Origin of the sequence: Serratia proteamaculans (assembly GCF_946227095.1) — a bacterium.
Lineage (GTDB): Bacteria > Pseudomonadota > Gammaproteobacteria > Enterobacterales > Enterobacteriaceae > Serratia > Serratia proteamaculans_E.
On the sequence record NZ_CAMISV010000016.1, the window covers coordinates 56,547 to 113,892 of the forward strand.

At 54.6% G+C, this 57,346-nt stretch carries 55 protein-coding genes (1 of these 55 running past the window's edge); 30 read left to right on the forward strand and 25 right to left on the reverse strand.

Annotated elements, in window-relative coordinates:
* The 3 genes in view from secB to OC597_RS23585 are tightly spaced (at most 59 nt apart) and all read right to left on the reverse strand, a layout consistent with a single transcriptional unit that may run on beyond the window.
* Positions 1-138, reverse strand: partial view of a protein-export chaperone SecB gene (gene secB, locus OC597_RS23575; protein ID WP_012147489.1) — the start only. The gene continues 333 nt to the left of window position 1, outside the view; only the first 138 of its 471 coding nucleotides appear in the window; the start codon lies at positions 136-138; the stop codon falls past the left edge of the window.
* 59 nt (positions 139-197) lie between these two features.
* Positions 198-446, reverse strand: coding sequence for a glutaredoxin 3 (gene grxC, locus OC597_RS23580; RefSeq protein ID WP_012147490.1), 249 nt, complete (start codon positions 444-446; stop codon positions 198-200).
* Positions 447-474: 28 nt separating this feature from the next.
* Positions 475-909, reverse strand: coding sequence for a rhodanese-like domain-containing protein (locus OC597_RS23585; RefSeq protein ID WP_085120037.1), 435 nt, complete (start codon positions 907-909; stop codon positions 475-477).
* 300 nt (positions 910-1,209) lie between these two features.
* Between OC597_RS23585 and gpmM the strand changes: the two genes are divergently transcribed.
* Genes gpmM through OC597_RS23600 form a run of 3 tightly spaced genes read left to right on the forward strand, consistent with a single transcriptional unit; the run spans position 1,210 to position 5,066 of the window.
* Positions 1,210-2,754: a 2,3-bisphosphoglycerate-independent phosphoglycerate mutase gene (gene gpmM, locus OC597_RS23590; protein ID WP_261260264.1), complete on the forward strand. Its 1,545-nt coding sequence runs from the start codon at positions 1,210-1,212 to the stop codon at positions 2,752-2,754.
* A 9-nt stretch (positions 2,755-2,763) separates the two neighbouring features.
* Positions 2,764-4,098, forward strand: coding sequence for a murein hydrolase activator EnvC (gene envC / locus OC597_RS23595; protein ID WP_261260265.1), 1,335 nt, complete (start codon positions 2,764-2,766; stop codon positions 4,096-4,098).
* Between the two features lie 2 nt (positions 4,099-4,100).
* Positions 4,101-5,066 carry a divergent polysaccharide deacetylase family protein gene (locus OC597_RS23600; protein WP_262210698.1) on the forward strand — a complete coding sequence of 322 codons (966 nt, stop codon included), beginning with the start codon at positions 4,101-4,103 and terminating at the stop codon, positions 5,064-5,066.
* 34 nt (positions 5,067-5,100) lie between these two features.
* On the opposite strand, the gene tdh is transcribed toward OC597_RS23600, so the two are convergent.
* Both tdh and kbl read right to left on the reverse strand, forming a co-directional pair.
* Entirely contained in the window at positions 5,101-6,126 is a 1,026-nt protein-coding gene (gene tdh, locus OC597_RS23605) for an L-threonine 3-dehydrogenase (RefSeq protein ID WP_099063893.1), read from the reverse strand.
* 9 nt (positions 6,127-6,135) lie between these two features.
* Positions 6,136-7,332 carry a glycine C-acetyltransferase gene (gene kbl / locus OC597_RS23610; RefSeq protein ID WP_261260267.1) on the reverse strand — a complete coding sequence of 399 codons (1,197 nt, stop codon included), beginning with the start codon at positions 7,330-7,332 and terminating at the stop codon, positions 6,136-6,138.
* Positions 7,333-7,572: 240 nt separating this feature from the next.
* Between kbl and rfaD the strand changes: the two genes are divergently transcribed.
* From rfaD to OC597_RS23635, 5 genes are read left to right on the forward strand one after another with little or no spacing between them, the layout of a single operon-like run.
* On the forward strand, positions 7,573-8,502 hold the full coding sequence (gene rfaD / locus OC597_RS23615) for an ADP-glyceromanno-heptose 6-epimerase (protein WP_262210700.1): 930 nt from the start codon (positions 7,573-7,575) through the stop codon (positions 8,500-8,502).
* Positions 8,503-8,525: 23 nt separating this feature from the next.
* Positions 8,526-9,572, forward strand: a complete 1,047-nt coding sequence (gene rfaF / locus OC597_RS23620; RefSeq protein ID WP_261286014.1) for an ADP-heptose--LPS heptosyltransferase RfaF — start codon at positions 8,526-8,528, stop codon at positions 9,570-9,572.
* A 2-nt stretch (positions 9,573-9,574) separates the two neighbouring features.
* A complete protein-coding gene (rfaC, locus tag OC597_RS23625) occupies positions 9,575-10,558 on the forward strand; it encodes a lipopolysaccharide heptosyltransferase RfaC (RefSeq protein ID WP_261260270.1) in 984 nt (327 codons plus the stop codon).
* 1 nt (position 10,559) lies between these two features.
* Positions 10,560-11,483 carry a glycosyltransferase family 2 protein gene (locus OC597_RS23630; protein WP_262210701.1) on the forward strand — a complete coding sequence of 308 codons (924 nt, stop codon included), beginning with the start codon at positions 10,560-10,562 and terminating at the stop codon, positions 11,481-11,483.
* A complete protein-coding gene (locus OC597_RS23635) occupies positions 11,471-12,688 on the forward strand; it encodes an O-antigen ligase family protein (RefSeq protein WP_261260272.1) in 1,218 nt (405 codons plus the stop codon). Before OC597_RS23630 ends, OC597_RS23635 begins: the two co-directional genes overlap by 13 nt.
* A gap of 36 nt (positions 12,689-12,724) precedes the next feature.
* Here OC597_RS23635 and waaB read toward each other — a convergent pair whose 3' ends face one another.
* The 3 genes from waaB to OC597_RS23650 are packed head-to-tail and all read right to left on the reverse strand — an operon-like array spanning position 12,725 to position 15,891.
* Positions 12,725-13,807, reverse strand: coding sequence for a lipopolysaccharide 1,6-galactosyltransferase (waaB, locus tag OC597_RS23640; RefSeq protein ID WP_262210704.1), 1,083 nt, complete (start codon positions 13,805-13,807; stop codon positions 12,725-12,727).
* A 28-nt stretch (positions 13,808-13,835) separates the two neighbouring features.
* Positions 13,836-14,924: a glycosyltransferase family 9 protein gene (locus OC597_RS23645; protein WP_261260274.1), complete on the reverse strand. Its 1,089-nt coding sequence runs from the start codon at positions 14,922-14,924 to the stop codon at positions 13,836-13,838.
* Between the two features lie 4 nt (positions 14,925-14,928).
* Complete coding sequence (locus OC597_RS23650) at positions 14,929-15,891, reverse strand: polysaccharide deacetylase family protein (RefSeq protein ID WP_261260275.1); 963 nt, start codon at positions 15,889-15,891, stop codon at positions 14,929-14,931.
* A 211-nt stretch (positions 15,892-16,102) separates the two neighbouring features.
* On the opposite strand from OC597_RS23650, the gene rfaQ reads away from it, so the two are divergent.
* The 3 genes from rfaQ to OC597_RS23665 are packed head-to-tail and all read left to right on the forward strand — an operon-like array spanning position 16,103 to position 19,409.
* Positions 16,103-17,185, forward strand: coding sequence for a putative lipopolysaccharide heptosyltransferase III (gene rfaQ, locus OC597_RS23655; RefSeq protein ID WP_261286008.1), 1,083 nt, complete (start codon positions 16,103-16,105; stop codon positions 17,183-17,185).
* Positions 17,182-18,309, forward strand: a complete 1,128-nt coding sequence (locus OC597_RS23660; RefSeq protein WP_261286007.1) for a glycosyltransferase family 4 protein — start codon at positions 17,182-17,184, stop codon at positions 18,307-18,309. The genes rfaQ and OC597_RS23660 overlap by 4 nt, the downstream gene beginning before the upstream one ends.
* A 2-nt stretch (positions 18,310-18,311) precedes the next feature.
* Positions 18,312-19,409, forward strand: a complete 1,098-nt coding sequence (locus tag OC597_RS23665; RefSeq protein WP_261260278.1) for a glycosyltransferase — start codon at positions 18,312-18,314, stop codon at positions 19,407-19,409.
* Positions 19,410-19,440: 31 nt separating this feature from the next.
* Here the strand turns inward: OC597_RS23665 and OC597_RS23670 are convergent, their stop codons facing one another.
* Positions 19,441-20,454, reverse strand: a complete 1,014-nt coding sequence (locus tag OC597_RS23670) for a glycosyltransferase family 9 protein (RefSeq protein WP_261260279.1) — start codon at positions 20,452-20,454, stop codon at positions 19,441-19,443.
* A 125-nt stretch (positions 20,455-20,579) separates the two neighbouring features.
* Between OC597_RS23670 and waaA the strand changes: the two genes are divergently transcribed.
* The 3 genes from waaA to coaD are packed head-to-tail and all read left to right on the forward strand — an operon-like array spanning position 20,580 to position 23,120.
* Positions 20,580-21,857, forward strand: coding sequence for a lipid IV(A) 3-deoxy-D-manno-octulosonic acid transferase (waaA, locus tag OC597_RS23675; protein ID WP_261260280.1), 1,278 nt, complete (start codon positions 20,580-20,582; stop codon positions 21,855-21,857).
* Positions 21,858-22,631, forward strand: a complete 774-nt coding sequence (locus tag OC597_RS23680; protein WP_262210708.1) for a glycosyltransferase family 2 protein — start codon at positions 21,858-21,860, stop codon at positions 22,629-22,631.
* Between the two features lie 3 nt (positions 22,632-22,634).
* Complete coding sequence (gene coaD / locus OC597_RS23685) at positions 22,635-23,120, forward strand: pantetheine-phosphate adenylyltransferase (RefSeq protein ID WP_085120057.1); 486 nt, start codon at positions 22,635-22,637, stop codon at positions 23,118-23,120.
* Here the strand turns inward: coaD and mutM are convergent, their stop codons facing one another.
* From mutM to radC, 4 genes are all read right to left on the reverse strand, one after another.
* The gene (gene mutM / locus OC597_RS23690; RefSeq protein ID WP_262210710.1) at positions 23,121-23,930 is read right to left on the reverse strand and encodes a bifunctional DNA-formamidopyrimidine glycosylase/DNA-(apurinic or apyrimidinic site) lyase; all 810 of its coding nucleotides are present in this window, start codon (positions 23,928-23,930) and stop codon (positions 23,121-23,123) included.
* 79 nt (positions 23,931-24,009) lie between these two features.
* The gene (gene rpmG / locus OC597_RS23695; protein WP_004392084.1) at positions 24,010-24,177 is read right to left on the reverse strand and encodes a 50S ribosomal protein L33; all 168 of its coding nucleotides are present in this window, start codon (positions 24,175-24,177) and stop codon (positions 24,010-24,012) included.
* An 11-nt stretch (positions 24,178-24,188) separates the two neighbouring features.
* The gene (gene rpmB, locus OC597_RS23700; RefSeq protein ID WP_004953342.1) at positions 24,189-24,425 is read right to left on the reverse strand and encodes a 50S ribosomal protein L28; all 237 of its coding nucleotides are present in this window, start codon (positions 24,423-24,425) and stop codon (positions 24,189-24,191) included.
* A gap of 263 nt (positions 24,426-24,688) precedes the next feature.
* Positions 24,689-25,372: a RadC family protein gene (gene radC, locus OC597_RS23705; RefSeq protein WP_262210713.1), complete on the reverse strand. Its 684-nt coding sequence runs from the start codon at positions 25,370-25,372 to the stop codon at positions 24,689-24,691.
* 180 nt (positions 25,373-25,552) lie between these two features.
* On the opposite strand from radC, the gene coaBC reads away from it, so the two are divergent.
* From coaBC to slmA, 3 genes are all read left to right on the forward strand, one after another.
* Positions 25,553-26,770 (forward strand): bifunctional phosphopantothenoylcysteine decarboxylase/phosphopantothenate--cysteine ligase CoaBC, encoded by a 1,218-nt coding sequence (gene coaBC, locus OC597_RS23710; protein ID WP_262210714.1) that lies wholly within the window; start codon positions 25,553-25,555, stop codon positions 26,768-26,770.
* Positions 26,748-27,206: a dUTP diphosphatase gene (gene dut / locus OC597_RS23715; RefSeq protein ID WP_085120061.1), complete on the forward strand. Its 459-nt coding sequence runs from the start codon at positions 26,748-26,750 to the stop codon at positions 27,204-27,206. The genes coaBC and dut overlap by 23 nt, the downstream gene beginning before the upstream one ends.
* A 253-nt stretch (positions 27,207-27,459) precedes the next feature.
* Positions 27,460-28,056, forward strand: coding sequence for a nucleoid occlusion factor SlmA (slmA, locus tag OC597_RS23720; RefSeq protein WP_261260285.1), 597 nt, complete (start codon positions 27,460-27,462; stop codon positions 28,054-28,056).
* A gap of 48 nt (positions 28,057-28,104) precedes the next feature.
* Here the strand turns inward: slmA and pyrE are convergent, their stop codons facing one another.
* Together pyrE and rph are read right to left on the reverse strand one after the other, a co-directional pair.
* Entirely contained in the window at positions 28,105-28,746 is a 642-nt protein-coding gene (gene pyrE / locus OC597_RS23725) for an orotate phosphoribosyltransferase (protein WP_085120062.1), read from the reverse strand.
* A 92-nt stretch (positions 28,747-28,838) separates the two neighbouring features.
* On the reverse strand, positions 28,839-29,555 hold the full coding sequence (rph, locus tag OC597_RS23730; protein WP_099063911.1) for a ribonuclease PH: 717 nt from the start codon (positions 29,553-29,555) through the stop codon (positions 28,839-28,841).
* A gap of 126 nt (positions 29,556-29,681) precedes the next feature.
* Here rph and OC597_RS23735 point away from each other — a divergent pair, with 126 nt between their 5' ends.
* Entirely contained in the window at positions 29,682-30,545 is an 864-nt protein-coding gene (locus OC597_RS23735; protein ID WP_099063912.1) for a YicC/YloC family endoribonuclease, read from the forward strand.
* A gap of 47 nt (positions 30,546-30,592) precedes the next feature.
* Here the strand turns inward: OC597_RS23735 and OC597_RS23740 are convergent, their stop codons facing one another.
* Positions 30,593-30,988 (reverse strand): hypothetical protein, encoded by a 396-nt coding sequence (locus tag OC597_RS23740; protein ID WP_207980033.1) that lies wholly within the window; start codon positions 30,986-30,988, stop codon positions 30,593-30,595.
* Between the two features lie 373 nt (positions 30,989-31,361).
* Between OC597_RS23740 and OC597_RS23745 the strand changes: the two genes are divergently transcribed.
* The gene (locus tag OC597_RS23745; protein WP_261260286.1) at positions 31,362-32,546 is read left to right on the forward strand and encodes a NupC/NupG family nucleoside CNT transporter; all 1,185 of its coding nucleotides are present in this window, start codon (positions 31,362-31,364) and stop codon (positions 32,544-32,546) included.
* A gap of 38 nt (positions 32,547-32,584) precedes the next feature.
* Here the strand turns inward: OC597_RS23745 and OC597_RS23750 are convergent, their stop codons facing one another.
* Positions 32,585-33,019, reverse strand: a complete 435-nt coding sequence (locus tag OC597_RS23750; RefSeq protein ID WP_207980009.1) for a DUF3574 domain-containing protein — start codon at positions 33,017-33,019, stop codon at positions 32,585-32,587.
* Positions 33,020-33,301: 282 nt separating this feature from the next.
* On the opposite strand from OC597_RS23750, the gene OC597_RS23755 reads away from it, so the two are divergent.
* Complete coding sequence (locus tag OC597_RS23755; protein WP_085120066.1) at positions 33,302-33,919, forward strand: trimeric intracellular cation channel family protein; 618 nt, start codon at positions 33,302-33,304, stop codon at positions 33,917-33,919.
* On the opposite strand, the gene ligB is transcribed toward OC597_RS23755, so the two are convergent.
* Complete coding sequence (gene ligB / locus OC597_RS23760; protein ID WP_262210719.1) at positions 33,894-35,627, reverse strand: NAD-dependent DNA ligase LigB; 1,734 nt, start codon at positions 35,625-35,627, stop codon at positions 33,894-33,896. The genes OC597_RS23755 and ligB overlap by 26 nt on opposite strands.
* Before the next feature lie 284 nt (positions 35,628-35,911).
* Between ligB and gmk the strand changes: the two genes are divergently transcribed.
* From gmk to recG, 5 genes are read left to right on the forward strand one after another with little or no spacing between them, the layout of a single operon-like run.
* Positions 35,912-36,535, forward strand: a complete 624-nt coding sequence (gmk, locus tag OC597_RS23765) for a guanylate kinase (RefSeq protein ID WP_085120070.1) — start codon at positions 35,912-35,914, stop codon at positions 36,533-36,535.
* A 54-nt stretch (positions 36,536-36,589) separates the two neighbouring features.
* Positions 36,590-36,865, forward strand: a complete 276-nt coding sequence (gene rpoZ / locus OC597_RS23770; RefSeq protein ID WP_004953385.1) for a DNA-directed RNA polymerase subunit omega — start codon at positions 36,590-36,592, stop codon at positions 36,863-36,865.
* 19 nt (positions 36,866-36,884) lie between these two features.
* The gene (spoT, locus tag OC597_RS23775) at positions 36,885-38,996 is read left to right on the forward strand and encodes a bifunctional GTP diphosphokinase/guanosine-3',5'-bis pyrophosphate 3'-pyrophosphohydrolase (RefSeq protein WP_261260289.1); all 2,112 of its coding nucleotides are present in this window, start codon (positions 36,885-36,887) and stop codon (positions 38,994-38,996) included.
* A 5-nt stretch (positions 38,997-39,001) separates the two neighbouring features.
* A complete protein-coding gene (trmH, locus tag OC597_RS23780; protein ID WP_261260290.1) occupies positions 39,002-39,697 on the forward strand; it encodes a tRNA (guanosine(18)-2'-O)-methyltransferase TrmH in 696 nt (231 codons plus the stop codon).
* Entirely contained in the window at positions 39,694-41,775 is a 2,082-nt protein-coding gene (gene recG, locus OC597_RS23785) for an ATP-dependent DNA helicase RecG (protein WP_262210722.1), read from the forward strand. Before trmH ends, recG begins: the two co-directional genes overlap by 4 nt.
* 58 nt (positions 41,776-41,833) lie before the next feature.
* Here the strand turns inward: recG and gltS are convergent, their stop codons facing one another.
* A complete protein-coding gene (gene gltS / locus OC597_RS23790; protein WP_261260292.1) occupies positions 41,834-43,045 on the reverse strand; it encodes a sodium/glutamate symporter in 1,212 nt (403 codons plus the stop codon).
* Positions 43,046-43,287: 242 nt separating this feature from the next.
* Here gltS and OC597_RS23795 point away from each other — a divergent pair, with 242 nt between their 5' ends.
* Both OC597_RS23795 and OC597_RS23800 read left to right on the forward strand, forming a co-directional pair.
* Positions 43,288-44,688, forward strand: coding sequence for a nucleobase:cation symporter-2 family protein (locus OC597_RS23795; RefSeq protein WP_261260293.1), 1,401 nt, complete (start codon positions 43,288-43,290; stop codon positions 44,686-44,688).
* Positions 44,689-44,817: 129 nt separating this feature from the next.
* Positions 44,818-46,479 carry an AsmA family protein gene (locus OC597_RS23800; RefSeq protein ID WP_262210723.1) on the forward strand — a complete coding sequence of 554 codons (1,662 nt, stop codon included), beginning with the start codon at positions 44,818-44,820 and terminating at the stop codon, positions 46,477-46,479.
* 39 nt (positions 46,480-46,518) lie between these two features.
* On the opposite strand, the gene fabY is transcribed toward OC597_RS23800, so the two are convergent.
* From fabY to typA, 5 genes are all read right to left on the reverse strand, one after another.
* The gene (gene fabY, locus OC597_RS23805; protein WP_099063931.1) at positions 46,519-47,466 is read right to left on the reverse strand and encodes a fatty acid biosynthesis protein FabY; all 948 of its coding nucleotides are present in this window, start codon (positions 47,464-47,466) and stop codon (positions 46,519-46,521) included.
* 23 nt (positions 47,467-47,489) lie between these two features.
* Positions 47,490-47,927 carry a D-aminoacyl-tRNA deacylase gene (gene dtd / locus OC597_RS23810; RefSeq protein WP_012147545.1) on the reverse strand — a complete coding sequence of 146 codons (438 nt, stop codon included), beginning with the start codon at positions 47,925-47,927 and terminating at the stop codon, positions 47,490-47,492.
* Positions 47,924-48,814: a virulence factor BrkB family protein gene (locus tag OC597_RS23815; protein WP_261285997.1), complete on the reverse strand. Its 891-nt coding sequence runs from the start codon at positions 48,812-48,814 to the stop codon at positions 47,924-47,926. The genes dtd and OC597_RS23815 overlap by 4 nt, the downstream gene beginning before the upstream one ends.
* Positions 48,815-48,863: 49 nt before the next feature.
* Complete coding sequence (gene yihX, locus OC597_RS23820) at positions 48,864-49,454, reverse strand: glucose-1-phosphatase (protein ID WP_262210728.1); 591 nt, start codon at positions 49,452-49,454, stop codon at positions 48,864-48,866.
* Between the two features lie 164 nt (positions 49,455-49,618).
* Positions 49,619-51,442 carry a ribosome-dependent GTPase TypA gene (gene typA, locus OC597_RS23825; protein ID WP_261260298.1) on the reverse strand — a complete coding sequence of 608 codons (1,824 nt, stop codon included), beginning with the start codon at positions 51,440-51,442 and terminating at the stop codon, positions 49,619-49,621.
* Positions 51,443-51,812: 370 nt separating this feature from the next.
* Here typA and glnA point away from each other — a divergent pair, with 370 nt between their 5' ends.
* The 3 genes from glnA (at position 51,813) to glnG (ending at position 55,877) form a co-directional block, all read left to right on the forward strand.
* Positions 51,813-53,222: a glutamate--ammonia ligase gene (gene glnA, locus OC597_RS23830; RefSeq protein WP_085120082.1), complete on the forward strand. Its 1,410-nt coding sequence runs from the start codon at positions 51,813-51,815 to the stop codon at positions 53,220-53,222.
* A gap of 184 nt (positions 53,223-53,406) precedes the next feature.
* Positions 53,407-54,456, forward strand: coding sequence for a nitrogen regulation protein NR(II) (gene glnL, locus OC597_RS23835; RefSeq protein WP_261260299.1), 1,050 nt, complete (start codon positions 53,407-53,409; stop codon positions 54,454-54,456).
* A gap of 8 nt (positions 54,457-54,464) precedes the next feature.
* On the forward strand, positions 54,465-55,877 hold the full coding sequence (glnG, locus tag OC597_RS23840; protein WP_085120084.1) for a nitrogen regulation protein NR(I): 1,413 nt from the start codon (positions 54,465-54,467) through the stop codon (positions 55,875-55,877).
* Between the two features lie 49 nt (positions 55,878-55,926).
* On the opposite strand, the gene hemN is transcribed toward glnG, so the two are convergent.
* A complete protein-coding gene (gene hemN, locus OC597_RS23845) occupies positions 55,927-57,300 on the reverse strand; it encodes an oxygen-independent coproporphyrinogen III oxidase (RefSeq protein WP_262210731.1) in 1,374 nt (457 codons plus the stop codon).
* Positions 57,301-57,346 lie beyond the last annotated feature (46 nt).

The following is a 57,346-nucleotide window of genomic DNA, read 5'->3' on the forward strand; positions in this document are numbered from 1 at the left end:
GGTATCTAGATCCAGTTTAACTTCTGGCTGCCATTCCTGCTGGAAAACCTGCGGAGCCTTTGGTGCTTCGAAGGAGATATCCTTGGTGTAAATACGCTGGATCTGGAAAGCCATCTCGGTGCTGTTTTGTTCTGACATGTGTGTAATACCCTTGGTTAAACGTCCTTATTGACACTCAGTAACCGGCAGTCACCCGCTTAAAGCAGCGGATCCAGACCACCACGAGCATCGAGTTCATATAAATCATCACAGCCGCCAATGTGTTGGCCGTCGATGAAAATCTGAGGCACGGTGGTGCGCCCGCTGCGCGCAATCATCGCTTCGCGTTTTTCATTATCACCATCAATGGCGATTTCGTTAAACGCGGCTCCCTTGCTGTTCAGCAGCGCCTTGGCGCGATGGCAGAACGGACAGGTCGCTTTGGTGTAGATATCAATGTTAGCCATGGATTGCCACCTCAAATAGGTTAAAGAATTACTTACCGCGTACTAACGGCAGGTTTTCCCCGCTCCAGCCGGCAATACCGTCTTTCAGCGTAACTACGTTTTCAAAACCGGCTTTGCTCAGATTATCTGCCGGCTCGCGAGAGGTGGTGCCGTTGGCACAAACCACGATGATCGGCTGAGCCTTGTGTTTTTCCAGCTCGCCCAGACTGCCGCTTTTGATTTCGCTGGCGGTCAGGTTGATGGCGTTGGCCAGGTGGCCTCGGCGGAAATCATCACGGCTGCGGGTATCAACCACAACGGCATCTTCTTTATTAATCAGGCGGGTGGCTTCACCACGGGTGATCTCTTTCACCTTGGAGAAACTGCTCTTGAATGTCATGACGATCACCGCAACCAGCAGGGCGATCCAGGCCAGGCTCAGTATGGGATGCTTGCTAACGAATTGCATAATTTCTTGCAGCATGGGGTGTAACAACTCCCGTCAGTTAAGGGAAAAAATAACTCAAGGTTCCAGAGTATACCTGCCGAGTGCAGCAAATACAGCCAATAAGCAAGCGCTATTGCAGAAACTGCGGGCTACGCTGAGAAATTCGCGCTGCCACAGCCTAAAAGCCGGCCTTGTTCACCGCAACTTTGATCTCTCTGGGCTCTTTTTAACCGGCCACGTTGTAAAATCGGACGGTTTTGAGAGTGAATAGCCATTAGCCTGCCCCTGGACCAATGGCTATTCACAACTTATAAAGTTCATAACGAGGTTAACGCAATGTCGAGTAACAAAAAGCCGATGGTATTAGTGATCCTGGACGGTTACGGCCACCGCGAGGAGCAACAGGACAATGCCATTCTGAACGCCAAAACGCCGGTGATGGACCGCCTGTGGCAACAGCAGCCACATACGCTGATCGCCGCGTCCGGGCTGGATGTTGGCCTGCCTGACGGCCAGATGGGCAACTCGGAAGTCGGCCACGTCAATCTGGGTGCCGGGCGCATCGTTTATCAAGACCTGACGCGACTGGATAAAGAAATTAAAGAAGGCGATTTCTTCGCCAACCCAACGCTGACGGCGGCGGTCGATAAGGCTGTTCAGGCGGGTAAAGCGGTGCATATCATGGGCCTGCTGTCGCCGGGCGGCGTACACAGCCATGAAGATCACATTCTGGCGATGATTGAGCTGGCTTCGCAGCGCGGCGCCAAAGCCGTTTACCTGCACGCGTTCCTGGACGGTCGTGATACTCCACCACGCAGCGCAGAAAAATCGCTGCAACACTTTAGCGACGCCTTTGCCAAATTGGGCACCGGGCGTATCGCATCGCTGATTGGCCGTTATTACGCCATGGACCGCGACAACCGTTGGGACCGCGTGCAACTGGCTTACGACCTGCTGACCCAGGCCAAGGGTGACTTCGTTGCCGACAACGCCGTTGCCGCCCTGCAGACCGCCTATGAGCGCGGTGAAAACGACGAATTCGTCAAACCGACCGTGCTGCAAGCCGCCGGTGAAGCCCCTGCCGAGCTGCATGACGGCGACGCGTTGATTTTCATGAATTTCCGTGCCGATCGTGCACGCCAAATCGTCCGCGCCTTCGTCAATGCTGATTTCGACGGTTTCCCACGCGCCAAAGTCATCCATTTTGGTGATTTCGTGATGCTGACCGAGTACGCCGCCGACATCAAAGCCCCTTGCGCCTATCCGCCGGCGTCGTTGAGCAATACCTTCGGTGAATGGTTGATGAAGCACGACAAGACCCAGCTGCGCATCTCGGAAACCGAAAAATACGCCCACGTCACCTTCTTCTATAACGGCGGTGTTGAAGAGCCGTTCACCGGTGAGGATCGCGTGTTGGTCAACTCACCGAAGGTCGCTACCTACGATCTGCAGCCGGAAATGAGCGCCGCCGAACTGACCGATAAACTGCTGACCGCCATTGGCAGCGGCAAGTACGACGCCATTATCTGCAACTACCCGAATGGCGACATGGTGGGTCATACCGGCGTTTACGACGCGGCGGTGAAAGCGGTAGAAACACTGGATAACTGTATCGCCCAGGTGGTCGAAGCGGTCAAGGCCGTCGATGGACAGTTGCTGATCACCGCCGACCACGGCAACGCCGAACAAATGCGCGATCCGGCCACCGGCCAGGCGCATACCGCTCACACCAGCCTGCCGGTGCCGCTGATTTATATCGGCAAGCCTGCCAGCGCAGTCAATGGCGGCAAGCTTTCGGACATCGCGCCGACCATGCTGACGCTGATGGGAATGGAAATCCCGCAAGAGATGACTGGTAAGCCGCTGTTCATCGTGGAATAATCCTTCTCCATGAGGGAAAAGGCGTTTTTTGCACTATCAAGGGTAACCCGAAGCGCAAACGCAGGCAGCCAGCCGCTGCCTGAACGCACCGCGCCAAGGAAGTTGACCACCATGTGCGCCAGCGTATTTTACGCTGGCGTCTTGTTGTTGCCGTTAGCCAGCCAGGCGGCGGAAGACAACAAATCCCAGCTCAAAGACATCCAGCAGAGCATCGCCGAGAAAGAAAAGGCGGTTAAACAGCAGCAGCAACAACGCAGCTCATTGCAGGATCAGCTCAAGCAGCAAGAAAAAACCATCGCGCAGGCCAGTCGCCTGCTGCGTGACACCCAGGGCACATTGAGCCAGTTGGGGAAAGACATCTCCGGCCTGAACGCCTCAATTGCCAAGCTGCAAAAGCAGCAATCTACCCAGCAAGAAATCCTTGCCAAACAACTCGATGCCGCCTTCCGACAGGGCCAGCACAGCGCCGTACAGTTGGTACTGAGCGGTGAAGAGAGCCAGCGCAGCGAGCGTATTTTGGCTTACTTCGGTTATCTGAACGAAGCGCGCCAGCAAACGATTGAAGAGCTGAAACAAACTCGCGCCGAACTGGCGAAGCAAAAAACCACGCTGGTCGCCAAGCAAGGCCAACAGAAATCGCTGCTGGGCGAGCAACAAACGCAACAACAAAAACTTGAGCAGGCACGCGGTGCACGTAAGAAAACGCTGACCGCACTGGAAGCCTCGCTGGAAAAAGACCAGCAGCGTCTGGTGGAACTGCGCCAGAACGAAACCCGCATGCGCGACAAGATCGCCCGGGCCGAACGTGAAGCCCGCGCCCGCGCGGAACGCGAAGCGCGTGAAGCCGCCAAGGTACGCGAGCAGGTTCGCGTCAAAGAACAGCAGGCGAAGAAAACCGGTACCAGCTATAAGCCAAGCGAAGCCGACCGCTCGCTGATGGCCCGTACCGGCGGTCTCGGCCGACCAGATGGACAGGCTATATGGCCGGTACGCGGCCGCACTCTGCACGGTTTTGGCGAACAGCTGCAAGGCGAGCTACGCTGGAAAGGCATGGTGATCTCGGCCTCCGAAGGCAGCGAAGTGAAAGCCATCGCCGATGGTCGCGTATTGCTGGCCGATTGGCTGCAGGGCTATGGTCTGGTTGTCGTCATCGAACACGGTAAGGGTGACATGAGCCTGTATGGCTACAACCAAAGTGCACTGGTCAACGTCGGGGCGCAGGTGCGCGCCGGTCAGCCAATCGCCTTGGTGGGTACCAGCGGGGGCCAGGGAACGCCGTCGCTCTATTTCGAAATTCGTCGCCAGGGTCAGGCCGTTAACCCACTGCCGTGGTTGGGAAGATAGATTTGCGCTATATCAAAACCCGTACTGTCGTATTGATTGGCTGTCTGTTGCAGGTTTGCGCCGCACAGGCAGGAAAATTATCCATCGTTATCGATGACGTAGGTTATCGACCGCATGAAGAAGGCGCAGTGCTGCAAATGCCGACGGCGATCTCCGTCGCCGTACTGCCCAATGCCCCTCATGCCCGCTTGATGGCCACCCGCGCCCACAGTCAGGGCCGCGAAGTGCTGATCCATATGCCGATGGCACCACTCAGCAAGCAACCACTGGAGCGAGATACGCTGCAACCTTCGATGAGCAGCGAAGAGATCCAGCGCATTATCCGCAATGCGGTCAATAACGTGCCCTATGCGGTGGGTATGAATAACCACATGGGCAGCGCCATGACCTCCAGCCTGCCGGGCATGCAGAAAGTGATGCAGGCGCTCGACAGCTACCAGCTCTATTTCCTCGACAGCATGACCATCGGTAACAGCCAGGCCACCCGCGCGGCTACCGGCACGCACGTGAAGGTGATCAAACGTAAGGTATTCCTGGACGATACCGCCAACGAAGCCGACATCCGCCGCCAGTTCAACCGCGCGGTCGAGTTGGCACGGCGCAACGGTTCCGCCATTGCCATTGGTCACCCGCGCCCGGCGACGGTAAGAGTGTTACAGCAAATGCTGCCGACGCTGCCGGCCGATATCGTGCTGGTGAAACCTAGCTCACTGTTGAATGAACCACAGGGCAGCAGCAGTGGTGGCAGTTACGTCCCACCACAGGTCAAACCGCCGAAACCACAGCCGAAGAACCCGTTCACCGGCGGTATCAAACAGTGTAAGGTCAAGTTGCCGAAGGAAAAAGTCAACGCCGGCAAGGCCATAAGCGTGATCGGTGAAAGCGTGACGCAGTCACCAGCCGTCACCTTTATCAAACGCCAGTGGCAACGCTGGACAGACTCAACGCCAGACAAACCCAAAACATAAAAAAAGGGCCGGAATTTCCGGCCCTTTTTTACGCTTAATCCCAGCTCAGAATCACTTTGCCGGACTGGCCGGAGCGCATGGCGTCAAAGCCCTGCTGGAACTGGTCAACGGAGAAACGGTGGGTGATGATAGGTGTCAGATCCAGACCTGACTGGATCAACGCGGCCATCTTATACCAGGTCTCAAACATTTCTCGGCCATAAATCCCTTTGATAAACAGCCCCTTGAAGATCACCTGATTCCAGTCAATCGACATATCCGACGGCGGAATACCCAGCATGGCAATGCGTCCGCCGTGGTTCATCGCGTTGAGCAACGAACGGAACGCCGGTGGTGCACCGGACATTTCCAGCCCGACGTCAAACCCTTCGGTCATGCCCAGTTCGGCCATCACGTCAGTCAGGTTTTCTTTGCTGACGTTTACCGCACGGGTCACGCCCATTTTGCGCGCCAGATCCAGACGGTATTCGTTAACGTCAGTGATCACTACATGGCGAGCCCCAACGTGCTTACACACTGCCGCCGCCATGATGCCGATCGGCCCGGCACCGGAAACCAGCACGTCTTCGCCAACCAGATCAAACGACAGCGCGGTGTGCACCGCATTGCCGAACGGGTCGAAGATAGATGCCAGTTCATCGGAAATGTTATCCGGGATCTTGAAGGCGTTAAACGCCGGGATCACCAGATATTCAGCAAAGGAGCCTGGACGGTTCACGCCTACGCCGGTGGTGTTGCGGCACAGGTGCGTACGGCCACCACGGCAGTTACGGCAATGGCCGCAGGTAATATGGCCTTCACCGGAAACGCGGTCGCCCACGCTGAAGCCTTTGACTTCCTGACCGATGGCAACCACTTCACCCACATATTCGTGACCCACCACCATAGGGACCGGGATGGTTTTCTGTGACCATTCATCCCAGTTATAGATATGAACATCGGTACCGCAGATCGCAGTTTTACGGATTTTAATCATGATGTCGTTATGGCCCAGCTCCGGCTGAGGCACATCGGTCATCCAAATCCCTTCTTCCGCTTTCAGTTTTGACAATGCTTTCATGGTTTTACCTTATGCAATAACGCCAAGATCTTTACCGATACGAATGAACGCCGCAATTGCACGTTCAATTTGCTCCGGGGTGTGATCGGCGGACATCTGGGTGCGGATGCGCGCCTGGCCTTTCGGCACCACCGGATAGAAGAAACCTGTCACATAGATGCCTTCCTTGAGCAACGCATTGGCGAATTCCTGCGCCAGTTTTGCTTCACCCAACATCACCGGGATGATGGCGTGATCGGCCCCGGCCAGTGTAAAGCCCGCCGCGGTCATTTTTTCACGGAACAGGCTCGCATTGGCCCACAGGCGATCGCGCAATGCATCCCCTTGCTCCAGCAGTTCCAGTACTTTAATCGAGGCGGCGACAATCGCCGGTGCCAGTGAGTTGGAGAACAGATAAGGGCGCGAACGCTGACGCAGCCACTCCACCACTTCTTTTTTTGCGGCGGTATAACCACCGGAAGCCCCACCCAGCGCCTTGCCCAGAGTACCGGTAATGATGTCGACGCGGCCCATCACTTCGCAATACTCATGGGTGCCACGCCCATTAGCGCCGACAAAACCGACCGCGTGGGAATCATCCACCATCACCAGCGCCTGATATTGGTCAGCCAGGTCGCATACCCCTTTCAGGTTGGCAATCACGCCGTCCATTGAGAATACGCCGTCGGTGGCGATCATAATGTGGCGCGCACCGTCGGCCTTGGCCTGCTCCAATTGAGCAGCCAGTTCGGTCATATTGTTGTTGGCATAGCGGTAACGTTTCGCCTTGCACAGACGAACGCCGTCAATGATCGAAGCATGGTTCAACGCATCGGAGATAATCGCATCTTCCGGGCCCAGCAGCGTTTCGAATAACCCGCCGTTAGCGTCGAAGCAGGAGGAGTACAGGATGGCGTCTTCCATCCCCAGGAAATCGGCCAGCTTTTGTTCCAGCTGTTTATGGCTGTCCTGGGTGCCACAAATAAAGCGCACCGACGCCATGCCGAAACCGTGGCTGTCCATACCGGCCTTGGCCGCCGCGATCATCGCCGGGTGGTTGGCCAGGCCAAGATAGTTGTTGGCACAGAAGTTGATCACATGGCGGCCATCAGCAACGGCAATATCTGCCTGCTGAGCGCTGATAATGATGCGTTCTTCTTTGAACAACCCTTCACTACGGGTGGTCTCAAGTTGTTGTTCCAACTGCTGATAAAAAGACGCGGACATTCGGTTATCTCCAGGATTGGTCTGTTTTCAACATATTTTACTGATTTGTAACCAAACTGACGAGAATCTGCGGGAGAGAATATGAAAATTGCAGCAGATATCACGGCAAAGTGCTGCGGAGCTCGACATCGCGGGATATTCAGAGCCCGTCCGATGTTTGCGACGACATGAAATGCTATTATAAGCAGCATTGAGCGTGGGGCACTGTGTCCCACCGGGCAGAATAACAGGGGTAACCCAATGATTATCGTCACTGGCGGCGCCGGCATGATCGGCAGCAATATCATTAAAGCGCTGAATGACACAGGGTATCGCGATATCCTGGTGGTAGATAACCTGAAAGACGGCACCAAATTCGCCAACCTAGTCGATCTCGACATCGCCGACTATATCGATAAAGAAGATTTCATCGCCAACATCATCGCCGGTGACGATCTGGGTGAAATCGACGCGATCTTCCATGAGGGTGCCTGCTCTTCCACCACCGAGTGGGACGGCAAGTACATGATGGACAATAACTATCAGTACTCCAAAGACCTGTTGCACTACTGCCTGGATCGCGAAATTCCGTTCCTGTATGCCTCATCCGCAGCCACCTACGGCGGCCGTGAAGAATTTATCGAAGAGCGCCAATTTGAAGAGCCACTGAACGTCTACGGCTACTCAAAATTCCTGTTCGATCAGTATGTACGCGAAATCCTTCCGCAGGCAGATTCACAAATTTGCGGCTTCCGTTACTTCAACGTTTACGGCCCGCGTGAAGGTCACAAAGGCGGTATGGCCAGCGTGGCGTTCCACCTGAACGGTCAGATCAACCGCGGCGAAAGCCCAAAACTGTTCGACGGCAGCCAGGACTTCAAACGTGACTTCATCTACGTCGGCGACGTGGCGGCAGTCAACCTGTGGTTCTTGAAAAGCGGCGAGTCCGGCATTTTCAACTGCGGTACCGGCCGTGCGGAAACCTTCCAGGCGGTAGCCGATGCCGTGGTCGACTTCCACCAGAAAGGTGCGGTAGAAAACATCCCGTTCCCGGAAAAGCTGAAAGGCCGCTACCAGGCATTCACCCAGGCCGATCTGACCAAGCTGCGCGCCGCCGGCTATGACGCACCGTTTAAAACGGTCGCCGAGGGCGTGAAAGAGTACATGGCCTGGTTGAACCGCACCGCTTAAGCTGAAGGGATTTGACGTAGGGTATGAAAATACTGGTTATCGGCCCTTCTTGGGTTGGCGATATGATGATGTCGCAAAGTCTCTACCGCACCCTGAAGGCCGAGCACCCGACGGCAGAAATTGATGTGATGGCACCGGCCTGGTGCCGTCCATTACTGGCGCGTATGCCAGAAGTCAATCAGGCACTGTCTATGCCATTGGGCCACGGTGCGCTGGCGCTCGGTGAACGTCGGCGACTGGGGCATGCCCTGCGAGCCAACGGCTACGATCGCGCCTATGTGCTGCCGAACTCATTCAAATCCGCGCTGGTGCCCTTCTTTGCCAAGGTGCCGCAACGCACCGGCTGGCGAGGTGAAATGCGCTATGGTCTGCTGAATGATATTCGCCTGCTGGACAAGGCCGCCTTTCCACTGATGGTGCAGCGTTACGTAGCCCTTGCCTACGACAAGCAACGCATTCAACGCGCCGAAGACCTGCCACAGCCTCTGTTATGGCCGCAACTGCAGGTCAGCGACGAAGAAATTGCCGAAACCACCGCCGCCTTCAATCTGACCGATCACCGACCCATTATCGGTTTTTGCCCAGGCGCAGAATTTGGCCCGGCCAAACGCTGGCCGCACTACCACTATGCCGCGCTGGCACAAAAGCTGATTGACCAGGGTTATCAAATCGCCCTGTTTGGTTCAGCCAAAGATAATGAAGCGGGCGAACAGATCCGGGCCGCGCTGGATGATGATTCCCGCAGCTTCTGCATGAATCTGGCCGGGGAAACCCAGCTTGAGCAAGCGGTGATCCTGCTGGCTTCCTGTTCAGCCGTGGTCAGTAACGATTCCGGCCTGATGCACGTCGCTGCGGCATTGAACAAGCCGCTGATCGCCTTGTACGGCCCAAGCAGCCCTGACTTCACACCGCCGCTGTCCAACAAAGCCAAAGTGATCCGCCTAATCAGCGGTTACCATAAGATACGCAAAGGCGATGCCGATCAGGGATACCATCAGAGCCTGATCGATATTCAGCCCCAGCAGGTGTTGGACGCGCTGACGCCGTTACTTGCCGCCAGCGAGGAATAAGCATGCAGGTGTTGATTGTTAAAACTTCCTCCATGGGAGATGTGCTCCATACGCTGCCGGCGTTAACCGACGCGATGCGGGCGATCCCCGGCATTCGCTTCGATTGGGTAGTCGAGGAAGGTTTCAGCCAAATTCCCACTTGGCACCCGGCAGTAGACCGCGTGATCCCGGTGGCGATCCGCCGTTGGCGCAAGAACTGGTTTGGTAGCGAAACCCGCCAGCAACGCTGCGACTTTAAACGTGTGGTGCAGGAACGCGACTATGATGTAGTGATCGATGCGCAGGGGCTAATCAAAAGCGCCGCGTTGATCACCCGCATCGCCAAAGGCAACAAGCATGGCCAGGACAGCAAAAGCGCCCGCGAGCCTTTCGCCAGTTGGTTTTATAACCACCGCCATGATATCGATAAAAAGCAACATGCCGTAGAACGCACACGTGAACTGTTCGCCAAAAGTTTGGGTTATGACAAGCCGGACAGCTACGGTGATTACGCCATTGCGGCCCGTTTTCTCAGCCATCTGCCGGCCGATGCCGGGCAGTATCTGGTGTTTTTGCACGCCACGACCCGCGACGAAAAACACTGGCCGGAAGATCACTGGCGCGACCTGATTGCGTTGACTACAGCGAGCGGATTGAAGATTAAGCTGCCGTGGGGCGCAGAGCACGAACGTCAGCGCGCACTGCGTTTGGCGGAAGGCTTCCCACAGGTTGAGGTTTTACCCAAACTCAGCCTGCAACAGGTGGCCGAAGTCCTGGCGGGTGCGAAAGCCGTGGTCTCGGTTGATACCGGCCTCAGCCACCTGACCGCCGCGCTCGACAGACCGAATATCACATTGTTCGGCCCCACCGATCCAGGGTTGATCGGCGGTTATGGTCAGAATCAGTTTGCCTGCCGCCCCCAGACAGGTAATAAAATGGCGGATATCAGCGCAGACAACGTGATGTCGCTGCTAAGCCCTCTTCTAATCAAGCAGGACGGCGCATAACATGCCTGCACAGAAAATATTGCTCAGCATTATCATTGCTGCACACAACAGCGGCAATTACCTTAAGGACACCCTGCGTAGCCTGCTCGAGGCATTGGGTGACTCCATCGCAAAATGTGAAATCATTCTGGTTAACGATGCCTCCACGGATGATACCGCCGCTCTTCTGACGGATTTCACCCATGCCATACCGCAGGCCAGCTATTTCCGCGTCGAATTCAAAAATATTGGCAAAGTACGCAACTTCGCTATCGCTAACAGTAATGGCGATTACATCACCATGCTCGACAGTGATGACCTGCTCAAAAGAGAGTCTCTTCAAGAAGTTATCGCCTTTCTTGAGACCAATAGTCCCGATCTGCTGCTAACCAAATTGCATGAAGTGCATGATCTTGCTGCGGTAGATAAAACCTGGAAAGGGTTACAACCGGAACCGTTGTCCGTCGATGAGGCTATCGTTCGTTTTTTGAATCATAAAGATTTCCAGGCGCACCTTATCGGGCAGTTTATCAAGCGCCCTCTGTTACAGGCGTCACCGATACCGGCCTTTAACTGTTACGAAGATTTTTATGTCTTCCCAAATTTGTTAACTCAATCTAAAACAATCGTTTTCTCGCGAGAGAGCCATTACCTGTATATAAAGCGTAGCGCCAGTTTGTCCAACTCCCCCTCCGCAGAAAAAGTGCACAATCTTTTTGTTTGTACTGAAAGAATGGATGTGATCTTCGGTGATAAGTTTCACGATCTGGTTTTGTGTCACTGGCTGGATATTCAACTAAAACAAAAGCAGTGGATCACCTCACCGGAACAGTTGGATATTCTCGATAAAAAAATACGCGACACCCACAGGATCGGTTTCTTTCTAAACCCATCTATACGATTAAGCTATAAAAGAAAAGCCGCAGAGTCATTATGGAAAAAATAGGAAAAAAACTATACCTTACCAGCCTCACACTGGCTATGTTATCCATCGTATTCGCATTGCTCATAACTGCGAAGCAACGTGAGTTTTTTTACTTTTCCTTTTATGTGGCGATGTTTGGTCTTTTCTTCGAAAGAAAAAATATTCGTTTGCCAAAAATGGATATTTCCTACGCCATCATATTGATTGGATTGGTTAAAGTTGTCTGGACATTGTTCTTGTATCGTCATGCCCCAGATTATGGGCTAGGTGCAACACAGTTGGATGCAGGAAAAAAACTGGTTGTTAGCGGCATCCTCATCTTCTATATCACGCAATTTTCACCCTATCTGCTCAGCTTAAATTATCGCCGATACCTATTGGCAACTTTCGTGCTGGCATTTTTACTTTCTACCGCTTATGGCCTTTATCAGATCTACCACGGCATTGACCGCATCGCCATGAGTACCAATCGCGCCACCATTGCGGCCTATATTTACTCCGCATTATCGATTCTGCTAATTTATCTGCTAATAAAGACCAAGCATGTTTCCGTCTACTACGCTCTTGCATCTGCGGCAGTGTTCATTATTTCATTTCTGATTATTACCATGACAGGAACTCGTGCGGCGATACTTTCGCACCCGATACTGATTATGCTGATGGTGCTGTTCCATTATCGTAAAATCCACCTCAAATCTTTGCTGATCGCCCTGGTTTTGATCGGATTAGGCATAACGGCATCTTACGAAAAGTACATCAAACCCAAGATTGAACAAACCAGTACGGAAATCACACTTTACCAGCAGGGTGATGATTTCTCCTCGTTAGGATCACGCTTCTCATTATGGAGCGTCGGTTTAAGTATATTCTCTCAACATCCCTATGGTAATACGGTTGAAGCACGCCATGCGCAGGCGGCAGAGATCATTACTCATGATCCGAAGAATAAAACCGCGATGGTTTACATCGACTCACATCTGCATGATGAGCTGCTCGAAGCCGCCTCATTGCAAGGGATTGTTGGCCTGTTAACCGTACTTTTCTTCTACGCCTATACCCTCACTCTGGCAGTAAGGCAAAAGAACACGCCGTTATTGATGATTGGCTGCTGCATGATTGTTTACGGCTTGTCTGACGTCCTGCTAATCAGCTCAGAATCACTGCTGTTCTTTATGGTCTGTATTGCGTTGTTTGCCAAAAAAACGTTGGAACCGCTCGCCAAATAGGGCATCTACCGACGCTGCCTGCCAGCGTCGGTCTCTTTACTTCTCAGCCTGCTTTGCCAGAATATGCTGTATGGCGTGGGCAAAGTCACGGTAGTAACTTTCGTCATAGAACCTGGCAATAGAGCTCTTAATCTTCGCCTGATCAACGGTGATACGCCCGTCGATCAACGCCTGCAGAGTAGCCGTGAGTTGTGTGATATCACCCACGTCATACAAGCGGCCATTGCAATCATTAATCACATCCGCCGGCCCTGTTGGGCAATTTGAACTGACACAGAAAACCCCGTGAGCCATTGCTTCAAGCAGCGTCATGGGTAAACCTTCAAACGCGGAGGTGAGCACTAACGCCTTCAAATTACCTATATTGTCTTTCACGTACGGCCAGGGTTGCGCCTGCCAGCCATGCCATATCACGCGGGCGCTGATGCCTAACGTCTCAGCATATTGTTGGCACCGAACCCTATCATCACCACTGCCAACCACGTGTAATTGCCACTCTCCCCGTAGCCCGACCAGAGAGTCCAGCAGGTCCTTCAGTCTCTTTTGTCCTTCAAAAATAATGCGCCCAATATAAATAAAATTGGCCGGCGAGCTGCTGAAGGCAATAGTCTCTTCCGTCTTCCCCACTGGATTAAATATCGTATAAACATCGTCCTCTTCCACACCCAATTCTTGAACCTGACGATTAATGCCGTTGCTGATAACCAGATGAGCATCGGCCTTCAGGATATAGGTATATTTATAAAGGTCGTAAAGTGAGAAATGCAGCCAGGAAACGATCGGGTATTTACCAAAGGTGAATTTTCTTGCCCTATTGGCAATATAACAAGAGAGAGTATCTAGCGAGATGATCAGGTCCGGTTTGTTCTTGCGCAAGAAACACGACAGTGAAAAAGCAAAGTGCAACCGCCTTAACTTGGTATTGTGGACCGAAGAGGAGACCGTTATGGCATCCATCCCCGCATACCAGTCTTCGTTCGCCTCTTTTTTTTCATTGAAGAAGATGAACTTCACGTTCGTCTCGGGTTGGTTTTCAGCAATAAGCTTCACCAACCTTTTGCAGACGGTTTCCATTCCACCGTAACCACCGAGTGAGTAGCCGGCTATGATAATGTTCATTCGGACCTTATCGATATTTACACAGAGATCATTGCGAAGCTGAAATTATACCCATATTTTCCAGCATGGTATAAACACGTGTGACGGGAATAATTGCCAGCGGCGTTTCAGCAGACCCATCATAGTCGTCTGACAGATCGATCACCTGATGTAGCTCTCGATTTTGATAGGGGCCAGTAAACCGCGGTTTGGCCGTCACAAACAGACTGAGCGTTGGCACCTTTAGCGCGACGGCCAGATGTAATGGGCCCGTATCCCCCGTCACTAACACATCCAGAGAATCGATCACTCCAAGCAGTTGCGGTAAAGATGTTTTTCCCACATAGCTGGTAATTTGAGACTGCACTTCAGGCTCGACAGCCGCCATAAACTTACTTTCCAGAAGACTATCCGCCGGAGAACCGATAATCACCACTTCAACATTCTTATGCTGGCTAATTAGCCTGGTGGCTAATTCAGAGAAATAAGCCACCGGCCAGCAACGTTCAGGGCTGGAGGCCCCCATATTGAACCCTATCCGGATATGCCCGGGCTGCCGTAGCAATTTTTCGAATTGGCAAGGGATCTCCATCTCTACATCGGTGGTATCCCCACCGATGAATTTCATCAGGTCCAGTTTGCGCTGTATCAGATGCCCGGTAAAATTCAGTGAGCAGTTGTGTACCCAGGAATCTATACCTTTTGGCAGAGTCAGATAATTATCACGGAGGATATACTGACAACCGGCAAGCGCTGCACTAATAATGTCGTAAGGCAGGTGGGCATGTAAGATGACGGCCAGTTCAGGCTTTCTTTTTTTGATCTCGGCAACGGCCCGGCGCATCTCTCTGAATTTATTATCCCAGAAAATCACATCATCAAAGCAGGCGTAATCTTTAACCATGCCATAATTTATCGTGCCGGCTATCAAGGTGATATGAGCATCAGGGTAACGCCTCCGCAGGGCTCGCATAGCGGGGGTGTTGAACATAAAATCACCCAATGCCGTCGTAGAATACACCACGATACGCTTGAACTCATGATCGGGCCGCAGCGTCGATTTTGGTTTGATATTTCCGAAAAGAAAATTGTAAACAGTCAAAAACCAATGGGCATATTTCAGTTTTTTGATTTTCATAGCGCTACTCAGGAAGACTCTTGTTCTGATAATACTCGGCCAGCGTCATACCCACCGTGCGCGGCTGCAGCCAGGCAAAAAGCTGCTCCAGGTCACGGTACAACACTTCAATATCCTGCTGCGTTTTAAAGGTCGGGCTACCGCCAGGCATAAACTCGGAGGAATGCAGCATAAATTCCACGTAGTCATGCCCCTGAGCCAGACAGCGCTCAGCCACCAACTTCATTTTGTCCACATTACCGCCGCTTGGTCGCAACCAGTTAACCGACGGTGAGCGCTGTTTGCCACGCAGACTATCGTAACCCTGCTTTAGCGTATTCATCAGCGCGGAATGCTTATACTGGATACTCATCGGCACTTCCAACAGCGATGAGGAACCCGCCCTGGCGATATTTTCCGGATCGATAAAATAGGCCTGCGAAGGGAAATGGCGATAGTCGGTGCCGCCGTTGCCCTGTGGGTTGCCCGGTGAGTATTGCCAGTTAACGCGTGGCGTCACCGAGCAATCCACCTGATAGCCATATTCCAGCAACAAGGCCGCATAGTATTCATTAAACGCCCAGCGCCCGGCGCGATGGCTGAGCATCTTGGTCTGGAAGCTGTCTTCCAGCAATTTGGTCATATGATCGACCTTGGCGCGAATTTGATCGGCCGGGTATTCGATCAGATAGGGTTTATGTCGCCAGTCGTCGTCAGTTAATGGCGTCAGCGGCGGGCTGTTCCAGGCATGCAGGTGCATCCCCACTTCGCCGGTACCGCGGGCTATCACATCACGGGCAAACTCGACATATTCGGCATCCACCGCCATTTCATAGTTGGTGAGGTACACCGGCTTAAAGCCATATTTCTCACACAGCGCCTGAAAGCGCGGCAAAAAGCGCGTATTTTCGGTCGAAATGCGATCGTGGTTTTGCCACAAATTGTCGCCTTCGGTATCAATGGTGATGAGAAACGCCGGTTTAGTCATAAATATCGAGCCTGATATCAATAGAATGCATTATGTTACGCAGGGCGTTTCGCCAGGGCAAACGACTTTGCTGCCTGGTTTGGACAACGTTGAAGGCCTTTTGTCACTCCCCCAGGCTATTTTTTCCCTTCACGGCAAGAAAACCGAGCAACAGTAGCCACATGCGATCGGGTCATTTAGAATCAAAGATTGGTTTCCCTGAAAGCGACTCATGATGAACGACGCGCCAGCCCTAGCTCCTGATACTTCGATACAGCGTATTCTGATCGTTAAACTTCGCCATCATGGCGATATGTTGCTGATCACGCCGGTCATCAATACCCTGCAGCAAAACTACCCGCAGGCGCAGATCGACGTACTGCTGTATAAAGAAACCCAGGAGATGCTGGCCAGCCACCCGGCGCTGTCGAATATCTTCGTTATCGATCGTCAGTGGAAAAAGCAGGGGACAAAAGCGCATCTGCGCCATGAGCTTAACCTGATCCGCCAGCTCAAAGCACAAAGTTACGATCTGGTGGTCAATCTGGCCGATCAGTGGCGCAGCGCCCTCCTCGCCAAACTGACCGGCGCGCGTATTCGTCTGGGTTTCGATTTCCCCAAACGGCAGGGCTTCTTATGGCGCCATTGCCATACGCATTTGGTACCGGTAAGCGATCACGCCCGGTTGCATACGGTTGAACAGAATCTGTCGCTGTTGCAACCGCTCGGCCTGCCAGCCTTCAGCCAGCAGGTGACCATGAGCTACCCACCGCAGGACTGGCAAGCCTGCGAGCAACTGTTGCAGCAGCAGAACATGACCGGCGATTTTATTGTGGTACAGCCCACCTCCCGCTGGTTCTTCAAATGCTGGAGCGAAGAAAAAATGGCGGCCACCATCAGCGCATTGCAGGCCGATGGCCACCAGTTAGTGATCACCTCTGGGCCGGACGCAAAAGAACGAGAAATGGTGGAGCGCATTCTGGCGCTCTGTCCGCCGCAGGGCGTAATCTCACTGGCCGGCCAACTGACACTGCGACAACTGGCCGCCCTGATCGACCACGCTAAACTGTTTATCGGTGTAGATTCGGTGCCTATGCACATGGCCGCTGCGCTGCAGACCCCCTGCATCGCACTGTTTGGCCCTTCCAAGCTGGTGTTCTGGCGCCCCTGGCAGGTCATTGGCCGCGTGATATGGGCCGGAGACTACGGCGACTTGCCCGATCCGGACGCCATCAATACCGGCACCGATGAACGTTATCTGGACCTTATTCCTACAGACGCGGTGATTGCAGCCGCGCGGAGCACGCTGGCATGAAAGCATTTCGTTTGGCGATCGTTCGCCAAAAGTACCGCCCGGACGGTGGAGCTGAGCGTTTTGTCTCACGCGCCCTTGAGGCGCTGGAACAGCAGGACCTCGATCTGAACGTTATCACCCGCGAATGGCAGGGTGACGCCAATCCAAACTGGCATATCCACCTGTGTAATCCGCTAAAGTTCGGCCGCATCAGCCGTGAACGTGGCTTTGCCGAAGCGGCCAGAGCGCTATGGCAGAAGGAAAACTTCGATCTGGTACAGAGCCATGAGCGCATTCCCGGCTGCGACATTTACCGCGCCGGCGATGGTGTACATCGCCGCTGGTTATTGCAGCGGGCGCGCCTGCTGCCGGAATGGCGTCGCAAGTGGCTTTTCTCGAACCGCTACCACCGTTACGTGATGTGTGCGGAACGGGCGATGTACGCCGCACCAGAGTTGAAAGCGGTCATCTGCAATGCAGAAATGATCAAGCAGGAAATCATCGATGATTTCGGTGTCCCCGCCGATAAAATCACGGTGATCTACAACGCCATTGATAATCAAAAGTTCCTGCCCGCCAATGCCGAACTGCGCCAGCAACTACGTCAGCAATACCAGATCCCGCAGCAGGCGCACTGCCTGATTTTTGTCGGTTCCGGTTTTGAACGCAAAGGGTTGGCCGCTGCCATCCGTGCCGTCGCAGCGACCGATAGCTATCTGCTGGTGGTGGGCAAAGATAAGGCCGAAAAACGCTATCAGGCGCTGGCCCAGTCGCTGGGTTGCAGTGACCGGCTGCGGTTTATGGGCGTGCAAAAACAAACGCTGCCGTTCTATCAGGCTGCGGACGCGCTGCTGCTGCCCACACTGTACGATCCGTTTCCCAACGTCATCCTGGAAGCGATGTCCTGCGGACTGCCAGTCATTACCAGCACCACCTGCGGCGGCTCGGAGTTTATCACCCAGGGGGAAAATGGCTTCGTGACCGATGCCCTTGATGTCCCCGCTCTGATCGCGGCGATCACAGCGCTACCGCGCCAGGCTTTGGGCTCCGCCATGGGCGAAGCAGCAAGATTGCGTATTATGTCGGCTACCCCGGCACGCCTGTCGGAACAGCTGATATCCCTTTATAGCCGACTGCTGGATTAACTATGCGTATTCTGATGATTATCGACGGCCTGCCGGGCGGAGGCGCAGAAAAAGTGGTGCTGACCCTGTGTCAGGGTATGCAGCAAATGGGCCATGACGTCAGCCTGATTTCATTGCGCGATGTTTGTAACTACCCGATCCCCACTGGCATTCACTATCAGGTGGTGGCGGACAGCAGCCGCTCGCCATGGCGCAAACTGACAGAACTGTCACGCCGCGCTGCCTCTCTGGATCGGACGATCGCCGACAATGAACGCCAACAGGGTACCTATGATTTGGTGTTCTCCAACCTGCATAAAACCGATCGCATCGTCAGCCGCAGTCAGTTACTTTCTTCAGACCGCCTGTGGTTCTGCATTCACGGCATTCTGTCGACTTCCTATCTGGGTCACCGCAAGGGGCTGGATCGCTGGCTGAAACAACGGAAAATCGCCGGGGTTTACCAGGGCAGAAATATCGTTGCCGTCTCACAAGCCGTGGGGGACGATTTGCAGCAGAACCTGCCGATCACCCCAAGTCGGCTGGCGGTGATCAACAATCCGTTTGATATTGCCGCCATCGAGCAGCAGTCAGCGGAACCTTGTGAGCTGGCAGGCAAAGATTATCTGGTGCACGTCGGGCGCTTTCATCCGCACAAGCGGCACGATCGCCTGCTGAAGGCCTACGCGCTATCGGGCATACAGGCACCGCTGGCACTGATTGGCACCGGCAGCGAAACCAACGTAGGGGAAGTGAAACAGCTGGCAAACCAATTGGGGATAGCAGACCGCGTGTTGTTCCTCGGCTTCCAGGCCAATCCTTATCCGTTTATTCGGCACGCATCTCTGCTGGTACTTAGCTCCGACAGCGAAGGCTTTGGCAACGTGTTGGTGGAGGCGCTGCTCTGCGGCACTCCAGTAGTCAGCACCCGCTGTCCGGGCGGGCCAGCGGAAATTCTGGAAAAAGCGGGGATGAATAACGCGCTGGCGGAACTTAATGACCAATCACTGGCGGGGAAAATGGCAGATATTTATGCCACCCCCCCGGAGATTAATCACCAACAGCTGCTGAGCTATGGGCTAAATCCTATTTGTCAGCAGTATTTGGCACTCAAGAAATAAATAAGGCAGGGAACCCCTGCCTCATATTTAATTAATTTAACGCCTGTATTTTTTGCCAAACGTCTTCAACAGAAACATCAATACAGTCACCCGATTCGGTTTGTAGAATGTGATAGCGCCCAGACCATGGGTGCCAGGATTCTTTATCCGTATCGCCAAAAAACACCACCATGTCTTTATTCAGCGCTGCGGCCAGGTGCATCTGCCCACCGTCACTGCACAGCACTCTGTCGCATAAATCAAAACCGGCCAGTAATTCACGCACCGACGCCGTTGGATACAGCGCCACACGCTCATTCTGACATAGCGACAACAACTGCTCTGCGCGCTTCTGATCGCCAATATCATCCGGTGTTAGCGTGCCCTGCGGCGACCAAAAAATCAGTACCGCCGTGTTCTTATCGGCAAGTAAGCGATTGATAATTTCGGCATAGCGCTCGATCGGCCAACGCCGCTTAGGGCTGCGACTGCTGATATGAACGGCACAAACTCGCTCGACCGACGGTATGCATTTTTGCAACCGCTGTGCCGCCTGCTGGCGCTCTTCTGCCGTCAGATACACCCGCACCGGGGGGATCGGAATGCGCTGTTCGGTAATCGCCGAAAGGTAACTGTAGGTATGCTCAACCTGATGCTTGCCGCTGAAATTCTCCTTACGAAAAGGATGATGAATATCAGACGTGCCCAAGTCTGCGCCAATAATATTGTTGACCCCTGCCATTTTCGCCAATCGCAGGCTGTACTTACAGGGAACCGGGTTGGCCAGGATCGCCGCATCGAACTTTATTTTACGCAGCTTAAGGAAAATCATCAGACGTTCGAAATAAACCCCCAGCGTGGTTTCATTTTTCGCCTTATGCTTTGCCTTTTTATAGACGAAAACTTTTTCGAGGTGCGGGTTGTTTTTAACAACATCCTGACTGACTTTATTGATTAACAGATAAAGTTTGGCATCCGGATAGGCAATTTTCACCGCTTCGATCAGAGGCGTGGTACAAACAAGATCGCCAATATTGTCACGGCGAATAATTAAAATATTCTTCATTCCAAGCCTATCAGCGAAATCACTCGCCTGTTGTCCAAAACTGACACCCAAGGTTACCAAATTAGCGCCTTTCCCTTCCAGTTATGGTACTATTCTGAATAACCCATATAAATGAAATTGATAGAATGTTGCTGCGTTTATATCAGGTACTACTCTACCTCATCCAACCCCTGATCTGGCTCCGCTTACTGTTGCGCAGCCGCAAAGCTCCAGCCTACCGTAAACGCTGGGCAGAACGCTATGGCTTCTGCGCCGGAAAAGTCGTGCCAGGCGGCATCATGCTGCATTCCGTCTCCGTGGGTGAAACGCTGGCCGCCATCCCGTTGGTTCGCGCACTGCGCCACCGTTACCCCTATTTACCGATTACTGTGACCACCATGACGCCGACTGGTTCAGAACGCGTGCAGTCCGCCTTCGGTAAAGATGTTCATCATGTTTATCTGCCCTACGATCTGCCGGGCTCCATGCGCCGCTTCCTGGATCAGGTGAACCCCAAGCTGGTCATCATTATGGAAACCGAGCTGTGGCCCAATCTGATTAACGCCCTGCATCAGCGTCAAATCCCACTGGTGATCGCCAACGCCCGACTTTCCGCCCGTTCTGCCGCCGGCTACAAAAAAATCGGCGGTTTTGTCCGCGATATGCTGCGCCGTATTACGTTGATCGCCGCGCAAAATCAGGAAGACGGCGAGCGTTTTGTCGAACTGGGCCTAAAACGCTCACAGCTGACGGTGACCGGCAGCCTGAAATTCGATATTTCCGTTACGCCTGAGCTGGCTGCACGCGCAATCACGTTACGCCGCCAATGGGCGCCGCGTCGTCCGGTGTGGATCGCCACCAGCACCCACGAAGGTGAGGAAAGCATTCTGCTGGCCGCGCACCGCAAACTGCTGGAAAAACACCCCGATCTGCTGCTAATCCTGGTGCCGCGTCACCCTGAACGCTTCCCTACCGCGAAAGAGTTGGTGCAAAAAGCCGGCTTCAGCTACACCCTGCGCAGCAGCGGCGAAATCCCTTCCGGCGGTACCCAGGTGGTGATCGGCGATACCATGGGCGAACTGATGCTGCTGTACGGCATTGCCGATCTGGCCTTTGTTGGCGGCAGCCTGGTGGAACGCGGTGGACATAATCCGCTGGAAGCCGCAGCACACGCCATCCCGGTACTGATGGGGCCACATACCTTCAACTTCAAGGATATCTGCGCCAAGCTGTCACAAGCCGGAGGGTTGATCACCGTGACCGACGAGGATTCATTGGTCAAGGAAGTGGCAACACTGCTCACCGACGAAGACTATCGCCGCTATTACGGCCGCCACGCGGTAGAAGTGCTGTATCAAAATCAGGGAGCGTTACAGCGCCTGCTGCAGCTACTAGAACCACACCTGCCGCCCCGGAGCCATTAAATGAGCGCCCGCAAAAGCCTGTCGGTGGTGATTATCGCCAAGAATGAAGCCGGGCTGCTGCCGGACTGCCTGCGATCCGTAGCCTGGGCAGACGAAATCGTCATGCTGGATTCAGGCAGCCAGGATGACAGCGTAGCCGTAGCCGAAAGTCTGGGCGCCAAAGTATTCACCCATGTCGACTGGCAGGGATTTGGCAAACAACGCCAACGGGCGCAAAGTTACGCCAGTCACGACTATGTTCTGATGATCGACGCTGACGAACGCGTTACACCGGAACTGCGCCAGTCAATTGAACAAACGCTGACCGATCCGGACGATAATCAAGTCTACAGCTGCGCGCGCCGCAATTTGTTCCTCGGGCGCTTTATGCGCCACAGCGGCTGGTACCCTGATCGCGTCAACCGGCTGTACGCCAACCAGCGCTATCGCTATAACGATAATCTGGTGCACGAGTCGCTCACTATCAACGGGGCGAAAGTGGTGCCTCTTAACGGCGATCTGCTGCACCTGACCTGCCGCGACTTTTTTGACTTCCAGCGTAAACAGCTGCGTTATGCTGAAGAATGGGCCAATCAACGCCATCAGGCCGGTAAACGCTGCGGCTATCTCTCGATACTGACCCACACCCTCGGTGCCTTCTGCAAAACCTGGTTGCTGCGTGCCGGCTTCCTGGACGGTAAACAGGGGTTGCTGTTAGCGGTGGTCAACGCGCAATATACTTTCAATAAATATGCCGCACTCTGGGCATTGGGCCGCAACTATTCAGAGAAGTGAATCATGACCCGTAAAGCCATCTATCCCGGTACTTTCGATCCCATGACCAACGGCCACCTGGATTTGGTAACCCGTGCGTCACTGATGTTCGATCACGTCATTTTGGCGATTGCCGCCAGCCCGAGTAAAAAACCGCTGTTCACACTGGAAGAGCGCGTAGCTTTAGCCAGCCAGGTGACATCGCATCTGGATAATGTAGAAGTGCTTGGGTTCAGTGAACTGATGGCGCATTTTGCTGCCCATCAGAATGCCAATATTCTGGTACGCGGCCTGCGTGCGGTATCGGATTTTGAATACGAACTGCAGTTGGCCAATATGAATCGCCATTTGATGCCAACGCTGGAAAGCGTGTTCCTGATGCCTTCCGAAGAGTGGTCGTTTATCTCGTCCTCGCTGGTGAAAGAGGTGGCACGCCATGGCGGTGACATCGCCCCTTTCCTGCCGGCGGTGGTCACCCAGGCCCTGTTCGAAAAACTCGCCGCGCAATAATCAGCGCTGGCAGCGTCGGCAGAAGAAAGTGCTACGCTGCCCGTGCTTGGCGGATTCAATCGGCGTGCCGCACGCGCGGCAAGGCTCACCCGCCCGACCATACACCTGCAGTTCCTGCGCGAAATACCCCGGCTTGCCGTCCGACTGCAGGAAATCCCGCAGCGTGGTGCCGCCCTGTTCAATAGAGCGCAGCAATACCGCCTTAATGGTTTCCACCAGCACTTCAGCTTCCACTTTGCTCAGCGAACTCGCAGGACGGTCAGGCAGGATCCTGGCGGTAAACAGCGATTCACTGGCATAGATATTGCCCACTCCTACCACCAGCTTGTTATCCATCAGCCAGGGTTTGATCAGCGTGCGCTTGTTACGCGATTTTTCGTACAGGTAGGCACCGGTAAAAGCTTCACTCAGTGGTTCCGGCCCAAGATGGGCCAGCACGTTACTGGTCGCCAGATCCTCACACCATAACCAGGCGCCAAAACGGCGCGGGTCAGTGTAACGCAGCGTCATCCCGTTGCTGATCACCAGATCGACGTGGTCGTGTTTACCGGCCTCGGTCTCTTCGGCCAACATCCGCAGGCTGCCTGACATCCCCAGGTGAACGATAATCCAGCCGCTCGCCAGTTCAATCAGCAAATACTTGGCGCGGCGCTGCACACTGAGTACCGGCTGGTCGCTCAACGCCAGAATTTGCTCGGAAACCGGCCAGCGCAGACGCGCATTGCGTACCACGGCATACTGAATGCTATGGCCGACAAGGTAAGGTTCAATACCACGGCGGCTGGTCTCAACTTCTGGTAATTCAGGCATCTGGCGCTCTCCTGTCGGTTTTCTACTCTTATAACGCAAAAAACCCGGCCGAGGCCGGGTTTTTATTAATCCACTAAAATTATTTAATTTTAGCTTCTTTGTAGATCACGTGCTGGCGGACAACTGGATCGAATTTCTTCAGTTCCAATTTTTCCGGCTTAGTACGCTTGTTCTTCGTGGTGGTATAGAAGTGACCAGTACCAGCAGAAGAAACCAGCTTGATCTTCTCGCGAACACCTTTAGCCATGATGCAGTTCCTTAATACTTCTCACCACGGGTACGCAGATCGGCCAAGACCGTCTCAATACCCTTCTTATCAATAACACGCATACCTTTAGCAGATACACGCAGCGTTACAAAGCGCTTCTCAGCCTCAACCCAAAAACGGTGTGAGTGCAGGTTCGGCAGAAAACGGCGTTTGGTCGCGTTCATTGCGTGGGAACGGTTGTTACCGCTCACCGGGCGCTTGCCAGTAACTTGGCAGACTCGTGACATGTCTATTCTCCAAAAATCAAATCAGCTCGAGCTTCGTATAGAGTATGGCCGCCTCGTCAGGCTTTTAGAGCCCATCTCAGCAAACTTCATACTGAGGAGACTCTCGTCATCAGGTTAGAAACCACGCATCAGGTTAGAAACCTGCTGAGATAGGCTCTTACGCCAAACCCAAGATTCTCAAAGGTGGCGTAGTATACGCTCTGAAGCGTAAGTGCTCAAGTCCCGAACAGCTAAAGATCCCACAAGGATCGCGAAAAAATCGCTTAAAGCCATCCGCGCTCGGCAAAAGAGACACATTCACCCCGACCTATCACCAAATGATCGAGCACTCGGATTTCCAATAACCGGCAGGCATTAACCACTTGCTCGGTTATCAAACGATCGGCATGACTGGGTTCAGCCTTACCCGAGGGGTGATTATGCGCCAGAATAATGGCGGCCGCATTAGCCTTCAACGCTTCGCGCACAATTTCTCTCGGGTATACGACAACGCTGCTGATGGTACCAGCAAACATCTCCTGATGGCGAATAACACGGTGCTGATTGTCTAAAAACAATACCAAAAACACTTCCCGCTCATGATGTGCCAGCAAACTTTGCAAATAATGCTGGGTCATCCTGGGGTTAAGCATGACATTTTCCTGCGCCAGATGGCTGGAAAAGAAGCGGAACGCCAACTCGGAAATCGCCTGCAGTTGCGCATAGCTGGAATTCCCCAGCCCTTTATGGCTGCAAAAAACTGAATGATCCGCCGACATCAGGTGATACAGCGAGCCAAACTGCTCCAGCAACTGTTCAGCCAGTTGCATGACATGCACTCCGGGAAAACCGGTGCGTAGAAAAATGGCTAACAGTTCCGCATCAGACAGCGCCGGTGCACCGTAACACAATAATTTTTCCCGTGGTGCCAGCGTACCCGCCCACAAGCTGATTACCTGACTGCTCATCATCGCCCCCCTGAAAACGCCACAGCATGCCACGCAGCGGGGAGGCCAACGACAGGTGTTTGATAACATTGCGAAGTACTGCGCAAAGCACAATGTAACGCACTGCAGACACAGCGGAATCGCTCACCTGTCCGGCGGTTATGCTAAAATGGCACATCTTTCGGATTCAATCGGACAATCATGATGACGGGGCTTTCCGGCAAACATATTGTGCTTGGCATCAGTGGCGGCATCGCCGCCTACAAATGCCCAGAACTGGTACGCCGCCTGCATGACAGAGGCGCTGAAGTACGTGTGGTAATGACCAACGCAGCGAAAGCCTTTATCACGCCGCTGACGCTGCAGGCCGTTTCTGGCTATCCGGTCTCAGACGATCTCCTGGATCCCGCCGCCGAAGCGGCGATGGGCCATATCGAACTCGGCAAGTGGGCAGATCTGGTGATTCTGGCTCCGGCCACCGCCGATCTGCTGGCGCGCGTCGCCGCTGGCATGGCCAACGATCTGCTGACTACCCTTTGCCTGGCCACGGCGGCACCGATTGCCGCCGCGCCCGCCATGAACCAACAGATGTACCGCGCCGTCGCGACTCAGGCCAACCTGCACACTCTGCAGGCACGCGGTATGCTGCTGTGGGGACCAGACAGCGGTAGCCAGGCCTGTGGTGACATCGGCCCGGGGCGTATGCTCGATCCGCTTGAAATTGTCGAACTGGCGAACAGCCATTTCTCTACGCCACAAGATCTGCAACATTTAAAGATTATGCTCACCGCCGGCCCGACGCGCGAAGCCTTGGATCCGGTGCGTTTCATTAGCAACCACAGCTCCGGTAAAATGGGCTTTGCCATCGCTCGTGCCGCCGCAGCACGGGGTGCACAGGTCACGTTGATCGCGGGGCCAGTCAACCAGCCAACGCCACCCTGGGTCACCCGGGTTGACGTCGTCAGCGCGTTGGAAATGGAGCAAGCTGTGCAGCAACGCGCCGCTGCGCAGAATATTTTTATTTCCTGCGCCGCCGTGGCCGACTACCGTGCCGAGCAGATTTCCGATGAAAAAATTAAAAAACAGGGTGATGAAATCATCCTCAAAATGGTAAAAAACCCCGATATCGTTGCCGGCGTTGCCGCAATGACAAAAAATCGCCCCTTTGTCGTGGGGTTTGCCGCCGAAACCCAGAATGTGGAAGAATACGCGCGACAAAAACTGGCGCGTAAGAAACTGGATTTAATTTGCGCTAATGATGTATCGCTTGCAGAGCATGGGTTTAACAGTGACACCAATGCCTTGCACCTTTTTTGGCAGGATGGAGAAAAGCGCCTGGCGCTGAGCGACAAGGCACTCCTTGGCCAACGTTTAATAGACGAGATAGTCAGCCGTTATGAAGAAAAAAATCGACGTTAAAATCCTCGACCCACGTATCGGACAGGATTTCCCATTACCGACCTACGCCACTCCAGGTTCTGCCGGCCTGGATCTGCGCGCCTGTCTGGACAGCGCCGTTGAACTGGCTCCGGGTGAAACTACGCTACTGCCTACCGGCCTGGCTATTCACATCGCCGATACCGATCTTGCGGCAGTAATCTTGCCGCGCTCCGGCCTGGGCCATAAACACGGTGTCGTGCTGGGCAACCTGGTCGGCCTGATCGATTCCGATTATCAGGGTCAACTGATGGTTTCCGTCTGGAACCGCGGTCAAAAATCCTTCACTATTGAGCCCGGTGAACGTATCGCACAGATGGTATTTGTGCCGGTGGTACAGGCCGAGTTCAATCTGGTTGAAGAGTTCGACAGCAGCGAACGTGGTGCCGGTGGTTTTGGCCACTCCGGTCGCCACTAAGCGATAACCGATTGCCGACAGGGAAATGTCATCTGAAATCTTGCCACCCCGGATAAAAGGACAGCTCTGCGGCAAGGTTTGGCCGACTACGATTTCAGCGCAGACCAGAACGCGCGGAGAATACAGGTCGTTAAGGCCGCTGACCCCAGCATCGTAAAAAAGCTATCACATAAGCCGCACAGAGATATCTCTGCAGCGGCCGGTGCCCGGGTTTTCGAAAGTCTAAGCAGTTTTAGCAAGGGTCTAATCAGACATGGCAGAAAAAGAAAAAATCAAAAGGAACCGGCGCGAGGAAATACTGCAGGCATTAGCCCAGATGCTGGAATCCAGCGACGGTAGCCAGCGTATTACCACCGCTAAACTTGCCGCTAACGTCGGAGTCTCCGAAGCTGCGCTGTACCGACACTTTCCCAGCAAGACACGGATGTTCGACAGTCTGATCGAGTTTATTGAAGACAGCCTGATCACACGCATCAACCTAATCCTGCAGGATGAGAAAGATACTTTTAACCGCCTGCGGTTGATTCTGTTACTGGTGCTGGGGTTTGCCGAACGCAACCCGGGCCTGACGCGTATCATGACCGGCCACGCATTAATGTTTGAGCAAGATCGGCTGCAGGGGCGAATCAACCAGCTGTTTGAACGCATCGAGGCGCAGCTGCGTCAGGTGTTGAAAGAACGCAAACTGCGTGAAGGAAAAGGCTTTATCGTGGATGAAACGCTGCTGGCCAGCCAGTTACTGGCGTTCTGTGAAGGCATGCTGTCACGCTACGTACGTTCCGAATTCCGCTACCGCCCAACGCAAGAATTCGATGGCCGCTGGCCACTGTTGGCGGCACAACTGCAATAAACCCTATGCCGGGTGCATGTTGATGCGCCCGGCATAGTAAATCCCGCGTTAAACCCCGTACTGCTCGCGATAAGCGCGAACCGCCGCCAGGTGATCCGCCATTTCCGGTTTCTCTTCCAGATAAACAATCAAATCCTTCAGCGTCACGATGGAAATCACCTTGCAATGATAGTCACGCTCAACTTCCTGAATGGCCGATATATCCGCACGGCCGCGCTCCTGACGATCGAGAGAAATCAGCACCCCAGCAAGCCGCGCGCCGCCGGCACCAATGATTTCCATTGATTCCCTGATCGCCGTACCGGCAGTGATGACATCGTCTACCAACATCACACGGCCCTGCAGCGGGCTACCTACCAGCGTGCCACCCTCGCCATGGGTCTTGGCTTCTTTACGGTTAAAGCAGTACGGTACATCACGTTCGTGGTGTTCAGCCAACGCGACCGCCGTGGTAGTAGCGATCGGGATCCCTTTGTAGGCTGGGCCAAACAGCAGGTCGAATTCAATACCTGAATCCACCAGCGCTTCGGCATAAAAACGCCCTAACAGCGCGAGATCACGCCCGGTATTAAACAGGCCGGCATTAAAGAAATACGGGCTGGTGCGGCCGGATTTCAGGGTGAACTCGCCGAATTTCAATACCTGCTTGTTAAGCGCGAACTCGATAAACTGGCGCTGATAGGCTTTCATTGCTGCTTCTCCTCGTCTGGTCGGTTAGATCTGTTAATACTGCCGCCCGTTCGCCGGGCGTAAAAAAGGCGACCCTTGAGTCGCCTTAATAATTAGTCTGCCAGCGCCGCTTTCTGCGCCTGGAAGATGGTATCGATGCCCCCTCGAGCCAGCGCCAACAGCGCCAGTAACTCCTCGTGGCTGAACGGCTCGCCCTCGGCGGTGCCCTGCACCTCGATCATGCGGCCATCTTCCATCATCACCACGTTCATATCGGTTTCTGCTGCGGAGTCTTCGACATACTCCAAATCGCACAGCGCTTCGCCGTTAACGATACCAACAGAAACTGCGGCGACCAGCCCTTTCATCGGATTGGCTTTCAGCTTGCCGTTGGCCACCAGCGCATTCAACGCATCGGCCAGCGCAACACAGGCACCGGAAATGGACGCGGTACGGGTGCCGCCATCGGCCTGCAAGACGTCGCAGTCGAGTGTGATGGTGAACTCACCGAGCTTTTTCAGATCCACCGCTGCACGCAGCGAGCGGGCGATCAGACGCTGGATCTCCAGCGTGCGGCCGCCCTGCTTGCCTTTTGCGGCTTCGCGGGCGTTACGGCTGTGGGTAGAACGCGGCAACATGCCGTATTCAGCGGTGATCCACCCCTGGCCCTGACCTTTCAGGAAGCGCGGAACGCCCTCTTCTACCGTGGCGGTGCACAAAACTTTGGTATCGCCAAACTCAACCAGCACTGAGCCTTCTGCGTGTTTGGTATAGTGACGGGTCAGTGTCAGTGGGCGAACTTGTTGTGGTGCTCTGCCTGCAGGACGCATGGGCTCTCTCCGGCTTCTAATCAACGATTGGCTGCGCATTATACGGGCTTCGTGACGTAATGCCTATCCTGCCCGCATGTCCAACGCTATAATCGCCTCATCTTTTCCTATTACGGGTACGCATCAATGATCCGCAGCATGACAGCCTACGCCCGGCGTGAAATCAAGGGTGAGTGGGGCAGCGCAGCTTGGGAGCTGCGTTCCGTGAACCAACGCTATCTAGAAACCTACATCCGCCTGCCAGAGCAATTCCGCAGCCTGGAACCGGTGATCCGCGAACGTATTCGTGGCCGCCTGACCCGCGGCAAAGTGGAGTGCAACCTGCGTTTCGAACTGGATCCGAGCGCGCAAAGCTCAATGATCCTGAACGAAAAGCTGGCTAAGCAGCTGGTCGAAGCCGCCAACTGGGTAAAAATGCAAAGCGACGAAGGGGAAATTGATCCTATCGACGTACTGCGTTGGCCAGGGGTGATGTCTGCCCAGGAGCAAGATCTGGACGCTATCAGCGCACAGCTAATGCAGGCGCTGGACGGCGCACTGGATGACTTCATTATTGCTCGCGAAAGCGAAGGTACCGCACTGAAAGCGCTGATTGAACAGCGCCTGGACGGTGTTAGCGCCGAAGTGATCAAGGTACGTGCCCAGATGCCAAACATTCTGCAATGGCAGCGTGAGCGTCTGGTCAGCAAGTTGGAAGAAGCTCAGGTACAACTGGAAAACACCCGTCTGGAACAGGAACTGGTGTTGATGGCGCAGCGTATTGACGTCGCCGAAGAGTTGGACCGTCTGGAAGCCCACGTAAAAGAAACGCACAACATCCTGAAGAAGAAAGAAGCCGTCGGCCGTCGCCTCGACTTTATGATGCAGGAGTTCAACCGCGAATCTAACACCCTGGCATCCAAGTCCATCAATGCCGACGTCACCACTTCTGCCATCGAGCTGAAGGTGTTGATCGAGCAGATGCGCGAACAGATCCAGAATATCGAGTGATACGTTTCTTCATTCGCTTAAGCCCGCGTCAGCGGGCTTTTTTACGGCTATGCTCTGGGTAAACCAGCCGCCTGCTCTTCGGTAATCAGTCCCATTTTCTGCAACTGCACGGCAATACCCCAGGTCGAGCGTTCGAATTCACTGCTCATCACCTCCAGCGTCATACCCGCGGCGTGACTTTCCTGCAATCGTTGTTTCTCTTCTTCATCCCAGGGGAAGTAAGATTTTGCCGGCCGCCCCTCAAAAATATTCTTCTGTCGCCTTTCCTCCGGCGTTAGCTTGGTCTTTTTCTGACGTTCGGTTTCGCTTTGAAATTCCTCGGCCAGGGCGAACAAAAGACGTATCGCTTCCGGCGAACAGGCCATTGATGCGGGTTTCAATAACTCGCCGGTATCGGGATTCACGCCATTCGCCAAAGCCCGCAATAAGGTGCTGGTGTTCATCATCGGTATCCTCATCCTGAGAAAAACGGTCGCCGAGCTTCTGCGACAAAATGTCAGACCATTTTCTTGGCTAATCCTTAATAAACCAATCCATTAGCACAACCCGTTGCGCATTCTGAGCATTGGGTTCCAGGCCGTTATGCAACAACCCTGGAAGCGGCGAACCTTTGCGCGTCACAACGCAAAAAATGCATCGGATACGGAGCAGTGTGGGTTTATGAAAAACTGTGACCCAGTGGGCACGGGTGGCAATCGGTAACTTATCTCGCTGACTGAAAGTATTTTATTCCAATTATCACCTAAGGTAATGAAAGGAGGGCCAAGCTGTGGCTAAATGTGTTTTTTTCATGCCCGCAAGCTGTACGGACCCTTTATGCCGCAAATTCTGCAATTTATTTTTGCCCTGGTGGTGATCATCGCCCTGGCCCTGTTAGTCAGCAATGACCGCCAGAAAATCCGCCTGCGCTATATTATTCAGCTTCTGGTCATCGAAGGTGCCCTTGCCTATTTCTTCCTGCATTCAGAAAGTGGCCTTAGCGTCATCAAACACGTCGCCGGCTTCTTTGAGACGCTGCTGACCTACGCCGCGCAAGGCTCTGACTTTGTGTTTGGCGGCATGAGCAAAGATGGGTTGGCGTTTATCTTCCTGGGGGTTTTGTGCCCGATTATCTTTATTTCTGCGCTAATCGGCATTTTGCAGCATTTTCGCATTTTACCGCTGATTATCCGTCTGGTCGGCACTCTGCTGTCCAAAGTTAACGGCATGGGCAAGCTGGAGTCTTTCAACGCCGTCAGCACGCTGGTGCTCGGACAATCAGAAAACTTTATCGCTTATAAGGGCATCATTGGCGATATCTCGCCACGGCGCATGTACACCATGGCGGCGACTGCCATGTCGACAGTATCCATGTCCATCGTTGGCGCCTATATGTCGATGATCGATGCGCAATACGTGGTCGCTGCATTGATCCTCAATATGTTCAGTACCTTTATCATTTTGTCGATCATCAACCCTTATCAGTTGGACGATGAGCCTGAATTGAAGCTGAGTAAGCTGCATGAAGATCAGAGCTTCTTTGAAATGCTGGGCGAGTACATTTTAGCGGGCTTCAAAATCGCGATGATTATCGCTGCCATGCTGATTGGCTTTATTGCGCTGATTTCTGCGGTAAACGCTCTGTTCTCCGCGGTGTTCGGTATCAGTTTCCAACAGATCCTGGGCTATGTATTCTATCCGCTGGCCTGGCTGATCGGCATCCCGGCGCCGGATGCGCTACGGGCAGGCAGCATCATGGCGACCAAGCTGGTAGCCAATGAATTTGTGGCGATGATCGAACTGAAAAAAATTGCGGCAGAGCTAACACCACGCGGCCTGGGCATCCTGTCGGTATTCCTGGTGTCCTTCGCTAACTTTGCCTCTATCGGTATCGTTGCCGGGGCAATCAAAGGGCTTAACGAGCGACAGGGCAACGTAGTTTCTCGTTTTGGCCTGAAACTGGTCTACGGCTCAACGCTGGTCAGCCTGCTTTCGGCTGCCATCGCCGGGCTGGTCCTGTAAGCCAAATCCCTATTCCCGGCCTGCAGGCCGGGATTTCATCAGAACGCGACACACACGGGCGTGTCTACGCGCATCACGGAGTCTTGCGCAAACTGTTGCTTATAGCTGCTGCGCAACGCCTCAATATTGGTTTCACTTTCCTTGCCCGACGCATGGATCAGCATCAGTGCCTTGCTGTTCTCACGCGCCAGCTTGCCGTCATTACCCAGCCACTGCCCTTTGGCATCAAATACCGACAGCCCATCTTTAAAGCGCGGCGTCACTTGCCGATCAACGAAACTCTGCCACTCTGCTGCGCTAATCACCGGCCCCACGGGACGATTCAGGCCAAAATAAAGCGTGGTTTGCGTCATGGGATCGCCTACTGAGCAAGCCGCTGACTTTTGCTGTACGGTGTTCGGAACTGGAGCAACGCAACCGCTCAACAGTAAGGCCGCTGTTACAGCCGTCGCCAGCAGGTAGGTGTTTTTCATTTATCTTTATGTTCCTTAGTGAATACCAGTATCCGCCGTCGACGCGTAGCCTCGGACCGAATGCAATAAATATAGTCAGCCATAGAAACTAACACTAAATTTCTAATGCTGCTGTTAGCAACAAAAGGTTAGAAAAGGCAATAAACCAGTAAAACCATCCATCAATGGATTAATTAAAGTAATCCGAAACATCACCCGTTAGAAAAACTCAGTAGCGATGAACCCCGTCGGCGATTACCCTTCCACCATTACACTTATTCCCGCCCACCCTGTGAATACCTTATGTTACTGAGTGTTCTTTATATCATCGGCATCACTGCCGAAGCCATGACCGGCGCACTGGCCGCCGGCCGTCGCCAGATGGATATGTTTGGCGTAATTATTATCGCTTCGGCTACCGCCATCGGCGGCGGTTCTGTGCGCGATATGCTGCTCGGGCATTTTCCGCTGGGGTGGGTCAAACATCCTGAATATATCGTTATCGTCGCCATTGCTGCGATTGTCACTACCTGGCTGGCACCCTTGATGCGTCACCTGCGTCGCCTGTTCCTGGTGTTGGATGCCGTTGGCCTGATTGTATTTTCAATCATCGGCGCGCAAGTCGCACTGGATATGGGGCACGGCGCCATCATCGCCGCGATTGCCGCCGTGATCACCGGCGTGTTCGGTGGCGTACTACGCGATATGCTCTGCAACCGTATCCCGCTGGTATTTCAGAAAGAAATCTATGCCGGTATTTCCTTTGCCGCCGCCTGGTTGTACATCGGCCTGCAACACTTCAGCCTGCCGCATAATCTGGTGGTGATCATCACACTGGTCGTTGGCCTCAGTGCCCGCTTACTCGCCCTGCGCTTTCGTCTTGGTCTACCGGTATTTAATTACCAACATCCGGATCATTAATAGTGTCCACCTCGGGGGCAAAACCGGTTATTCCCTGGGATGCCAGCGTGTTGACCAATGCCAGCAATGGCGGATGCTGGAGAAAATCGGCAATCTGCTGCGCCCTTTTGGTTCCAATACCGGCCATCGTCCGCCATGCTTCGGCGGGCAATTGCTGGACCTGATGCCAACTTTTCAACGTCACCGCTTGCTGCGAGGACAGCGGCGCACCTAAGGCGATTAACCAGCGGGCAAAAGGTTGTTGCCGCGCCAGTTGAAATTGCCGGTGAATATTCTGCCCTCGCTTACTGCCAATACCAGTGGCAGACATCAACTGCTCCGGCGTCAGTGTCAACCAATCCAACAGATGCCGTACCAATCCCTGATCGATGAGTGCCTGCCAGGTGGATTCGCTGACCCCGTGGAGATTTAACCCCTGTCGGCCACTTAGCCACACCAGTCGGGCAAGAAATTGCTGACGGCAATTCGGGCGCCAACTAAAGCAACTCAGCGGGTGATAATGTTCTGCCGTTGGCGCACTGGGTACCGACCTTTCTTTTACCCGCCAGACCACCTTATTCAGATGCGGAATGCCGTGCCCCATCAGGCTAACTGCCACCTGATCACCCGGCACAACCGCCCACTGCTGCCAGCGGGGTAGTGAGCCGAGGTTAACCCGAGTCACCCATTTATCGTCCAGCCTGACGGGCTCAAGCCGCAGCACCACGGCAATTTTTCCGGTTCGACCCACATTGAAATCGACACCATTGACCTGCGCAACCTGCTGCGCCGGCGGATACTTCCAGGCAACGGCCCAATCACCGGGCTTCGCTTGCCAATACCTTCCCTGCGGTGAACGCGCCTGATGGATCACTACACCATCGGTGACAAAAGGCAAAGCGGCCTGGTACCAGTGCTCCCGCCATTGCTGCACTTGCGCCAATGATTTCACCGGTTGCGAATAAGCCCGGGCCAGAGGGAAGCCCAAGGCGGCAAGCTGGTGTAAACGCTGCGACATCGCTTGCGGGCCGTCCGGCCATGCCCAGACAAACAGGCCAATTTGCTGTAATACCGGTGAAGGCTTCTTTTTCATCAACGCACCGGCGACCCTAGCCCGGGCATTGATGCCTCCATTGCGTTTTTGTTGATGACCGTTCACCATCAGAAACAGCTCACCTTGCAGAATCAGCGTCTGCGGTGCGCCCTTGATGCTAGTGGGTACCGCCGGTATGGCACGCACCTTTTCCAGCCAGTTCTCTCCCTTCAGCCCGTTCCCGCGGCTGATCGCCGCCGCCAGCTCTCCGTCACGATAAACCAGCGTAATGGCTACGCCGTCCACCTTTGGCTGAACCCAGAGATCGCTGCGGCCGTGCAGCCATTGGGCCACTGCGGCAGGATCCGGCAATTTGCGTAATCCGGTATGCGCAACCGGGTGGGCCACCTTGCCCGCCGGTAAAAGCGGCACAGACTCCTCTGCCGATGCCAGCCCGACGCAACCAAGCCACAGCCGCAGTTTTTTGCGCAGGCTGTCGTACACTTCGTCCTCAACCAAACTGTTTCCCTGTTGGTAATAAGCCACATCCCAGCGCTCAAGCTGGTTTCTTAGCGTGGTTATCTCCAGTTGCAGTCGCTCCGGCCGCCATGTTGGGCAAGCCTCCGCCCACAGCGACTCGCTAAATACCAAACTGGCCAGCAGGATCATCCCGATCCCCATCACACCTTTACGCATTGTGCACCTCCCTGATAACCGGCAGTAAATCTGGGAAATGGGGACGCGGCAATGCCCAATGAGACGTTGTGCAAAACTGCTCGAGAAAGGCAGAGCGCGTTGCAGAAAAACATCAAAATTTAGCGATACGCTGCGCAAACTAGCCCGTTTGAGGTTTTTTCAGCATAAAGCGGCGGGCAAAATGCGAGCTAACGCTGCATCCGGCTCGTTAGCCGTGTATACTGTGCGGAGAAAATACACATCCGCTGTTATTGGCATATCAACCGCTACCAACGAACATCATCATGGCTCAAGGCACACTTTATATTGTCTCTGCCCCCAGTGGCGCAGGGAAATCAAGTCTGATTCAGGCTTTGTTAAAGACGCAACCGCTGTACGACACGCAGGTTTCGGTTTCGCACACCACGCGCGACAGCCGCCCGGGTGAACAGCATGGCGATCATTATTTCTTCGTCTCAAAAGATGAATTCTGCCGAATGATTGAGCAGGATGCCTTTCTTGAGCACGCCGAAGTGTTCGGCAACTATTACGGGACCTCACGCGCCGCCATTGAGCAGGTGCTGTCGACCGGTGTAGACGTTTTCCTGGATATCGACTGGCAGGGCGCGCAGCAAATTCGCGCAAAAATGCCCCAGGCACGCAGCATCTTTATTTTGCCGCCGTCGAAGGAAGAACTTGGCCGTCGCCTGCGTGGCCGCGGGCAAGACTCTGATGAAGTGATCGCTAAACGCATGGCGCAAGCCGTGGCGGAAATGGCGCACTACGCGGAGTATGATTATTTAATCGTGAATGATGATTTCGATCTGGCTCTGTCCGATCTGAAAACCATTATTCGCGCCGAGCGCCTGCGTTTAGGCCGCCAATTACTGCGGCATGACGCTTTAATCAGCAAACTATTGGCAGACTGAAGACAGTTTCAGTATTATGCCCAGTCTTTTCGTCACCTGTGGAGTAGCACAAATATGGCACGCGTAACTGTTCAAGACGCTGTAGAGAAAATTGGTAACCGTTTTGACCTGGTGTTGGTCGCTGCTCGTCGGGCACGTCAAATCCAGACTGGCGGTAAAGATGCACTTGTTCCGGAAGAAAACGACAAGTACACCGTTATCGCGCTGCGCGAAATCGAAGAAGGCCTGATCACCAGCCAGATCCTCGATGTTCGTGATCGTCAGGAGCAGCAAGAGCAGGAAGCCGCCGAGATTCAAGCGGTTACCGCCATTGCTGAAGGTCGTCGTTAATTAGACTGCGAGTCTGCCTTTGTACCTGTTTGAAAGCCTGAATCTGCTGATTCAACGTTACCTGCCTGAGGAGCAGATTAAGCGCCTCAAACAGGCATACCTCGTTGCACGTGATGCTCACGAGGGACAGACACGCTCCAGCGGTGAGCCCTACATTACTCACCCGGTTGCCGTGGCCTGCATTCTGGCGGAAATGCGTCTCGACCATGAGACGCTGATGGCAGCATTGCTGCACGACGTCATCGAAGACACCCCGGCCACCTACCAGGATATGGAACAGCTGTTCGGCAAAAGCGTTGCCGAATTGGTTGAAGGCGTATCCAAGCTCGACAAGCTGAAGTTCCAGGATAAAAAAGAAGCGCAGGCGGAAAACTTCCGCAAGATGATCATGGCGATGGTGCAGGATATCCGCGTCGTGTTGATCAAGCTGGCCGACCGTACGCACAACATGCGCACCCTCGGTTCGCTTCGCCCAGATAAACGGCGGCGTATTGCGCGTGAAACCCTGGAAATCTACAGCCCTCTGGCCCATCGTCTGGGTATTCACCACCTGAAAACCGAGCTCGAAGAGCTGGGTTTTGAGGCGTTGTACCCGAACCGTTATCGCGTAATCAAAGAAGTGGTGAAAGCCGCGCGCGGTAACCGTAAAGAGATGATCCAGAAGATTCTCTCCGAGATCGAAGGGCGTCTGACCGAGGCCGGCATTCCCTGCCGCGTCAGCGGGCGGGAAAAACATCTGTATTCCATCTACCTCAAGATGCACCTGAAAGAACAGCGTTTCCATTCGATCATGGATATCTACGCGTTCCGGGTGATCGTGAAGGAAGTCGACACCTGCTACCGCGTACTGGGTCAGGCTCACAGCCTATACAAACCTCGTCCGGGCAGGGTCAAAGACTATATTGCCATTCCCAAGGCCAACGGCTATCAATCGCTGCACACTTCACTGATCGGCCCACACGGCGTACCGGTTGAGGTGCAGATCCGTACCGAAGATATGGATCAGATGGCCGAAATGGGGGTCGCCGCGCACTGGGCTTATAAAGAAAAAGAACAGGGCGAAACCGGCACCACCGCACAAATCCGCGCTCAGCGCTGGATGCAGAGCTTGCTGGAACTGCAACAAAGCGCCGGCAGTTCGTTTGAATTTATCGAGAGCGTAAAATCCGATCTGTTCCCGGATGAGATTTACGTTTTCACCCCGGAAGGCCGCATTGTCGAATTGCCTGCGGGCGCAACGCCGGTCGACTTCGCCTACGCGGTACACACCGATATCGGCCACGCCTGCGTTGGGGCGCGGGTCGATCGTCAGCCGTACCCGCTGTCGCAGTCACTGAGTAGCGGCCAAACGGTCGAAATTATCACCGCACCGGGCGCACGGCCTAACGCCGCCTGGCTGAACTTTGTCGTCAGCTCAAAAGCGCGCGCCAAAATCCGCCAGATGCTGAAGAACCTCAAACGCGATGATTCGGTCAGCCTCGGCCGTCGCTTGTTGAATCATGCGTTAGGCGGCAGCCGCAAACTGACAGAGGTTCCACCGGAAAATATCCAACACGAGTTGGATCGCATGAAGCTGGCGACGCTGGATGATTTGCTGGCTGAAATTGGCCTGGGCAATGCCATGAGCGTGGTGGTAGCGAAAAACCTGCAGGGTGACCAGTCCAATCTGGGCACGTCCTCCGGGGTTCGTAACCTGGCGATCAAGGGCGCCGACGGCGTACTGATCACCTTCGCCAAATGCTGCCGACCTATTCCGGGTGACCCGATCATCGCCCACGTCAGCCCAGGCAAAGGCCTGGTGATCCACCATGAGTCCTGCCGGAATATCCGCGGCTACCAGAAAGAGCCTGAGAAATTCATGGCGGTAGAGTGGGATAAAGACATTGAGCAGGAATTCATTGCCGAGATCAAAGTGGACATGTTTAACCATCAGGGGGCGCTGGCCAACCTGACGGCAGCCATCAATGCGGCTGAGTCCAATATCCAAAGCCTGAATACCGAAGAGAAAGACGGCCGGGTTTATAGCGCCTTTATCCGCTTGACCACCCGCGATCGCATCCATCTGGCAAATATTATGCGTAAAATCCGTATCATGCCGGATGTCATTAAAGTTAACCGTAACCGAAATTAGCGCTTATGAGCCCTGAACGCTATGCGCGGATTCGTGAAATGCTGGCCACCCGGCAGCCGGATTTAACGGTCTGCCTGGAACAGGTGCACAAACCGCATAACGTCTCCGCCATTATCCGCACCGCCGACGCCGTCGGCGTGCATCAGGTGCATGCCGTGTGGCCAACCCCGCGCATGCGCACCCTGGTTTCCTCCGCGGCCGGCAGCAACAGCTGGGTAAATGTCAAAACCCATCCCACCATTGTCGACGCCGTGACCCATCTGAAAGATCAGGGTATGCAAATTCTGGCGACTAACCTGTCAGCCCGTGCAGTAGACTTCCGCGAAGTGGATTACACCCGCCCGACCTGCGTGCTGCTGGGCCAGGAAAAAACCGGCATCACCGAAGAGGCCCTGCGGCTTGCCGATCAGGACATCATCATTCCGATGATCGGTATGGTGCAGTCGCTGAACGTGTCGGTCGCCTCAGCATTGATTTTGTACGAAGCGCAACGCCAGCGGCAAAACGCCGGTATGTATCGCCGTGAGCACAGCATGCTCAATCAGGAAGAGCAGCAACGTCTGCTGTTTGAAGGTGGCTATCCGGTGCTAGCCAACGTGGCCAAGCGTAAAAGGCTGCCGCGTCCACATATTGATGAACAGGGCCAGGTGGTCGCCGATGCCGAATGGTGGGCGACCATGCAAGCGACGGTACGTAAATGAAAGGCCGCCTGCTGGATGCTGTCCCACTCACCACACTTTCCGGGGTTGGTGCCAGCCAGGCGGGTAAACTGGCCAAAATTGGCCTGGAAACCATTCAGGACTTGCTGCTGCACCTGCCGCTACGCTATGAAGACCGCACCCGCCTCTATCCAATAAACGATCTGCAGCCGGGCATTTTTGCCACCGTGGAAGGCGAAGTACTGCGCACAGACATTAGCTTTGGCCGTCGACGCATGCTGACCTGTCAGATCAGTGACGGTACCGGCCTGCTCACCATGCGCTTCTTCAACTTCAATGCGGCAATGAAGAACAACCTGGCCACCGGCCGTCGTGTCACCGCCTATGGTGAAGTCAAACGGGGTAATCACGGCGCAGAAATTATTCACCCGGAATACCGCATTCAGGGAGAAAGCAGCGAGGTTGAGCTGCAAGAGTCACTGACGCCGGTCTACCCCACCACCGAAGGCATTCGGCAGGCCACGCTGCGCAAGCTGACCGATCAGGCACTGGAGCTGTTGGATACCTGCGCCATTGCCGAACTGCTGCCGCCAGAACTGAGCGGTGGGTTAATGAGCCTGCCACAGGCGTTGCATACCCTGCATCGCCCACCGCCGGACATCCAGTTGGCAGATTTGGAACTGGGTAAACACCCGGCGCAAAAACGCCTGATCCTGGAAGAGCTGCTGGCACATAACCTCAGCATGCTGGCGGTACGAGCCGGTGCTCAGAGCTATCAGGCGTTGCCACTGATGCCTGATGATCGGCTTAAAAAACAATTCCTCGCCCAGTTGCCGTTTTCACCGACCGGCGCGCAAGACCGCGTAGTGGCCGATATCGAAGCCGATATGCAAAAAGGCTTCCCGATGATGCGGCTGGTACAGGGCGACGTCGGCTCCGGCAAAACGCTGGTGGCCGCGCTAGCCGCGTTGCGCGCTATAGCTCACGGCAAGCAGGTGGCGCTGATGGCGCCAACGGAGTTGCTGGCCGAACAGCACGCCAACAATTTCCGCCAGTGGTTTGAACCGCTGGGGCTGGAAGTCGGCTGGCTGGCCGGCAAACAAAAAGGCAAGGCACGCATCGCGCAGCAAGAGGCAATTGCCAGTGGACAGGTGTCGATGGTGGTCGGTACGCACGCCATCTTCCAGGAACAGGTGCAGTTCTCCGGCCTGGCGCTGGTGATCATCGACGAACAACACCGTTTTGGCGTACACCAGCGGCTGGCACTGTGGGAGAAGGGTGAGGAGCAAGGCTTCCATGCCCATCAGTTGATCATGACCGCCACGCCCATCCCACGCACGCTGGCGATGACCGCCTATGCCGATCTCGACACTTCGGTGATCGACGAACTGCCCCCAGGCAGAACGCCGGTCACTACCGTCGCCATTCCCGACACCCGGCGTGCCGATATTATTCAGCGAGTGAAAAACGCCTGCATCGAAGAAGGCCGACAGGCGTATTGGGTTTGTACGCTGATTGAGGAGTCTGAAGTTCTGGAAGCCCAGGCGGCAGAAGCCACCTGGGAAGAGCTGAAAGTCGCGCTGCCGGAACTGAAAGTCGCGCTGATACATGGCCGAATGAAAGCGCAAGAGAAACAGGCGGTGATGCAGGCCTTTAAACAAGGCGAACTCCAGCTGCTGGTGGCAACGACGGTGATCGAAGTCGGGGTCGACGTGCCTAATGCCAGCCTGATGATCATCGAAAACCCGGAGCGGTTGGGGCTGGCGCAGTTGCATCAGCTACGTGGCCGCGTGGGTCGTGGTGCTGTCGCGTCCCACTGCGTTTTGTTGTACAAAACGCCGCTGAGCAAAACGGCACAAAAACGCCTGCAGGTGCTGCGTGACAGCAATGACGGCTTCGTCATTGCACAGCAAGATCTGGAGATCCGTGGCCCCGGCGAGTTGCTGGGCACACGTCAAACCGGCAGTGCAGAGTTCAAAGTGGCCGATTTACTGCGCGATCAGGCGATGATCCCGGAAGTGCAACGTGTCGCCCGCCATATCCATCAGCAGTATCCGGAACATGCCCGTGCCTTGATTGAACGCTGGTTACCGGAAAAAGCGCGTTACTCCAACGCCTAATCGCCCACCATAGAAAAAGGCGCCGATTGGCGCCTTTTTCGTTATTACGACGCTTTAATCAGCCAATCGTCGGGAACACCGGCAACAGCAGGTACAGCTTAATCACAATCGCGTTGGCGATATCAATAAAGAACGCCCCCACCATCGGCACCACCAGAAACGCCAGGTGCGACGGACCGAAGCGATCGGTAATCGCCTGCATATTGGCGATCGCCGTTGGCGTAGCGCCCATACCGAAGCCACAGTGACCAGCAGCCAGTACCGCTGCATCGTAATTTTTGCCCATCACCCGATAGGTGACGAAAATCGCGTACAGCGCCATCACCAGCGTTTGCACCGCCAGGATCGCCAGCATCGGCAAGGCCAGCGAAGCCAGCTCCCACAGCCGCAGGCTCATCAGCGCCATGGCCAGGAACAGCGACAGGCTGACGTTACCCAGCACCGATACCGCACGTTCAAACACGGTATAAAAGCCGGTGAAAGCCAGGGTGTTGCTGAGGATCACGCCAACAAACAGCACGCAGACGAAGTTTGGCAGTTCAAACACCGTGCCACTCAGTAAGCCGGAAATCAGCTGCCCCAGACTCAGACAGATAGCGATCATGGCGATGGTTTCAATCATGACCAGCGAGGTGATCAAACGGCCGCTCTCCGGCTTTTCAAAACCGCTTGGCTGGACACTGTCATCCGGCGTGCCTTCCGGCGTGGAAGAGTGCTTCACCAGGTAGCGCGCCACCGGCCCGCCAATCAGGCCACCCAATACCAGTCCGAAGGTGGCACAGGCCATCGCCACTTCCGTGGCATTTTCAAACCCGTAGCGCTCGATAAACAGCTTGCTCCAGGCTGCCCCGGTACCGTGTCCGCCGGACAACGTAATGGAGCCGGCGATCAGACCCATTAGCGGATCCAGACCCAGCATTTTCGCCATGCCGATGCCGATGGCGTTCTGCACCAGCAGCAGGCCCAGCACCACAAACAGGAACACCATTAATGCTTTGCCGCCCGCACGCAAGCGCGCCAGGTTGGCATTCAGACCGATGGTGGCGAAGAAAGCCAGCATCAACGGGTCCTTCAGCGACATATCGAAGCTGATTTCCCAGTTAACCAGCTTTTTCAGGGCTAACAGCAGGAGTGCCACCAGTAAACCACCGGCGACAGGGGCAGGGATGGTGTATTTTCTCAACAGGGGAATGCTGGTAACGCATTTGCCCCCAAGGAGCAAAACCAATGTTGCCGCGACTAACGTGCCATAAGTATCAAGATGAAACATCCAGGTACTCCATGTAAGGGGAAAGATCCAATTAAGAAATAATAAGTTATAGAAAACCGCTTAGTTTTTAAAACTTGATGAGTGCAGGATTAGAAGTAAAAAACGCTGATAACACAAGAAAAAATGAATAAAAATGCGACATAACCGGCGATAACACTAACAAAACATTAACGCGCAACCGTTTGCTTTTGTGGGGCAAATCATTAAAATGCCTGCTTTGCCGTTTCTGGAAATGCCACACCATGACCATGCCATCCGCCGAGCTTGATGCTGTGCAAAAAGCATCCTCCCCTGCCCGCAACAGTGAACTGATTTATCGCCTGGAAGACCGCCCACCGCTGCCGCAGACGCTGTTTGCCGCTAGCCAGCACCTGTTGGCCATGTTCGTTGCGGTGATCACCCCGGCTCTGCTGATCTGTCAGGCGTTAGGTTTACCGGCACAGGATACTCAACACATCATCAGCATGTCGCTGTTTGCCTCCGGTCTGGCCTCTATCCTGCAAATTAAAACCTGGGGGCCGGTCGGTTCCGGCCTGCTGTCAATTCAGGGCACCAGTTTTAACTTTGTTGCGCCGCTGATTATGGGTGGGCTGGCACTGAAAAATGGCGGTGCCGACGTACCGACCATGATGGCAGCGTTGTTTGGCACACTGATGGTCGCTTCCTGCACCGAGATCTTGCTATCACGCGTGCTGCACCTGGCACGACGCATTATCACCCCGCTGGTTTCCGGCATCGTGGTGATGATTATCGGTTTATCGCTAATCCAGGTTGGGTTGACCTCCATCGGCGGTGGCTATGCCGCGATGAACGGGGGTAGCTTCGGTGCCCCCAAAAACCTGCTGCTGGCCGGTGCGGTATTATTGGTGATTATCTTGCTAAACCGTCAACGCAACCCGTACCTGCGCGTCGCCTCTCTGGTGATTGCCATGGCGGTCGGTTATCTGCTGGCCTGGGCCATGGACATGCTGCCAACAAGCCAACCGGTTCCAGAGACGGCAGCGATCATCATCCCAACGCCGCTGTATTACGGTCTGGGCTTTGACTGGAACCTGCTGTTACCCCTGATGCTGATCTTTATGGTCACCTCACTGGAAACCATTGGCGATATCACCGCCACCTCGGACGTGTCGGAACAACCGGTCAGCGGCCCGCTGTATATGAAGCGCCTGAAAGGCGGCGTGCTGGCCAACGGCCTGAATTCGATGCTGTCAGCGGTGTTCAACACCTTCCCCAACTCCTGCTTTGGTCAGAACAATGGGGTGATCCAGTTGACCGGCGTTGCCAGCCGTTATGTCGGTTTCGTGGTGGCGCTGATGCTGATCGTGCTGGGATTATTCCCGGCGGTAGCCGGATTCGTGCAGCACATTCCTGAACCGGTCTTGGGCGGCGCAACCCTGGTAATGTTCGGCACCATTGCCGCATCCGGCGTGCGTATCGTGTCACGCGAACGGCTGAACCGCCGTGCGATCATGATCATGGCGCTGTCGCTGGCGGTGGGCATGGGCGTTTCCCAGCAACCACTGATCCTGCAGTTCGCACCGGACTGGCTGAAAACCCTGCTTTCCTCAGGCATTGCGGCCGGCGGCATCACCGCCATCGTGCTGAACCTGGTATTCCCGCACGAACACGAAAAGCCGTAATCAGCCACACTGACGGTTAAACGGCCGCTTGCGGCCGTTTTTTATTGCCTATCAGACCATTGCACTTGAGATGCCCGGCCAATTACGGCATAAACAGGGTATCTTTTTTGACCGATGCGGATGTAGACGATGAAATTTATCGGGAAACTGTTGCTGACGTTACTGCTGCTGGTTGTGCTGGCCATTGCGCTGTTGTACGTCATTGGGCAAACCCGTTGGGCAGCCGGCTGGGCGAGCCGCTGGGTCAGCGATAACAGCGACTATCGCCTGTCGGTGGCGAAGATCTCTCACTCGTGGGACCAACCGGGCCAAATCAGCCTGGAAGACGTTCAGTTAGCGACAAAAAATCAGCCACCATCGCTGGTTGCCAAACAGGTGGACCTTGGGCTCAGCCTGCGCCAACTTACCGAGCCGCGTTATTTTCATAGCGTCACGCTACGTGAGGGGACGCTTAAGCTCCCACAACAGAATGCAGTATTGCCGATACAGGCCGATGTGCTGCAACTGAGCAACATGGCGCTGCAATCCAACGATGAAACCTGGCAGCTGGATGCCCAACAGGTCAATGCCGGTGTTATGCCATGGCAGCCCAAAGCCGGCCATCCCTTAGGTGAAAACAATCAGTTCCAGTTCAGCGCAGGCTCTATGACGCTGAACGGCATCCCTGCCTCACAGGTGCTGGTCCAGGGCGAACTGAAACAAAACCAACTATTACTCAGCAACTTCGGTGCCGATCTGGCACAAGGTGATTTGACTGGCGTAGCCACCCGCGCCGCTGATGGCAGTTGGCAGGTAGAACGCCTGCGGCTGAGTGGCGTGCGCATGCAGACGCCACTGACACTGGAACAGTTCTGGCAACGCTTTACCGCCCTGCCGCCGATCACGCTTAAACGTTTTGATCTGATCGATGCGCGGCTGGAAGGCAAAGAGTGGGCCTTCAACGATCTCGACCTGTCGCTGCAGAACGTCACCTTCCAGCAGGGCGACTGGAGCAGCCCGGACGGTTCGCTGAACTTCAACGCCAGCGATCTGATCAATGGCGGCTTCCATCTGATTGATCCGATCATGAATATGCGTCTCTCGCCAGCGGGTATCGCTATTCAGCAGTTCACCACCCGCTGGGAAGGCGGCCTATTGCGTACCTCCGGTAACTGGCTGCGCGCCAATAATCGCCTGCAATTGGATGAGGTGGCGGTCGCCGCGTTGGAATACACCTTGCCGAGCAACTGGCGCGGATTGTGGCTACAAACGCTGCCACACTGGTTGGCGGAGGTTTACGTCAATAAGCTGACCACCAACCGCAACCTGATCATCGATATCAATCCGGCTTTCCCGTTCCAAATCACCGCGCTGGACGGTTACGGCAGCAACCTGTTGCTGGCGCGCGATCACCAGTGGGGTATCTGGTCCGGCACGCTGAATCTCAACGGCAGCGAAGCCACCTTCAACAAGATCGACGTTCGCCGCCCATCGTTGGCGCTGAACGCTAATGACGGGCAGATTAACGTCACCGATCTCAGCGCCTTTATGCCGCAGGGATTGCTGGAAGCCAAAGCCACCATCGAGCAGTTGCCGGGCAAGCCTTTTACGCTGTCGCTGAATGGGCGTTCGGTACCGGTGAACACCCTGCAACAATGGGGATGGCAGCCGGTCCCACTGGAAGGGGACGGTAACCTGCAATTACAGTTGAAAGGCTTGCTGAACAGCGATGGGCCATTTAAGGCTTCATTGCAGGGCCAATTACAGGCCACCAGCAAAGCAGGACAAACGCTGGAGCAACAACTGCCTTGATTTTGGATTGGCCCTCTCTGCACCGAGAGGGCCACAGTATCAACTGTCTATCGCCTCACAACCGCCCTGATCGAGGGGAACTTCCGGTTCGGCCGGCAACACCATATAAGTGCCTTCAAACACCGCCCCTCTGTCATCGTCGCCGAACAGGTGGACTTCCGCCTGTACACGAGCACGGCGACCACGCGCCAGGCGGGCCAAATCCCCGCTCAACGAACTGAGATCCGCCACCGCTCGCGGCCGGCCGGTGATCGGCTTGCTGTAACGGATATGGGCATCCGCCAGAATAATAGTGCCGCCCAAATGGCGCTCACGCAGCAACAGCCAAATTAGCCCCCATGCGGTCAGCGTCGCCAGGGAGAACAGGCTGCCGGCAAACAGCGTATGGTGCGGATTCTGATTGCCGATCTCCGGCATGGTGGTGACAAAACGCTGGCCGGTATATTGGCTGATGCGCACGCCCATTTTCTCACTGAGCGGGATATGATCGTACCAGGCCTGCTGCAACTGACCGCACCAGTCGGGGCGATGCAGAATGTCATCCAGCGTCGCCACGGGTTTGATCATCAGGAAGTGACGAATCGGTGTGGTTTGCGGCGCGGTGATCTCACCTTGGTTAACAAAGCCCAGTTTGGCAAAGAAATCTACCGCGTCTTCACGAGCGCTACACACTACCCGCTTAACACTCTCCTGGCGTGCCACGGACTCCAGGGTCATGGCCACCAGCGTACCCAGGCCTTTGTCCTGCACCGTCGGATCTACCGCCAGAAAACGAATCGCCGCCTCGTTGTCCGCATTGATATACAGCCGCCCAATAGCGACAATTTTTCCGCCCTCGTCCACCACCATTTGGTGATGCGCCATGGCGTCATAGGCATCCTTTTCCGACCCCACCGGCTGGTGCAGCGGCTTGCGCAGCATTTCCCAGCGGAACTGGTAATAATCCTTCAGTTCTTGTTCTGTTACCGGTACTCGTAGGTGATACATAGACGCCTTCTCTCTCAGAATACTTAGACTTGAAGCCAAAACGTCACTGGTCCGTCGTTCACCAGCGCGACTTTCATGTCAGCCGCAAACTCACCGGTTTGAGTTTCTATGCCGCGCTCGCGGCACTGGCCAACAAAATACTGGTATAAGCGATCGGCTTCCTGCGGTACCGCACCGCGTGAAAAGCTCGGACGCATACCTTTTTGCGTGTCGGCCACCAGCGTGAACTGCGAGACCACCAGCAGGCTGCCCCCTGCCTGTTGGACATTGAGATTCATCTTGTCGTTCTCGTCACCAAAGATGCGGTACCCCAACACACGCTCACACAGGCGAACGGCCTTCTGCTCGTTATCGTCCTGCTCCACGCCCAATAACACTAACAAACCCGGGCCTATGTTGCCTACCGTCTGACCTTCGACCGTGACGCTGGCATTTAATACCCGTTGAATTAACGCAATCATAACTGCCCTTCTGATGACTGATTCTGTTGTTCCGCCTTCTGTTGGCGGTAGTCGCGGTATTCCGCGATGGTCACCGTGATTTCCGCGCCGAGTAACACGATACACCAGCTCCAGTAGACCCAAAGGAATAAAATGGGGATCACCGCCAGCACGCCGTAAATCAGCTGATAAGACGGGAACATGGTGATGTACAAGGCAAAACCTTTCTTACCCAGCTCAAACAGCAACCCGGCCACCAACGCACCTATCAATGCATCCTTAGGCGGCACTCGTACCGTCGGCACAATGCAATACAGCAACCAGAAGGATATCCACGACAGGATCAGCGGGAAAATACGCAACACCTGATCCACCAGGCTGTTAACGCCGGTCTGCGCCAACCAGTTGAGTGACAGCAGATAAGAGCTGATCGCCATACTGGCACCGACCAACAGCGGCCCCAGGGTCAGAACCATCCAGTACACCGCGAACGAAAACACGATTGGACGCTTGTTTTTGCTACGCCAGATGGTGTTCAGCACGCTGTCCACCGAGGAGATCAACAACAGCGCGGTGACAATCAGCCCGCAGGTACCGACGGCAGTCATCTTGTTGGAGTTGGCAACAAACTGTTCCAGATAACTCTGGATCACGTTGCCGGCGGCTGGCATGAAGTTGGAGAAGATAAAGCTTTTCAGTTGGACGCTGATATCGGAGAACATTGGGAACACGGCAAACAGCGCGAACACCACGGTCACCAGGGGCACCAGCGACAGCAGGGAAACATAAGCCAGATGGCCCGCCAACATGGTCAGGCCATCACTGTCGATACGCTTGATCAGCAGCCGCCCAAAGGTGACGCTGGGTTTGATCGCAGAAGGCAGCTTCTTGCGGCGGAAAAATGACATGGCCACTCCTTGATGTCAGTTTGTACGCCTTAAGCTTAACCCTTCGCGGTCATTGGGCAAAATAAGCTGGCACCACGTCGCGGTCGGTCACGTGCACCCCTTTAATGCCCAGCGCCTCAGCCGCTGCCACATTAGCCGCCACATCGTCAAAAAACACCGCCTGCTCCGGTGGGGTATTTTCGGCGTTAAGGACGTGCAGATAGATATTGGCGTCCGGTTTGCGCATGCCAATGTCCTGAGACAAATAGAGATGATCGGCGGCTTCTGCCACTTGTGGGTAGTGCTGTGGCCAATAGTTGCAGTGCAGGCGGTTGGTGTTCGACAGCACCACCACACGATGGCCTTCGCTGCGCAGGCGTTTCATGATGTCGATCACTTCCGGGCGCAGGGCAACAAACACCGCCTGCCAGCCGGTAGCGAACTGTTCGAAACTGAGGGCGATACCCATTTCATCACTCAGCCGTTCAGCAAAGTCTTCATCGCTGATCTCACCGCGCTCATGCTGTTGGAACAACTCGCCCATGGTGAAACGCTCGGACAATACCGCCAGCGGCGTACCGCTTAAATTGCTCCATACACCCAGTACACGTTTGAAATCGATATCGACGATCACATTACCTAAATCAAAGATATACAGCATAGTCCTCTCCTGATGGGCCGGTGAGATTTTACTGTAGCGGGAAAAGCAGGGGCTGAATAGAGAGCAGGCAGAAAAGCGTATAGCACGCGGCAGAAATGGGAAAAGGCAGAGGAAAAAACTCAGGGCGCTGGACGCGCCCTAAGTGTTGCAGACTAAATCAGCGATTAAGCTTCTTTAGGACCGCGGCTTGCACGCTTACGATCGTTTTCAGTCAGGTGACGTTTACGAATACGTACGGACGTTGGCGTTACTTCTACCAGTTCGTCATCATCGATGAATTCCAGAGCTTGCTCCAGGGACATCTTGATAGCAGGAACCAGGGTAGTCGCTTCGTCAGTACCGGAAGCACGCATGTTGGTCAGCTTCTTACCGGTCAGGCAGTTCACGGTCAGGTCGTTAGAACGTGAGTGAATACCGATGATCTGGCCTTCATACACTTCTGCACCGTGACCCAGGAACAGCTTGCCGCGATCTTGCAGACCGAACAAGGCGAATGCTACCGCTTTACCCTGGCCGTTAGAGATCAGCACGCCGTTCTGGCGCTGGCCGATTTCACCCTGGCGCACGTCATCGTAGTGGCTGAAGGTGGAGTACAGCAGGCCGGTACCGGAAGTCATGGTCATGAACTCGGTACGGAAGCCGATCAGGCCACGCGCAGGGATCAGGTAATCCAGGCGAATACGACCTTTGCCGTCTGGGATCATGTCCTTAACGTCACCTTTGCGCTCACCCATGGCTTGCATGACTGAACCCTGGTGCTGTTCTTCGATATCCAGCGTCACGTTTTCGAATGGCTCTTGCATGCGGCCATCGATTTTACGGTTGATAACTTTTGGACGGGAAACCGCCAGCTCGAAACCTTCACGACGCATGTTTTCGATCAGAACCGACAGGTGAAGTTCACCACGGCCAGATACGCGGAATGCATCAGCATCTTCGGTTTCTTCAACACGCAGTGCCACGTTGTGCACCAGCTCTTTGTTCAGACGGTCAAGGATCTGACGTGAAGTCACGTACTTGCCTTCTTTACCACAGAACGGAGAGGTGTTGACGTTGAAGTACATGGTTACGGTCGGTTCATCAACAGACAGTGCCGGCAGCGCTTCAACCGCATTCACATCACAGATGGTGTCAGAGATGTTCAGCTCGCCCAGACCGGTGATAGCGATGATGTCGCCAGCTTCAGCGATAGGCGCTTCGATACGCTCCAGACCCATGTGAGTCAGAACCTTGGCAACTTTACCGTTACGGGTTTTGCCTTCGCTATCAATGATAGTGATCTGTTGGTTCGGCTTGACCTTACCACGCTTGATACGGCCGATGCCGATAACGCCCACGTAGTTGTTGTAGTCCAGCTGAGAGATCTGCATCTGGAATGGTGCTTCGACCTCAACCTGCGGTGCAGACACGTGGTCTACGATCGCTTGATACAGCGGGGTCATGTCTTCCGCCATCTCATTGTGGTCAGTACCCGCGATCCCCAACAATGCAGAAGCATAGATGATTGGGAAGTCGAGCTGCTCGTCGGTCGCGTCGAGGTTAACGAACAGGTCGAAGACCTGATCAACAACCCAATCAGGACGTGCGCCTGGACGGTCAACCTTGTTGATTACCACGATCGGCTTCAGACCATTAGCGAAGGCTTTTTTGGTCACGAAACGGGTTTGCGGCATTGGGCCATCCATTGCGTCCACAACCAGCAGCACCGAGTCAACCATTGACATCACACGCTCAACCTCACCGCCGAAGTCGGCGTGTCCTGGGGTATCCACGATGTTGATGCGGTAGTCTTTCCAATTAATGGCGGTGTTTTTAGCGAGGATGGTAATCCCACGCTCTTTCTCCAAATCGTTGGAGTCCATTACGCGTTCGGTGGCTTCTACACGCTCTCCGAAAGTACCGGATTGTTGCAGCAGCTTATCAACCAGGGTGGTCTTACCATGGTCAACGTGGGCAATAATGGCGATGTTACGCAAATTTTCGATCACAGCTTTGCCTCAGGCATTAGAAATAGCGCGCTATTGTACACGTATTAAGCGAGGGACTAAACAAGATCACAACAGTCTCTTATAAACAACTGTGTACAGGTCAGTATGTGATCCCTTTCACGGTGCAAAAAGCAGCATCCGGTGCACTTTTGCACCATTACAGTGCCCCACCTCGCATAGATTGCACCATTTAAGTGCAATGCATCACTGATGGTGCATACTGATTCTGTGCAAAAGCCGCGCAGAAAGGCGATTAAAGCGCTTTAGCAAAGTTGGCACAGTTTTCGCTTTAGTCTTTTTAAGACAAAAAAAGCCAGTTCCACAGATTCGTTCCACGACGAAGACAATGATAAATCCGGGAGAGTTAAGTATGTCCGCTGAACACGTTTTGACGATGCTGAATGAGCATGAAGTGAAATTCGTAGACCTGCGTTTCACTGACACCAAGGGTAAGGAACAACACGTCACCATCCCTTCTCATCAGGTAAATGCCGACTTCTTCGAAGAAGGTAAAATGTTTGACGGCTCCTCGATCGGTGGTTGGAAGGGCATCAACGAATCTGACATGGTGCTGATGCCAGACGCCAGCACGGCGGTACTGGATCCGTTCTTCGAAGAATCCACCCTGATCATTCGCTGCGACATCCTCGAGCCAGGCACCATGCAGGGCTACGACCGTGATCCGCGTTCCATCTCCAAGCGTGCAGAAGATTTCCTGCGTTCTTCCGGCATCGCGGACACCGTGCTGTTCGGGCCAGAGCCAGAATTCTTCCTGTTCGATGATATTCGTTTCGGCAGCAGCATCCGTGGTTCCCACGTAGCTATCGACGATATCGAAGGCGCATGGAACTCCGGCACCAAATATGATGGCGGCAACAAAGGCCACCGTCCAGCAGTCAAAGGCGGTTACTTCCCGGTTCCTCCGGTCGATTCTTCACAGGACATCCGTTCTACCATGTGTTTGACCATGGAAGAGATGGGCCTGGTGGTTGAAGCGCACCACCACGAAGTGGCAACTGCAGGTCAGAACGAAGTGGCAACCCGCTTCAACACCATGACCAAGAAAGCCGACGAAATCCAAATCTACAAATACGTGGTTCACAACGTGGCTCACGCATTTGGCAAAACCGCGACCTTCATGCCGAAACCTATGTTCGGTGATAACGGCTCCGGTATGCACTGCCACATGTCGCTGTCCAAGAACGGGACTAACCTGTTCGCCGGCGACAAATACGGCGGCCTGTCTGAAATCGCCCTGTTCTACATCGGCGGTATCATCAAGCACGCTAAAGCGATCAACGCCCTGGCCAACCCGACCACCAACTCTTACAAGCGTCTGGTCCCAGGTTACGAAGCACCGGTCATGCTGGCTTACTCAGCCCGTAACCGTTCAGCTTCTATCCGTATCCCAGTGGTAGCCAGCCCGAAAGCGCGCCGTATCGAAGCCCGTTTCCCGGATCCAGCGGCTAACCCATACCTGTGCTTCGCGGCGCTGCTGATGGCCGGCCTGGACGGTGTGATTAACAAAATCCACCCTGGCGATGCCATGGACAAAAACCTGTATGACCTGCCACCGGAAGAAGAAGCTGAAATTCCAAAAGTTGCAGGCTCCCTGGATGAAGCGCTGGCTGCACTGAGCGAAGACCGCGAGTTCCTGACCCGTGGCGGCGTATTCACCGACGACGCGATCGACGCTTACATCGATCTGCGTAAAGAAGAAATGGACCGCGTTCGCATGACACCACACCCGGTTGAGTTCGAACTGTACTACAGCGTTTAAGTTTTACCGCGCCGCCTGCGGGCGGCGCCCAGATTTAGTTGTCTTTTTTTGTTGCCGTGGAAACTTTCTGCCCATCTTCGGATGGGTTTTTTTCTCCACCGTATTTTCTGCAAAACTATTCCATACCGCACGCCGTGGGGATGGGGTAGGATAGATGCACTAAAAAGGTGCAGGAGTCTGCTGTATGGCAACTGGCAAGCTGCCCGATGCTGGGCAGATCCTCAATTCTCTCATCAACAGCATCCTGCTGTTGGATGATGATCTGGCGGTTCATTACGCCAATCCGGCAGCACAACAACTGCTGGCACAAAGTTCCCGTAAACTTTTCGGTACACCTTTGCCCGATCTGCTCGGCTATTTCTCACTGAACGTCGATCTGATGCGTGAAAGCCTGCGCGCCGGCCAGGGCTTTACCGATAGCGAAGTGACCCTGGTAGTTGATGGGCGCGCACATATCCTCTCCCTGACCGCCCAGGCGCTGTCTGAAGGCTATATCCTGATCGAGCTGGCGCCCATGGATAACCAACGCCGCCTGAGCCAGGAACAGCTGCAGCACGCTCAACAGGTTGCCGCCCGCGATCTGGTCCGTGGCCTGGCACATGAGATTAAAAACCCGCTTGGTGGACTGCGTGGCGCAGCACAACTGCTGGCCAAGGCCCTGCCCGACCCATCACTGACCGAATACACCAAGGTGATCATTGAGCAGGCCGATCGCCTGCGCAATCTGGTCGATCGCCTGCTGGGCCCGCAACGCCCGGGCCAGCACATTACCCAGAGTATTCATCAGGTGGCAGAACGCGTTTGCCAACTGGTGTCGCTGGAGAAGCCGGATAACGTGACGCTGGTGCGCGACTACGACCCGAGCCTGCCCGAGATGGCACACGACCCGGATCAAATCGAGCAGGTGTTGCTGAACATCACCCGCAATGCACTGCAGGCACTGGGCGAAGCAGGCGGCACCATCACGCTGCGCACCCGTACCGCATTCCAGATCACCCTGCACGGTACCCGCTACCGGTTAGCGGCACGTATCGATATCGAAGATGACGGTCCCGGCGTGCCGGCGCAGTTGCAGGACACGCTGTTTTACCCAATGGTCAGTGGTCGCGAAGGCGGAACCGGCCTGGGTTTATCCATCGCCCGTAATCTTATCGATCAGCATTGCGGAAAAGTTGAATTTAACAGTTGGCCAGGACATACCGAATTCTCGGTTTACCTGCCTATTCGCCAGTGAGGTTTTCTATGCAACGAGGGATAGTCTGGATCGTCGATGACGATAGCTCCATCCGCTGGGTGCTTGAACGCGCGCTCACTGGAGCCGGTGTGAGCTGTGTGAGCTTCGAAAGTGGCAATGCGGTACTGGAAGCCCTGGCCACGCAAACGCCTGACGTGTTGCTGTCTGACATCCGCATGCCGGGTATGGATGGCCTGGCGTTGCTCAAGCAGATCAAGCAGCGTCACCCCATGCTACCGGTCATCATAATGACGGCACATTCGGATTTGGATGCTGCGGTCAGCGCCTACCAGCAGGGGGCGTTCGATTACCTGCCAAAACCCTTTGATATCGATGAGGCGGTAGCGCTGGTAGAACGCGCCATCAGCCATTATCAGGAACAGCAGCAACCGGCGCGCAGCCAGCCGGCCAACGATCCGGTGGCGGACATTATCGGCGAGGCCCCGGCGATGCAGGACGTGTTCCGCATCATCGGTCGTCTGTCGCGCTCATCGATCAGCGTGCTGATCAACGGCGAATCGGGTACCGGTAAAGAGCTGGTGGCGCATGCCCTGCACCGCCATAGCCCGCGTGCCAAGTCACCCTTTATCGCGTTGAACATGGCGGCGATCCCTAAAGACCTGATCGAATCAGAGCTGTTCGGCCACGAGAAAGGGGCCTTTACTGGCGCCAATCAGATCCGTCAGGGCCGCTTTGAGCAGGCCGACGGCGGGACGCTGTTCCTGGATGAAATCGGCGATATGCCGCTGGATGTGCAAACCCGTTTACTGCGTGTGCTGGCAGATGGTCAATTCTACCGGGTCGGTGGGTACGCGCCGGTGAAGGTGGACGTGCGCATTATCGCCGCCACCCACCAGAACCTGGAGTTACGGGTACAGGAGGGCAAATTCCGTGAGGATCTGTTCCACCGCCTGAACGTGATCCGCGTGCACCTGCCGCCATTACGTGAACGTCGTGAGGACATCCCCCGTCTGGCTCGCTACTTCCTGCAAGTCGCGGCAAAAGAGTTGGGTGTCGAAGCGAAGAATCTGCATCCGGAAACCGAAACCGCCCTGACCCGCCTGCCATGGCCGGGTAACGTACGTCAGTTGGAAAACACCTGCCGCTGGTTAACCGTGATGGCCGCCGGGCAGGAAGTGCTGATTCAGGACCTGCCGAGTGAGCTGTTTGAAACCTCTGCACCGGAAACGGCCGGCCACAGTCTGCCGGACAGTTGGGCCACGCTGCTGGCGCAATGGGCCGACCGCGCATTGCGTTCCGGTCATCAAAACCTGCTGTCGGAAGCGCAACCGGAAATGGAGCGCACGCTGCTCACCACCGCGCTGCGTCATACCCAGGGGCACAAGCAGGAAGCTGCCCGCTTGTTGGGTTGGGGTCGTAATACCCTGACGCGCAAGTTGAAAGAGTTGGGAATGGAATAGTTTGCGTTATTGATGAAAACAGCCGCATCCGCGGCCGTTTTTTTATCGATCAGATAACCCGAGAGAATTGCTGAGTGCGAGCCTGTTGGCGCAGGTAGATATCAAAGCACATGCAAATATTGCGGATCAGTAGCCGGCCACGCGGCGTGACGCGAATACCCTGCTCGTCACGTTCCACCAACCCATCGCGTTCAAACGGCGCCAGCAGTTGCAAGTCTTCAGCAAAATAGCTGGCGAAATCGATGTCGAACTGTTGTTCTATCGCCGGATACTCCAGCTTGAAATTGCAGATCAGCGTTTTGATCACCTCACGCCGCAGGCAGTCGTCTTCCGTCATCGCCAGACCGCGCCATAAGGCATTACCCTGCGCCTCTACGCTGCTGTAATAGGTCTTCAGCTCTTTCTGGTTCTGGGCATAGCTGTCCCCCAGCATGCTGATGGCGGACACTCCCAGCCCCAGTAAATCACTGTCACCCTGAGTGGTGTACCCCTGGAAGTTACGATGCAGTTTGCCTTCACGTTGTGCCACCGCCAGCTCATCATCCGGGCGGGCAAAGTGATCCATGCCGATAAACTGATAACCGGATTCGGTCAGGGAGGCGATGGTCTGCTGCAGGATATCCAGTTTCTGCTGCGCGCTCGGCAAATCCGCGTCTTTGATTTTGCGTTGGGCGGCAAACAGGTTCGGCATATGCGCATAGTTAAATACGCTGAGGCGATCCGGGTTTAGTTCCGCCACCCGCTGCAGGGTGTAAGCAAAGCTCTCCGGCGTCTGCTTTGGCAACCCGTAGATAAGATCGATATTGGTGGAGTTAAACCCCAGAGCCTTGGCGCGGGCGATCAGGGCGAAGATAAAGGCTTCATCCTGCTCACGGTTCACCAGCCGCTGCACCTCTTTATTGAAATCCTGTACCCCCATGCTCAGGCGGTTAAAGCCTTCGCTGCGTAAATGATCGAGCACATCCAGCTCAATCTCGCGCGGATCGACTTCGATCGACATTTCCAAATCGGGGAGAAAATCAAAGTGTTGGCGCAACAGTGCCACCAGCTTGCTGATTTGCGCTTTGCTCAGGTAAGTCGGTGTGCCGCCACCCCAATGCAACTGGCCGACTTTACGCCCGGCAAACAGAGGAGCGCGCTGAGCGATCTCCTGCGCCAATACCGCCAGATATTCATCGGCCTTGTGTGTCTGACGCGTCACCAGCTTATTGCAGCCACAGAAATAGCAGAGTTTGTGACAGAAGGGGATATGCACATACAGCGACAACGGACGCTCTGGATAACGCGTAGCGGCGCATTGAAACGCCGCTTCGTCATAGCCCTGGTTGAACTCCAGCGCTGTGGGGTATGAGGTATAACGCGGCCCTGAATAGTTATATTTCTGGATCAGGGCCAGATCCCAGACAATTGCCTGCTCTGACATGCTCACTCCTTCCGATATTTTTTTCTACCGGGCCGGGAAATGGGCA

Bases quoted from the DNA above. Each gene is read 5' to 3' on its own strand.
- grxC (WP_012147490.1), bottom strand. From the start codon at position 446: ATGGCTAACATTGATATCTACACCAAAGCGACCTGTCCGTTCTGCCAT.
- OC597_RS23585 (WP_085120037.1), bottom strand. From the start codon at position 909: ATGCTGCAAGAAATTATGCAATTCGTTAGCAAGCATCCCATACTGAGC.
- gpmM (WP_261260264.1), top strand. From the start codon at position 1,210: ATGTCGAGTAACAAAAAGCCGATGGTATTAGTGATCCTGGACGGTTAC.
- envC (WP_261260265.1), top strand. From the start codon at position 2,764: ATGAGGGAAAAGGCGTTTTTTGCACTATCAAGGGTAACCCGAAGCGCA.
- tdh (WP_099063893.1), bottom strand. From the start codon at position 6,126: ATGAAAGCATTGTCAAAACTGAAAGCGGAAGAAGGGATTTGGATGACC.
- kbl (WP_261260267.1), bottom strand. From the start codon at position 7,332: ATGTCCGCGTCTTTTTATCAGCAGTTGGAACAACAACTTGAGACCACC.
- rfaD (WP_262210700.1), top strand. From the start codon at position 7,573: ATGATTATCGTCACTGGCGGCGCCGGCATGATCGGCAGCAATATCATT.
- rfaF (WP_261286014.1), top strand. From the start codon at position 8,526: ATGAAAATACTGGTTATCGGCCCTTCTTGGGTTGGCGATATGATGATG.
- rfaC (WP_261260270.1), top strand. From the start codon at position 9,575: ATGCAGGTGTTGATTGTTAAAACTTCCTCCATGGGAGATGTGCTCCAT.
- OC597_RS23630 (WP_262210701.1), top strand. From the start codon at position 10,560: ATGCCTGCACAGAAAATATTGCTCAGCATTATCATTGCTGCACACAAC.
- OC597_RS23635 (WP_261260272.1), top strand. From the start codon at position 11,471: ATGGAAAAAATAGGAAAAAAACTATACCTTACCAGCCTCACACTGGCT.
- waaB (WP_262210704.1), bottom strand. From the start codon at position 13,807: ATGAACATTATCATAGCCGGCTACTCACTCGGTGGTTACGGTGGAATG.
- OC597_RS23645 (WP_261260274.1), bottom strand. From the start codon at position 14,924: ATGAAAATCAAAAAACTGAAATATGCCCATTGGTTTTTGACTGTTTAC.
- OC597_RS23650 (WP_261260275.1), bottom strand. From the start codon at position 15,891: ATGACTAAACCGGCGTTTCTCATCACCATTGATACCGAAGGCGACAAT.
- rfaQ (WP_261286008.1), top strand. From the start codon at position 16,103: ATGATGAACGACGCGCCAGCCCTAGCTCCTGATACTTCGATACAGCGT.
- OC597_RS23660 (WP_261286007.1), top strand. From the start codon at position 17,182: ATGAAAGCATTTCGTTTGGCGATCGTTCGCCAAAAGTACCGCCCGGAC.
- OC597_RS23665 (WP_261260278.1), top strand. From the start codon at position 18,312: ATGCGTATTCTGATGATTATCGACGGCCTGCCGGGCGGAGGCGCAGAA.
- OC597_RS23670 (WP_261260279.1), bottom strand. From the start codon at position 20,454: ATGAAGAATATTTTAATTATTCGCCGTGACAATATTGGCGATCTTGTT.
- waaA (WP_261260280.1), top strand. From the start codon at position 20,580: ATGTTGCTGCGTTTATATCAGGTACTACTCTACCTCATCCAACCCCTG.
- OC597_RS23680 (WP_262210708.1), top strand. From the start codon at position 21,858: ATGAGCGCCCGCAAAAGCCTGTCGGTGGTGATTATCGCCAAGAATGAA.
- coaD (WP_085120057.1), top strand. From the start codon at position 22,635: ATGACCCGTAAAGCCATCTATCCCGGTACTTTCGATCCCATGACCAAC.
- mutM (WP_262210710.1), bottom strand. From the start codon at position 23,930: ATGCCTGAATTACCAGAAGTTGAGACCAGCCGCCGTGGTATTGAACCT.
- rpmG (WP_004392084.1), bottom strand. From the start codon at position 24,177: ATGGCTAAAGGTGTTCGCGAGAAGATCAAGCTGGTTTCTTCTGCTGGT.
- rpmB (WP_004953342.1), bottom strand. From the start codon at position 24,425: ATGTCACGAGTCTGCCAAGTTACTGGCAAGCGCCCGGTGAGCGGTAAC.
- radC (WP_262210713.1), bottom strand. From the start codon at position 25,372: ATGAGCAGTCAGGTAATCAGCTTGTGGGCGGGTACGCTGGCACCACGG.
- coaBC (WP_262210714.1), top strand. From the start codon at position 25,553: ATGATGACGGGGCTTTCCGGCAAACATATTGTGCTTGGCATCAGTGGC.
- dut (WP_085120061.1), top strand. From the start codon at position 26,748: ATGAAGAAAAAAATCGACGTTAAAATCCTCGACCCACGTATCGGACAG.
- slmA (WP_261260285.1), top strand. From the start codon at position 27,460: ATGGCAGAAAAAGAAAAAATCAAAAGGAACCGGCGCGAGGAAATACTG.
- pyrE (WP_085120062.1), bottom strand. From the start codon at position 28,746: ATGAAAGCCTATCAGCGCCAGTTTATCGAGTTCGCGCTTAACAAGCAG.
- rph (WP_099063911.1), bottom strand. From the start codon at position 29,555: ATGCGTCCTGCAGGCAGAGCACCACAACAAGTTCGCCCACTGACACTG.
- OC597_RS23735 (WP_099063912.1), top strand. From the start codon at position 29,682: ATGATCCGCAGCATGACAGCCTACGCCCGGCGTGAAATCAAGGGTGAG.
- OC597_RS23740 (WP_207980033.1), bottom strand. From the start codon at position 30,988: ATGAACACCAGCACCTTATTGCGGGCTTTGGCGAATGGCGTGAATCCC.
- OC597_RS23745 (WP_261260286.1), top strand. From the start codon at position 31,362: ATGCCGCAAATTCTGCAATTTATTTTTGCCCTGGTGGTGATCATCGCC.
- OC597_RS23750 (WP_207980009.1), bottom strand. From the start codon at position 33,019: ATGAAAAACACCTACCTGCTGGCGACGGCTGTAACAGCGGCCTTACTG.
- OC597_RS23755 (WP_085120066.1), top strand. From the start codon at position 33,302: ATGTTACTGAGTGTTCTTTATATCATCGGCATCACTGCCGAAGCCATG.
- ligB (WP_262210719.1), bottom strand. From the start codon at position 35,627: ATGCGTAAAGGTGTGATGGGGATCGGGATGATCCTGCTGGCCAGTTTG.
- gmk (WP_085120070.1), top strand. From the start codon at position 35,912: ATGGCTCAAGGCACACTTTATATTGTCTCTGCCCCCAGTGGCGCAGGG.
- rpoZ (WP_004953385.1), top strand. From the start codon at position 36,590: ATGGCACGCGTAACTGTTCAAGACGCTGTAGAGAAAATTGGTAACCGT.
- trmH (WP_261260290.1), top strand. From the start codon at position 39,002: ATGAGCCCTGAACGCTATGCGCGGATTCGTGAAATGCTGGCCACCCGG.
- recG (WP_262210722.1), top strand. From the start codon at position 39,694: ATGAAAGGCCGCCTGCTGGATGCTGTCCCACTCACCACACTTTCCGGG.
- gltS (WP_261260292.1), bottom strand. From the start codon at position 43,045: ATGTTTCATCTTGATACTTATGGCACGTTAGTCGCGGCAACATTGGTT.
- OC597_RS23795 (WP_261260293.1), top strand. From the start codon at position 43,288: ATGACCATGCCATCCGCCGAGCTTGATGCTGTGCAAAAAGCATCCTCC.
- OC597_RS23800 (WP_262210723.1), top strand. From the start codon at position 44,818: ATGAAATTTATCGGGAAACTGTTGCTGACGTTACTGCTGCTGGTTGTG.
- fabY (WP_099063931.1), bottom strand. From the start codon at position 47,466: ATGTATCACCTACGAGTACCGGTAACAGAACAAGAACTGAAGGATTAT.
- dtd (WP_012147545.1), bottom strand. From the start codon at position 47,927: ATGATTGCGTTAATTCAACGGGTATTAAATGCCAGCGTCACGGTCGAA.
- OC597_RS23815 (WP_261285997.1), bottom strand. From the start codon at position 48,814: ATGTCATTTTTCCGCCGCAAGAAGCTGCCTTCTGCGATCAAACCCAGC.
- yihX (WP_262210728.1), bottom strand. From the start codon at position 49,454: ATGCTGTATATCTTTGATTTAGGTAATGTGATCGTCGATATCGATTTC.
- glnA (WP_085120082.1), top strand. From the start codon at position 51,813: ATGTCCGCTGAACACGTTTTGACGATGCTGAATGAGCATGAAGTGAAA.
- glnL (WP_261260299.1), top strand. From the start codon at position 53,407: ATGGCAACTGGCAAGCTGCCCGATGCTGGGCAGATCCTCAATTCTCTC.
- glnG (WP_085120084.1), top strand. From the start codon at position 54,465: ATGCAACGAGGGATAGTCTGGATCGTCGATGACGATAGCTCCATCCGC.
- hemN (WP_262210731.1), bottom strand. From the start codon at position 57,300: ATGTCAGAGCAGGCAATTGTCTGGGATCTGGCCCTGATCCAGAAATAT.